This window comes from Pseudomonas sp. BS3767 (assembly GCF_900099665.1).
Lineage (GTDB): Bacteria > Pseudomonadota > Gammaproteobacteria > Pseudomonadales > Pseudomonadaceae > Aquipseudomonas > Aquipseudomonas cerasi.
In genome coordinates this window covers 1-57506 of the sequence record NZ_FNCX01000009.1, presented here as the reverse complement: position 1 = coordinate 57506, position 57506 = coordinate 1, and the positions used below count along the sequence as shown (strand labels likewise).

Here is a 57506-nt window from a genome sequence, read left to right as displayed (position 1 = left end):
CGACCTGGAAAACGTCGGCTATACCGCCCGTCACCATACTTTTTTCGAGATGCTGGGCAACTTCAGCTTCGGTGACTATTTCAAGCGTGATGCCATCACCTACGCCTGGACGTTCCTGACCTCCGAAAAATGGCTCAACCTGCCCAAGGAAAAACTCTGGGTCACGGTGTACGCCACTGACGATGAAGCCTATGACATCTGGACCAAGGAGATCGGCGTGCCAGCCGAGCGCATGGTTCGCATTGGCGACAACAAAGGCGCACCGTACGCCTCCGATAACTTCTGGACCATGGGCGATACCGGCCCGTGCGGTCCTTGCAGCGAGATTTTCTTCGACCACGGCCCGGAAATCTGGGGTGGCCCGCCAGGCTCGCCAGAAGAAGACGGCGACCGTTACATCGAAATCTGGAACAACGTATTCATGCAGTTCAACCGGACTGCAGATGGTGTGCTGCACCCGCTGCCAGCGCCTTCGGTCGATACCGGCATGGGCCTGGAGCGTGTCAGTGCGGTTCTGCAGCACGTGCACTCCAACTACGAAATCGATCTGTTCCAGAGCCTGCTGGCTGCGTCTGCCAAGGCCATTGGTTGCAGCAATGACAACCAGGCTTCGCTGAAGGTCGTGGCTGACCACATTCGCTCGTGCGGCTTCCTGATCGCCGACGGCGTGCTGCCGTCCAATGAAGGTCGCGGTTATGTGCTGCGCCGCATCATTCGTCGCGCCTGCCGTCACGGCAACAAGCTGGGTGCCAAGGGCAGCTTCTTCTACCAGATCGTTGCCGCGCTGGTTGCCGAGATGGGGTCTGCGTTCCCTGAGCTGGTGCAGCAGCAGTCGCACATCGAACGCGTACTCAAAGGCGAAGAAGAGCAGTTCGCCAAGACCCTCGAGCAAGGTCTGAAAATTCTCGAACAGGATCTGGCCGACCTCAAAGGCACCGTGGTTCCGGGCGAAGTGGTGTTCAAGCTGTACGACACCTATGGCTTCCCGATGGACCTGACAGGCGACATCGCCCGTGAGCGTAATCTGACCCTGGACGAAGCAGGCTTCGAGCGTGAAATGGACGCCCAGCGCGTGCGCGCCCGTTCGGCCAGTTCGTTCGGCATGGATTACAACAGCCTGGTCAAGGTCGATGTGGCCACCCAGTTCACCGGTTACTCGGCGACCACTGGCAGCGCCAGCGTCGTGGCCCTCTATAAGGAAGGCCAGTCGGTTTCTCACCTGAATGAAGGTGAAGAGGGCGTGGTGATTCTCGACGTCACTCCGTTCTACGCCGAGTCGGGCGGTCAGATCGGTGACAGTGGTTTCCTGCAGGCCGGTGACGCGCGCTTTGACGTCAGTGATACCACCAAGACCGGCGGCGCCTTCCTGCACCACGGCGTTGTGGCGTCCGGCAGCCTGAGCGTTGGCGCGCAGGTTGAAACACAAGTGGCCGATGAAGTTCGCGATGCAACCAAATTGAACCATTCGGCCACTCACTTGCTGCATGCCGCATTGCGTCAGGTGCTGGGTGAGCACGTTCAGCAGAAAGGCTCGCTGGTCGACAGTCAGCGTCTGCGCTTCGACTTCAGCCACTTCGAAGCGATCAAGGCCGAGCAACTGCGCGCGCTGGAAGATATCGTCAACGCCGAGATTCGCAAGAACACCGAGGTCATGACCGAAGAAACCGATATCGACACGGCGAAGAAGAAGGGCGCCATGGCGCTGTTCGGCGAGAAGTACGGCGACAGCGTTCGCGTACTGAGCATGGGCGGCGAGTTTTCCGTCGAGCTGTGTGGTGGCATTCACGCCAGCCGCACCGGTGACATCGCGCTGTTCAAGATCGTTAGTGAAGGCGGTGTCGCAGCAGGCGTGCGCCGTATCGAGGCAGTCACCGGCGCTGCGGCCCTGGCCTGGCTGAATTCGGCCGAAGATCAACTCAAGGAAGCCGCGACGCTGGTCAAAGGCAATCGCGACAACCTGCTGGACAAGCTGACGGCGGTGATTGAACGCAACCGTCTGCTGGAAAAACAACTGGAACAACTGCAAGCCAAGGCAGCCAGTGCCACCGGTGACGACCTGTCATCAGCTGCGCTGGATGTCAAAGGGGTCAAGGTTCTGGCCACGCGCCTGGATGGTCAGGACGGCAAGGCGCTGTTGGCGCTTGTCGATCAGTTGAAGAACAAGCTCGGCCGCGCAGTGATCCTGCTCGGCAGTGTTCATGAGGACAAGGTTGTCTTGGTCGCAGGCGTGACCAAGGACCTGACTGGCCAACTCAAAGCCGGTGATTTGATGAAGCAGGCAGCTGCCGCCGTAGGTGGTAAAGGTGGTGGCCGTCCTGATATGGCTCAAGGCGGTGGTGTCGATGCCGGTGCGCTGGATTCAGCGCTGGCACTGGCCGCTCCTTTTGTAGAGCAGGGTATCTGAGTCGGGTCAGCAGGCCTGCCGCACACCGGCAGGCCTTACTTGGACTCGAATGTTAATGGGTGCTCTTAACGGGATTTGAGGCGGCTTTGAGATGGCTTTAATCGTACAGAAATTTGGCGGCACCTCCGTGGGCTCTGTAGAGCGCATCGAGCAGGTGGCCGACAAGGTCAAGAAATTCCGTGAGGCGGGTGACGACCTGGTGGTCGTGCTTTCGGCCATGAGCGGTGAAACCAATCGTCTGATCGAGCTGGCCAGGCAGATCAGTGATCAGCCAGTTCCCCGTGAGCTGGATGTCATTGTCTCCACGGGCGAGCAGGTGACCATCGCGCTGCTGGCGATGGCCTTGATGAAGCGTGGCGTTCCGGCGGTGTCCTACACCGGCAATCAGGTGCGTATTCTCACCGACAGCGCGCACAACAAGGCGCGCATCCTGCAGATCGACGACCAGAAGATCCGCTCCGACCTGAAAGCGGGTCGTGTGGTGGTGGTCGCCGGTTTCCAGGGTGTCGACGAACACGGCAACATCACGACCCTCGGGCGTGGTGGCTCGGACACGACCGGTGTTGCCCTGGCGGCGGCGCTGAAAGCGGACGAGTGCCAGATCTACACCGACGTCGATGGCGTCTACACCACTGATCCGCGCGTCGTGTCGCAGGCCCAGCGCCTCGACAAGATCACCTTTGAAGAGATGCTGGAAATGGCCAGCCTCGGTTCCAAGGTGCTGCAGATCCGTGCGGTCGAATTCGCCGGCAAATACAATGTCCCGCTGCGCGTTCTGCACAGCTTCAAAGAGGGGCCGGGCACCCTTATTACAATCGATGAAGAGGAATCCATGGAACAGCCGATCATTTCCGGCATCGCCTTCAACCGCGATGAAGCCAAGCTGACCATCCGTGGTGTGCCAGACACCCCCGGCGTGGCGTTCAAGATTCTCGGCCCGATCAGCGCGGCCAATATCGAAGTGGACATGATCGTGCAGAACGTCTCGCACGATAACACCACCGATTTCACCTTCACGATCCATCGCAACGACTATCAGGCGGCCTTGCAGGTGCTTGAGGCTACCGCGCGTGAAATCAGCGCGCGTGAGGTTTCCGGCGATACCAAGATCGCCAAGGTGTCCATCGTCGGCGTTGGTATGCGCTCGCATGCCGGCGTTGCCAGTCGTATGTTCGAAGCGCTGGCCAAGGAGAGCATCAATATCCAGATGATCTCCACATCGGAAATCAAGGTTTCCGTGGTCATCGAAGAGAAATACCTGGAGTTGGCTGTGCGCGCACTGCACACGGCCTTTGAGCTGGATGCTCCGCGGCAGGGCGAATGACCCTGTCATCGAAGGGCGCGGCGTGACCGCGTCTTTCGGGTGCTGCGCAGAAGGGCTTTTGTTTTCTTTGCGTTAGTCGATATACAGGTAGTGGTTATGGCGTTTTGCTACTGTCACTGCCCATAGGTTTGCAGACTGTTGTCCCTGAATAAAGGCGTAAGGAGAAAAGTATGCTGATTCTGACTCGTCGGTGCGCGGAAAGCCTGATCATTGGAGATGGTGAGATCACCGTCACCGTGCTCGGAGTGAAGGGTAATCAGGTGCGTATTGGTGTCAATGCGCCCAAGGAAGTCGCGGTTCATCGTGAAGAGATTTACCTGCGTATCAAGAAAGAGAAGGACGAAGAACCAAGCCATTAATTTTTATTGAATTTTTGGTTTGCAAACGGGGAAAAGGGTGGTTATTATACGCCCCGTGTTGCGGAGAGCTGGCCGAGTGGCCGAAGGCGCTCCCCTGCTAAGGGAGTACACCTCAAAAGGGTGTCGGGGGTTCGAATCCCCCGTTCTCCGCCATTATTTATGTAGTGCGTAAGATTGGGCTTGATCTGTAAGTTGTTGAATTTACTAGAAAAAGTGCTTGACTAAACAATTTTACGACCTATAATGCGCGGCACCAACACATGCACTCGTAGCTCAGCTGGATAGAGTACTCGGCTACGAACCGAGCGGTCACAGGTTCGAATCCTGTCGAGTGCACCATTTAAAGTTGTTTGAAGTGTTGTAAGTAATTACAAGGTTTCCGATAACTGGCTCCAACCAGAGGTGATCTGGTCTAAAAACACCAATGCACTCGTAGCTCAGCTGGATAGAGTACTCGGCTACGAACCGAGCGGTCACAGGTTCGAATCCTGTCGAGTGCACCATACAAACGAAAAGCCCACATCGAAAGATGTGGGCTTTTTGCTTTCTAGCGTTTTCCTTTAACGCATCCGTTCTCGTCAAATGTCACCTTATTGCTGCGGCCTTTTTTCTGGTTGTACACGTAATGCAATTCTCCATTGCGGTTAGTGACTTTGTCGGGGCGTCCCAGCAGGCTCTCGACATCACGCTGCGTCATACCGGGAGGGGTGCGCTGGTTGATGATCGCAGCCCGGCGCTGTTCGGCGCTCAAGCGGTTTCCACAGCCATCATCGCGTGTGCCGACCACGACCAGTGTCTGATCTGCCGGTTTTCCACGCGCGGTTTGCGCAGTGTTGGCGGGCGGCATCACATCGATACGGGTTCCCGGTGGTGCGTTGAAGGCTCTCTGCAGGCGGGTACTGTGCCCATCCGGGCAGCCGAGGGTGGTAAACGTAATCTTTCCGGATGCATCCTCGCAGCGATGAACGTTGCTGGCGGTTGCAGCGGCAGGAAGGCAGAGCAGGGCGCTCCACAGCAGCAGATGATTTTCAGGTCGCATGCTCAAGGTCCTCCGTGACAGGTGTCGGCAAAGGCTAACTGCGGTCTTTGAAAGGGGCGAGCGTGTTTTATTGGCTGAATGTGACGTCGAACCCTGGCTGGCTTACGGAGTTGTGCAGGTTTGCGCTGCAAACGGTTGTTATGAGCTGAATTTTCTCGCGTGCGCTTCGCTCAAAGCGGTGTATCATTGCGCCCGTCAGCTCCGCCGGGGCTTGTGGAACACCTCCATGGACATACCCAGTCGTTACTCGATAATGTTTTTCAACAATCATGAATTAACTGATTGATCTCCCGGCGTGCTCCGCTGCTGGGAGTGGAGTTCGCCTATGACCGAAAGAGAAGTAAAAAAAACGCAGGAAAGCTTGCAGGATCGCCTGGCTCAGGTTGTCGATCTGCTGCAGCGCCAGCGTATTGTTGAAGACCTGACCCACCGTCAGGAAGGTCAGCATCAGGACCGTGTAGAAAACCTGGTTCACCGGCAGAACCTCGTCGAGTTGCAACGCAAGCTCGAAGACCTTCACTCTGCCGACGTCGCCTATATCCTTGAAGCCTTGCCCCTGGAAGACCGCCTGACCGTCTGGCAGCTGGTCAAGGCCGAGCGCGACGGCGACATTCTTCTTGAAGTATCCGATTCCGTTCGTGAAACCCTGATCGCCGACATGGACGATCATGAGTTGCTCGCGGCGGCACGGGACATGGACGCCGACGAACTGGCCGACCTTGCTCCCGAGTTGCCCCGCGACGTCGTTCACGAGCTCATGGAAACACTGGATTCACAGCAGCGTGAGCGCGTGCGGTCGGCCTTGTCCTATGACGAGGATCAGGTCGGTGCGCTGATGGACTTCGAGATGGTGACGATCCGTGAGGATGTCAGCCTTGAAGTCGTGCTGCGCTACCTGCGCAGGCTCAAAGAGCTGCCTGGTCACACCGACAAACTGTTCGTAGTCGATTCCGAGGGTGTGCTCAAGGGCGTGCTGCCGATCAAGCGTCTGCTGGTCAATGATCCGGAGAAGCAGGTTGGCGAAGTCATGGCCAACGATCCGGTCAGCTTTCACCCTGAAGACGATGCCTACGATGCGGCACAGGCGTTTGAGCGTTATGACCTTATCTCCACGCCGGTCGTGGACAAGAACGGCAAGCTGATCGGCCGTCTGACCATCGATGAAATGGTCGACCTGATCCGTGAGGAAAGCGAGAGCGAAGTCCTCAACATGGCGGGTCTGCGTGAAGAAGAAGACATCTTCGCGTCGGTATGGCGTTCGCTGCGCAACCGCTGGTCCTGGCTGGCAGTCAACCTGGTAACCGCGTTTCTGGCCTCGCGTGTGATCGGCCTGTTCGAAGGCTCCATCGAGAAGTTGGTGGCGCTCGCTGCGCTGATGCCTATCGTGGCCGGGATTGGCGGCAACTCCGGTAACCAGACCATCACCATGATCGTCCGCGCGATGGCGCTGGATCAGGTCAATACCGGTAATACGGCGCGATTGCTGCGCAAGGAGCTGGCTGTCGGCTTGATCAATGGTCTGATCTGGGGGGGTGTGATCGGCGTGGTCGCCTACTTCCTGTATGACAGCTGGTCGCTGGGTGTGGTCATGACCGCAGCCATGACGCTCAACCTGTTGCTGGCAGCGCTGATGGGTGTTTCCATTCCTATGGCGCTTGCACGTTTGGGGCGAGATCCCGCGATGGGGGCGAGCGTCATGATTACGGCGATGACCGACAGCGGCGGCTTCTTCATCTTTCTCGGGCTGGCGACGATCTTTCTGCTCTAAGGCTCGCGACGGCTAGAGTCTATTGAAATAAAAAAACCGCCATGATCAGGCGGTTTTTTTATGCTTTCGCCAAGTCTTCAGGTCGCTGTGTAACGCAATAAGCCGACGACTAATAAAGAAAAAGGCTACAACGAAAAAGGCCAGCTTTCGCTGGCCTTTGTCTGTTACGTCAAATCTCAGGACTCTTCGGAAGCGAGTTCCGTGTCATGAGCAATCAGCGAAACAAGAGCGTTCTGTTGACGATGTGAAAGCTGGCGAAAGCGCTGCAGCAGCTCGCGTTCGTGCAAGGACAGCTCAGGACTATCGAGGCGCAGGCTTGGTTCATCACCAAGAGCACCTTCCTGAATCAGGCTTTGTTCGAGACGAGCGATGATTTCCGAGTTCATGCTGCGGTGATGATTCTTGGCTACCTCTTGCACGCGATTACGCATGCCGTCTGGTAGGCGAACGACGAACTTGTCAGCCGTGCGGCTGGAATAAGTAGCCTGTTTCATAGGGCTCATATATTTAACCGGTTAGTTCAGGGGAAGCGGTTCTAGCAAGTGGCCGCAAGATTGTCACAGTCAGACAATCATTTTGGCCAAATGTTCAACCGGGGTTCCAAGGGGCCGACATCATGCCGTATTACGTCGAATCCTTGGCGTCAATTCTGTGACAAATATTGACTCAGGTAGCGGCGTATTGCCAGCACCAATTATCAGAAATGCGAGCGAATTTGCAAACTCATCACATTTGTCCCCGGATAAAAGGGCACGCCATTGAGCTTTTTTGCCGTCATGGCCATTTGACTCTGAGTATGCGTCTAAATTCAGCGTGACCGAGGTTAGCCGACAAAGGGTTGGCTGCGGTGCAGGAAGGTTCTTTCGGAGGAGGGGAGATTCTGGATGCGAACGGTCAGACGACCGGGCGAATTACCGCAGGTAGCTTCGCTGTCAGCGAAGCACCGGGTCGAATTTGAAGCGGCGACCGACGAACAACGCAACCACGAAGAGACTGGCGAACACGCCTGCGGCGATGTTTGCAGCGATACTCATGGCCTGTGCATTAACAGGAAGCAAAAGGTCGGCGACGACAGCCATGATCGCCAGGACCAGAAATGACAACGCGGATTTTGACATGGCTACTCTCTCTTGGAAGGGTCGTTGCGGGCGTTATCAGAAAACCCAGCGCTGTTCAGCGCGTGGAAACTGAAGTGACTCATCATCGTCATTGGCCAGCACCGCTGCGCTCGCAACGCGTTCAGTCATGATTGCCAGCTTTGGCGCTTGACTGATCTGGTGGTGGACAGGAGCAGGCGTGATGGCCTGAGCATCCTTGATACCAGAATCCTGGAAATGAAATGCTACCAGAGCCACCAGAGCTGCCGCATTCAACACTGAGAGAGTCTTGTTCATTTTCCAGTACCTGTGCCCGACCGTTTGGGATGAGATGTGTTCCACAGATATCAATAATGCAGTCTGCATGCCAATCGGAAAATGATAAAAACTCCTTTAAAATCAATTGTTTATTAAATTAAAAAAAGTGCTCTACAGTGCGTTTTGCAATGATGGCTTTTTGGGGGATTGCAAATTGCATGATCGGTTTATCAGGCCGTGTTTTCAGGCGACATCGGCTACAGGGTCGAAGGACAATGACGACATGACAAAAGCGCCACATGCCGCTAAGATGCACGCCGTCCTCGCTGGCACCGATCGGTGTGTCGGCACGCAGTGTCTCAGTAGCTCAATTGGATAGAGCATCCCCCTCCTAAGGGGAAGGTTGCAGGTTCGAACCCCGCCTGGGACACCACACAAACAAGCATCACTGACTCTCTTCCGCCGCCGCCTCCTTCCCAGCCCCCTCATTAATCAACACCATGCTCTGCGGTGCAGACAGCGCTACACCCAATTCCCTCAGACGCCCCAAGACCGTAAACAACAGATCACTCCGTGCGCCACCCACCGAGCGTGGGCTGTTCACGTAGCCGCTGGCGCTGATGATCAAGCCGGTATTGGTCAGGTCCTTGAAGGTGACTGAAGGCGCTGGTGCATCGAGTATCGCTTCGTGTTCGGTGAAAGCCTGTAACAGCAGTTCGCGTATTTGCAGAACGTCTGTTTCCAGGGGCAGGGTAAGGGTGATTCCGACCACGCCCAGCGCATTGCCCATGGTCACGTTGCGGACGTTCTGCGTGATGAACTGCGAGTTCGGCACGATCACTGTCGAGCGGTCGCCCATCTGGATTTCGGTCGCGCGGACGTTGATCCGGCGAATATCGCCTTCGACCCCCGCCAGGCTTACCCAGTCGCCGACTTTGACCGGGCGCTCGGTCAGCAGAATCAGGCCGGAGATGAAGTTCTGCACAATGGCCTGCAGGCCGAAACCTATCCCCACCGACAGCGCACTGACCACCCAGGTCAGGTTGGTGAGGCTGATGTTGAGTGTGGACATCACCACGGCCACCACCAGCACAAAGCCGATGTAACCGATCAGGGTCACCAGCGAGGCCTGCATGCCTGCGTCCATGTTGGTTTCGGGCAGCAGGCGTTCTCCAAACCACTCCTTGAGTACCCGCACACTCAGCAGGCCGACGACCAGGCATACCAATGCCACCAGAATGTCGCTGGGGACGATGTTTAGGTTACCCATGGATTTGGACGTGACATCCAGCTGAGTAAAGCTGGCGAGCAGGTCGCCCGGGCTCGACCCTGAAGGCATGAACGCCAGCAGTACAGCGGTGAGCAGCAGCAAGGTACGGCCTATGCCGGCCAGTACGGTACTTGCCTGCGCCTGATGGCGAGTGGACAAGCCCAGCGCTGAGCCCAGCGCCAGGCCGCCAGGTTGTTTGGGCGACAGGAGGGTTTCGCAGATGTCACCGAAGCAGGCGATCAGCAGGTATGCAGTGGACGCCACCACGCTGATCCAGAGCAGTTTCACTGCCAGAAAGTAAGCCAGCGTCAGGTAGCCGCTCAACAACGCCAGCAAACTCAGGCCGACCCACACCGCAACGATAAACGGAATCAGCCCGGCGAAGCCTGCCGGCCGCTCTAGTTCAAAGCGGCGGCGGGTACGGCGGTAGCGCAACAGGGCGTAGAAGAACACCAGCGAAACCGCCAGTGCCGTCAGGCCATTGACCGCAACGGTCAGTGCCAGGCTGCTGGCAATCACACTGTTGATTCGTTCCTGGGTGCCGATGACCATCAGTGCCAGTGCCAGGGCCGGGGGGAAGCGGCCCAGTGCGGTGGCAATCTGGTCAGGAATTTGCGGCAGGCGCCACGAGGCATGTGCCAGCATCAACAGCGCGCGGCCCAGACCGACGATGAAGGCGCAGAAGGTAATCAGCGTCTGCACCTGATCGAGCAGATTGACCACGTCGTTGCTGAGCACCGCGTTGTGGACGATTCCCCAGCGCAGCAAGGAAGTGGCAATGGTGATGGTGAGAATGGTCGACAGCCCGACCGCCAGGGCCAGGGCGCTGCGGCGCAGGCGGCCTTCGGGCAGCCAGCGAATCATCGCCCAGATCAGCAGGCGCTCCAGCAGGCGCCGGACAACCACCCAGATGAACAACGCGCCCAGCACCACGCTGATGAATTGCACACGGTTGTCCGGTGCCATCGCGTTGTTGAGTACTTGGCGCACGTCCACCAGAAGCCTGTTCAGGCGTCCCAGGTCGTCATCGGTCGGGCGAATCAGCGTGGACCAGAATGCCGAACTGAGCGGGCTCGCCGTGCGCGTGCTGATCTGTGAATCGAAAAGGCTGCGGCGCAGGTTGAATATCTGCGTAGCCAGATCCCGGGCTGACTGGCTCAGCTCATTGGTCTGACGTTCATCATTGACCAGCGCGTTTTTCTGCGCGGTCAACGTCTTGCGCTGACTGGTCAGGCTTTGCGCTTCGTCCGGTTGCACCGGCCCGAGAATGTTGAGCTGATCATTCAGGTGTTCGATATCGACAGCCTGCTGAGCAATCAGATTGTCGGCTTGTTTCTGGACCTGCAAAGCCGCCTGGCGCAGGCTTGAAAGCAGGTCGTCGTTGGCGCTGACCGTCACTTTCTGACGGATCTGATCGAGCTGTTGGCTCAGATCATCCAGGCTCGGGGCATCCACGGCAGGGGTCGCGCTGCTGGCGCTATCGGCCTGGGGGGCGGGAGCATTCTGGGCCAGGGCCGGCAAGGTCACGCAGAGCAAAAGCAAGGCGAGCAACCCGGTACGAAAACGGTTCAGCGAAGCGTGCTGCATTCTTTTTCCTTCTTTCTCTGCGCTATGCGGCCAGGCGAGGCCTGTGGTTCGAGCCTGGGTCTTGTACGTTTTTGAGCAGCATTCACTGGCCGCCCGAGATCGGCGCACAGGATATCAAGGCGCTCACGTTTGAGCGCTGTCAATGCGGGCCAACCCATGCCTGAAGGCTGCATTTTCAGCAGAATCTTCTCCGATTGCCAGGCTTGCGGATCAGCCGAGTGGATACTACTGGCCTAACAAGTGTTAGGTAAACGTTGACTCAGAACAAAAGTACCGCTACGGTGTGGATACCTAACGATAGTTAGGTAGGTGTTTTACCCTACCTCACAGGCCTGACCATGACCTCTAAATTGCGACTTTTCACCTCTCCTTCGGCTTTTCCGAATCCTCAACGCCTGCGTTTGTTCATCCACGAAAAAGGCATTGCCGATCAGTTCGAAGAAACCATTTATGACATGACGCCGGGTGGAGAGCAGCGTGGCTGGCGTCATCTGAACATGAACCCGTGGGGTGAAACACCGACCCTGGAACTGGCAGACGGCAGCTTCATATCCGAGACGGCCGCTATCGCTCGCTATCTGGATCAGTCTTATCCGGGCCGCAAGATCATGGGCGAGGGCGCTCTGGAGCAGGGCCTCGATAGCATGTGGGACAACCGCATCTGGGTGCATATCCTCTATCGGATCGTTACGGCCTTTCACGTGCTGCACACCGGACTCGGTTTCAAGCTTGAACTGACCAAGAACGAAGCATGGGGCGAGCACTGCCGCAAAGAAGCGCTGAGCCACGCGGCATTGGTCAATCGTCATTTGTCCGATGGTCGCGAATGGCTGCTGGGCGGCGATGCGCCAACGTTCGCGGACATCACGCTTGCAACTGCTATTGCCTTCTCCAAGTTTCCGGTCAACGCCACGCCATTGGATGAGCGTTTCGAGTTTCTGGACCTGTACTGGCAGCGCTGGCAGAAACGTCCGGCTTTTCAGGCGGCCTATGCTGATCGCAGCAGCGGTATTCCCGAGCTGGACTCGCCGGCCGAGTGATTGAGCTGTTTTTACGCTCACCTTATCGCCGGGAACGTCATGCGGGATGTTCCCGGCGATAGCCGTTTCAGCTTGTGAGAAACCGACGATGGCCGTTCAGCAGCGGATGGCTGCTGCCATGCGTCACACCGTCTTTCTACCTAACAAAAGGCAGGTTTTTGAATTAGCATGTGCCGGTCTCCAGAAACGCGTCCGAAGTACAAGGCACTACGATGACCATCAACGCCCGTGAGGCGATCCTGCTTGCTGCGAGAAACATCGCCCAGTCCCAGGGCTACAACGGCCTGAACTTTCGCGATCTGGCCGCCCAGGTCGGAATCAAGCCGGCCAGTATTTACTACCACTTCCCCAGCAAGGCTGATCTGGGTGTCGCTGTTGCCAGGCGATACTGGCAGGACGGTGCCGCTGCACTTGAGACGATCGCCGAAGAAACCCCCGATCCCAGCGAAGCATTACAGCGCTTTCCGGAGATCTTCCGGCGCTCGCTGGAGGTTGAAAACCGCCTTTGCCTGGGCACTTTCGTCGGCGCTGAAACCGACAACCTGCCGCCGGAGATGACTGAAGAAATGCAGCTATTCGCCCAGGTCAACATTGCCTGGCTGAGCAAGCTTCTGGTGGCAGCGAACATTTGCACGCCTGCGGACAGCGAGGTGCGGGCGCAGGCCATTTTTTCCGCTGTGGCGGGCGCTCAACTGGTCGCCAGAAGCAGGTCGGACATAGCCCTTTTTGACACGTTGATCGACACCTATCGCGCCTGCGGGCCATTGCCGAGCCAAGTCAGTATGGGAAGGCGCTGATACGTCCAGACCATGGCATCTATACCGGCAAGCGAAACTGCTTGCGCAAGCTTTTATCGAACGCTCCGGCAGGCGCGAAGCGCCGTAGCAGGCTGATTTGTCGGGCGGCCTTGCCGGCGGTGTATCGATGCCGTGGGCGAACATCGCTCGCCGCTTTCAGTACCACCGCTGCGACAACCTCGGGCAGGTCGGCTGTCGGCATCACATCGGCGAGCAACGCACGGACACCCGCTCGCGCCTGATCATACTCCGGCAACCGTGAGTCCGGCTCGATGCCGTTTTGATCGAAGACGGTGCGTACGAATGCCGGCTCAATGACCGAAACCCGGACGTCGAAGGCGCGAATTTCGTGATCGAGCGATTCCGAATAGCCTTCCAGAGCATGTTTGACCGCCGAATAATGAGCCGAGTAGGGCGCGGGTATCAGCCCCAGAACCGATCCGATATTGATAATGCGTCCCCGACCTTGTTGGCGCATCGACGGCAGTACTGCGCTGGTCATGCGCATGACGCCAAACAGATTGACGTCGAACAGTGCCTGCACTTGCGGGATCGAGAACTCCTCGGCCCCGCCCAGCATACCGATGCCGGCATTGTTGACGAGCAGGTCGATACGCCCGGTTTTCGCAAGCACGGTGGCAACGAGCGCGCGGACAGAGTCGTCATTCGTGACATCGCAGGTCAGCATGGAGACCTGTGCATAACTGTCACCAATTTTGCGGCTTGTGCCAAACACGGTATACCCCGCGCGCGCCAGCGCCTCTGCGGTGGCACGACCGATGCCCGATGAGGCACCCGTGACGATGGCGGTTCTTTCGGAAGAGGTGTCCATTTGATACTCCAATGCTCGACAGATGCGGGCCTGAATGGTGGCTGAGTGGACGTTGAATAAACGCTTACTTGATCTTCACGACGACCTTGCCTTTGGCACGGCCCTGGCCCAGGTATTCAAGCCCTTCGCTGGCCTGTTCAAACGCAAAGACCCTGTCAATCACCGGTGTTATCTGGCCACTTTCGAGCAATCTGGCGATGTCGCCAAGTTGAGCGCCATCCGCGCGAACAAACAGAAACGAGTACGACACATTTTTCGTCCTCGCCAGGCGCGTGATCCTGCGGCTCATCAACCCGAATATGAATGTGAAGAAGGCATTCATCCGCCGAGCCTTGGCGAATGCCTTATCCAGCGGGCCGACCAGGGATACGATCCTACCGCCGGGCTTGAGGATGCCGACAGCTCTTTCAAGGTCGTCTCCCCGGGTGGTGCCGAGCGCCAGGTCAACGTCGTGCAGCACTTGTTCAAATGCCTGCTCTTTGTAATTCACGACTTCATCTGCGCCCAGGCTGCGAACCAGCTCCATATTCCCCGCGCTGGTGGTCGTGGCCACTGTGGCGCCCAAGTGTTTGGCCAGCTGGATGGCGAAGGTGCCGATACCTCCAGACCCGGCCGGTATGAACACCTTCTGGCCCGCTTTAAGAGGGGCGCGTTCCTTGAATGCCTGCCACGACGTAAGCCCGACCATCGGGATGGAGGCGGCCTGAACAAAGTCCAGATTGGCGGGTTTCAATGCGGCAGCGTGTTCCGGTACGGCGGCGAACTGGGCGATGGCGCCCCCACGCAGTTCGAACAGGCTCGCGAATACTGCGTCGCCTGCCTTGAAACGAGTGACTGCGCTGCCTACTTGAATGACCATGCCTGCCAGATCGCTGCCCATGGTGGCCGGTAGTTGCAACTTCACTACAGGCTTGAAGACCCCCGTAGTGATGATGTTGTCGATCGGGTTCAACCCGGCCGCGTGAACTTCCACCAACAGTTCGTCAGGTTTGATGGCCGGTATGGGGACGTGGGTAATCGCAATCTCAGGCGACTTGCCGTACTTTTCGAATGTCAGTGCTTTCATGACGCTCTGATTCCAGTGTCGTCGAACAAGGGTGTGGATCTGCCGCGGCTTGACCCGCCTCAGGCTTGCGGGCGATAGCGCTCGGCCGCCTGAGCCTGTCGAATGTCCGACAACAGCCCTTGCCGCGCCTCATCCAGCGAGTCCCAACGACCCGCTACATGCAGCGGCGGAATGGTCACCTGCTCGCGGCGGTCGTAGCCCACCAGTGCCGCATCAACCAGTTCGTCGACGTCCATCACCTCTGCAATCGTGTTCAGATCGATCCCCGCACGCTCCCAGATTTCGGTACGCGTAGCCGCCGGGAGCACCGCCTGGACGTAGACGCCGTTGGGCGCCAATTCCACGTTCATTCCCTGGGAAAGGAACAGCACGTAGGCCTTGGTCGCACCGTAGACCGACATGCCGAACTCTGGCGCAAAGCCCACCACCGAACCGAGGTTGACGATCGAGCCCGAGCCGGACTGCGCGAAACGTGGGGCCACGGCGGCCGCAAGGCGTGTCAGGGCGACGATATTGAGGGCGACAAGCTTGTCGATGGACTCGGCGTTATGTTGCGCGAACCCTCCGGATTGAGCAATGCCCGCGTTGTTGATCAGCACACCGATGCTGGCGTCCTCACGCAGGCGGGTTTCCAGAGCTGTGAGGTCGGCAGCTTGAGTCAAATCGGCCTGAATGACTTCAACGGCAACGCCGTTTTCTTCACGAAGGCGTGCTGCCAGATCATCAAGACGTGCCTTGTCACGAGCGACCACTACGAGATTGTGACCGCGACGGGCAAATCGTTCGGCATATACCGCGCCGATGCCGCTGGAAGCACCGGTAATGAGAACAGTGGATGGCGTTGTCATGGAGGATGTACTCGTAAACTGCGTGGAGGAGATGGCAGTTATGATTACGATCAAAATCTAAAATGTCAACGTATTGATGTCGATCGACATCAAAAATAGGCCGTGCTGATCCTGCTCGGGTTTCGGAAGGGGACGTGGGGAACATCATGGGAAGACGTGCGGGCAAATTGCATGCACACCGCCGAAACCGCTTCTGCGCAAGCGCAGTCACGACGGCGGTTGTGTATCGATCTGATGGAGGTCTGTGCGTCTGTTTTCAGTCTGACGGCATAAGCACGGCGCATGTCATCAATTGCAGTACCGACTCGGCAGAGGGAATAGGGGGGGTATTCGTCTTTCTGTCGATGGTCAGGGAAGCGTAGCCATGCGCGGTGCTCCAGGCGAGGAAGGTGCGCTGTTCAAGCAGTTCCGGGTCGGGCTCGCTACCGTATTTTGTTATCCAGGCGTTGCGTATCGACTGGCGGAGGACTTGCAGCGCACGTTCACCCGATTCGAGAAGCCTGGGCAACGTGCGGTTTACACCCGCGCCAAACATCAACCGGAAGTGCTCCGGGTAACTTTTGGCGAAACTTACATAACCAATGCCGCAACCCAGGAGGGTGTCGTCAAGTTCCTGTTGCACGGCAACGATGACGTCGGCCATGCGCTCATACCCATCGGCCACCACCTCCGCCAGCAGATTTTCCAGAGAGCCGAAATGGTGGGCGGGGGCGGCATGAGAGACATTCGCCCTTCTGGCGCACTCGCGCAGTGACATGCCGCGGACTCCCGATTCCCCCACGATATCCCAGGCGGCCTGACGCAGGACGGCGGGCAGATTGCCGTGGTGGTAGGTCCGTGGGGCGTCTGAAGTCGACATGTAAGGCTCCCTATCATGAAACAAAAGTTATATTCCCATCGGTTCAGTCTATCTTGTCAGTGACAAGATAGGCTGTTCTAATGGCGCCAGATCATCTGACGGGCGTGGGGAATAGCGATGAGCAACATCATCAACAGGCTTCGACTATTGACGCTGCGCGGCATGTTCACGCTGAGCAGCCGTATTCTACCGGGCATCACTGGAAGATACCTCGCTCAACGTTTTGTGACTCCTCAGGCGTCCGGACGTGCCAAGGCTGCCGAAATCCTGAGTACAGCGACGGATGTGCAAACCGGTAGCCTTGAACTGGACGGCATCAGAATTGCCACCTATGTCTGGGGCGATCCCTCCAGCCAGCCGTATGTGTTGCTGGCCCACGGCTGGTCAAGTTACGCGATGCGTTTTATCGGATGGGTGCCGTTACTGCGCTCGATGGGCTACGCCGTGGTGGGGTTCGATCAGCCCGCGCACGGGTTGAGCGCAGGCAATATCAGCCACATGACCCAGTTCGTGGCTGTGCAGCAGCACGTGGGACGCCATTTCGGAAAACCTGCGGCGGTGATAGCGCATTCATTGGGCGCTTCATCGATTGTTTTCGCTCAGGAACAGTCGTGGTGCCCTGATCGTTTTATCCTGATTGCGCCGTTCCTGACACCTACGGACAGCGTACTTCAACTATTCGATTCGGTCGGTGTTGCCCACACAGTATTCAAACCTTTCGAGGGCGTCCTGCACTCGCTGACCGGTCGCCGCTTTGCAGACTACGACGCCAGTTCGCGACTGCCGCTGCTTGATCGTCCCGCCCTGATCATTCATGACCGCCGTGACCGTGAAACACCGTGGGAAAAGGGCGCTCGTTTTGCAGAACTATGGCCGGGGGCGCGTCTGTTTACCACTGAAGGGCTTGGTCACAATCGGCTGATTGATCACCCTTCGGTGATTACGGAAGCGATGAACTTTCTGAAACCGGATCATCGTTAACGGCATCCGCAACGGATGGCCTTTCCGACGGTTCCACTCTGAAGCGTCTATACGCAGCTTCATGAAATCCGTATGTGCCAGCTGGATCTGGCTCGTTTAATTGCAAGATGAATCTGGCTCGTTTAATTGCAAGATGAATAACGGAAGCCAGATGCGTTTCCGCTCATCACGAGCTGAGCTTCTTTTAAAAGTCCTGACACGGCCGGACAGGCGAGTCAGCGTCTTCAGAAGTGGGAGGCCGCTATGGGTTTTAATAATTTTTCCGATGAATTGGCGGTGCTTGAAATCGTCCGCAGCGCGAACTTCGTCCGCCCTGGAAAGTTGACGTCCGGTCAAATTTATCTCGCGTTGATACGCCTTCAATCAGACGTTCCGGCGGCCGGGGATTTTATGGCAATGATTGATGAGCTGGTCAAAGAGGGTCTGCTGGTTTCAGCCGCTGTGCTGGAGCACGACATCTCGTTTCCCTATGTCCAGCACATTGTTCTTGGTGTTACCGAAACAGGTGCGGCCGTACTGGAAGACCGGAGTTTTCAGGCTGACCTTTTTTACGTGTGATCGACGGTGCCGTTTCTTGCTTTTGGTGTAGGCGAGCTGCCGGATGGGCTGAATGGAACAGTCGAGCAGAGCAGGCCGCTGCCTAACGCTTTCCGGCAGCGGCCTTGCCACGTCAGATTCGGAAACTGCCCACCAACTGCGTCAATCGAGTGGACTGCTGTTCAAGGTCAGTGCACGCGCGCAGGGTCGCGTTCAGGTTCTCTACGCCTTGCTGGTTCAGCGTATTGATCTCGGTGATGTCCACGTTGATCGCTTCCACGACGGCGGTCTGCTCTTCGGTGGCAGTCGCCACCGACTGGTTCATGCCGTCGATTTCGCCGATACGCTCGGTGACGTTTTCCAGACTTGTCACGGCCTTGTTGGCAATCTCGACCGTTTCAACGCTCTCGCGCTGGCTGTCGTTCATGATCGCCACGGCTTCACGAGCACCGGATTGCAACTGCTCGATCATCTCCTGCACCTGACTCGCTGATTCCTGGGTTCGGTGCGCCAGGCTGCGGACTTCATCGGCAACCACGGCAAAACCTCTGCCGGCCTCACCCGCACGCGCGGCCTCGATGGCCGCATTGAGGGCCAGTAGATTGGTCTGTTGGGAGATGCCGGTAATCACGTCGAGGATCTGGCCGATGTTGGCTGTTTTGGTATTCAGCGTCTCGATCTGCTCGCTTGCGCTGCTGATGCGTTTGGAGAGACGGCTCATGGCCGAGATGTTCTGCCCGACTACGTCCTGCCCGTTAGATGCCAACGTCCGTGCATCGCTGGAGTGCCCCGATGCACGCGCGGCGTTCTGGGCGATCTCCTGTGTTGCGGCGCCCAGCTCATTGATGGCTGCGGCGACACTGTTGGTGCGGTGGGACTGCTGATCGGAATTGAGCATTGACGAGTTGGATGCGTTCAATACCCGCTGGGCAACTTCGTTGAGCTGTACGGTGGAGGAGGCGACTTCACGCATCGAGTCATGGATTCGCTCTACAAAGAGGTTGAAGCCGTTGCCCAGGTGGCCGAACTCGTCCTGGCTCTCGATAATCAGGCGCTTGGTCAGGTCACCTTCGCCGGCAGCGATATCGTGCATCGCGCGACCCATCAGGTTCAGCGGCCGCAGCAGGACGCTCAGGAGCATGCCCAGCAGCAGGATGATCAGCACCACAGCAATCACAGTGGCCACGATGGCCGAGTTTCTGAACTCGCCCAGCGCCGCGTAGGCGATGTCTTTATCCATCGCCACGCCGACGTACCAGTTGACCGATGGCAGACCGTCCACGTGAGCGAAGGTAAGGATCTGTGTCTTGCCGGCATATTCGCTTTCACTGAGGTCTTGCGACAGCTTCGGTGTGTTCGTCGGGTAGACTTCGGCCAGCGTCTTCATCACCAGCGAGGTGTCCGGATGAACCAGAATGCGGCCATTCGCATCGACCAGGAACGCGTATCCGTCGCCATGCAGTCGCAGCGAACTGATCATCTTCACCAGGATTTCCAGGCTCAGGTCGCCGCCAATCACGCCGGCCACGCCAGACTCACCCTTGATCGGTGTGGCAAGGGTCACGATCAGGCCCTTGGTCACCGCGTCCAGATACGGCTCGGTGAGGATGGTTTTGCCGGCGCGAACGGCATCGACATACCACGGCCGCGTTCGCGGGTCGTAATCGGCCGGCATGTCATCAGGCGGCTGGGTGACGAAGGAGCCATCACTTCTGCCCTGGTAAATGCTCATGAAGGTGGCGATCAGCGTGGGTTGGCCGAGCACCCGATTCTGCTCTTGCGCGGACTGAGGCGAAGAGGCGTTCTCCGCCAGGTTCTCTACCAGAAGAATTCGCCCTGAAAGCCAGTTACGGATATTGCCAGCGGTGCTTTCGCCCGTCTGGTTAAGGTTCTCCTTGAGCTGCACGCGCAACGCATTGCGCTGCAGATAATCGTTGTAGAAGGTGAACAGTGTGAAGGCGGCGATCACCACAAGGGACGCTGCCAAGAGGATTTTATGACTGAATTTTAACGATGTTCTCATGCCGGTATGAGCCTTTAGAGGGGTATTACGCAAGGAGTCATAGGTAGCGGGTAAAGCTGGGGTGGTTATCGGCGGGAATCGATGTTTATGAATGTCATATGTCATATAAATGACAAAACACCTGAAAGTTTCATCCTTCAGTTCAGAATGAGGCTGTCAATTTCAGTAGGCAGGGTGATTCAAATCGAGATACCACTGTGCATAAGGCGTGTTTTTCACCTTGCGCCGATTGAAGTCCTCGGCGCCATCGGTCCACCAGACCTCACCGCGCTCGCCAAGCGCAACCTTGGCCTTGTCCACACTGGTCCGAGCCGTCTTCAAGGCTTCGGGGTCTTCGGACGCCTTGGCGGCCTTGACTGCACGACGTGCAGCCATCAGCTCATCCACCAGATGCTGGCGGACGTCGTCGCTCAAAGAGGGATTGGAGCACCGCCAGAGTTGGTCCCTGACCACAAAATACCGACCGTCAGGCGTGGTCGGATTCAACCTACGAAAACCCGCGGGCGACTGCGTCAGCGCCGATCAGGCCTGTCACTCGCCCGGCCAGCGCATCCAGCCCGAACGGCTTGGTGAGCACTTGCGTGCAAGGCCGCAGGTGGCAATCGTCCAGCACGGATGTTTTGGCATAACCGGTGATGAACAGGGTCGGCAGGCCCGGTCGACAGTCGCCTGCCGCATCGGCCATTTCCCGGCCATTCATGCCGCCCGGCAAGCCTATGTCACTGATCAACAGGTCGATGCGTGTGTCCGACTGCAGGATCTGCAAACCTGACTGTGCGTCTGCCGCTTCCAGGCAGTTGTAGCCCAGACCGCTGATGACTTCGGCGACGAGCATCCTCACCGAGGGTTCGTCGTCCACGATCAGGACGGTTTCGCCGGTGTGATGCGGCGGTTCTTCAATGACTTCCGGCTCGACGGGGCGGGGAGCATTTTCAGCAGTGTGGCGTGGCAGGTGCATGACCACGCTGGTGCCCTGGCCTTCGACCGATTCGACGCGAATCTGCCCGCCGGACTGGCGCACAAAACCATACACCATCGACAGCCCGAGACCGGTGCCGGCACCTATGGGCTTGGTGGTGAAGAACGGTTCGAAGGCTTTGGCGGCAATGTCCGGACTCATGCCGATGCCTGTGTCGGTGACCCGTATGCTCAGGTGCTCGCCGGCAGGAATGCCATGGTCCGGATCGGTGCACTCTTCAAGGGACGCGTTAGCGGTCTCGATGATAATGCGCCCGCCGTTGGGCATCGCGTCACGGGCGTTCAGGCACAGGTTCAGAAGCGAGCTTTCCAGCTGGGCATGATCGATCAGCGCAGGCCATAGATCATTCTGGGCGACGACCTTTATGTCTATCTCCGGGCCGACGGTACGGGCGATCAACTCTTCCATGTCATGAATCAACCCGTTGACGTCGGTGACTCTCGGCGACAGTGTCTGGCGTCGGGAGAACGCCAGCAGACGGTGAGTCAGCGATGCCGCGCGGCGTACTGCGCCCTGGGCGACCGACACGTAACGGTCAACATCGCCGACGCGCCCCTGAGCCAACCGTTTGGCGATCAGTTCCAGGCTGCCGGAAATACCGGCCAGCAGGTTGTTGAAGTCATGAGCGATGCCTCCGGTCAGTTGCCCGACGGCATCCATCTTCTGCGAGTGGCGTAGGGCGTCTTCGATCTGCTCGCGTTCGAAAACGGCTTGTTCGATGCGCTGTTCGAGTGTCTGATTGAGTTCTCTGACCGCTTCTTCGGCTTTTTTTCTGGCGGTGACATCAACCGACGAGCCGATCAGACCGATCACCTCGCCGTTTTCATCGAGCAGGGGCGCTTTGGTCGAGAGCCACGTCGCTGCAGAGCCGTCAGGCAGGTTGACGTGTTCTTCGATCTGTTCGCTGACATTGTTCTGCATGATCCGGCGGTCGGTTTCCATGAGCACCCGTGCCTGCTGCGGATCATCCAGAAACTCCAGGTCCGTCTTGCCGATGAAAAACGCGGGCGGCTTGCCGATCAGTTCAGCGGTGCCACGATTGGCGACCAGCATGCGACCCTCGAGATCCTTGGCGTAGACGACGCCGGGAACGGCAGCCGTGAATATCCTCAGCAACTCGTTGAGCCGGTCGCGCTCCTCTTCAGCCGTGCGACGGCTGTCTATATCGAGCAATACGCCCGGACTGCGAACAGGTTTGCCGCGACTATCGCGCTCGATTCGTCCGCTGGCTTCGATCCAGCGATAAAGACCGTCTTCATGCAGAACCCGGTATTCGCATCGGTAGGTTTCGCTGCTTTGAAGCGCGTCCTCGATTGACTTGTCGACTCTGGCCGAGTCGTCGGGATGAATGGAGGCAATCACCAGTTCCAGTGGCAAGCCTTTGGCGCACAGCTTCGGGGACAAACCGAAGGTCCGGGCAAAACGCTCATCGCCGGTCAACTGATCGGCAATGATGTCCCACACCCAAGTGCCGACAACTGCCCCTGAATCCAGGGCGAGTTGTAGTAGCTGCTCGGCCGCTTCCTGCTCCGAAGGCGGGGGTGGCTGGGGGGCAAATGGCCTGCCGCCAGAAACATCATTGCTCATCACTATCGACCCACTTGAACGCCTGGTTCACAAAGACTCAGTCATAGGGCAGCGCAGCGGCCTGAAAGTTGTACAAAATTTATTCTATTTTGTGCCTGATGCCTCACAGAGCGATCAGTAACACTCGATCATTCCATGATTCTGGATAGGGTGATATTAAATTAATATCATTTGAGGTGCGCGCTATTTTCAGCGGAGCAGGCAGGGCAGCGCTTTCAGGTCATGCCGGGCTCGGCGAGTCACCTGAAAGCGCTGGTTTCATTCAAGTATTCAGCGTCCTGCGAACGTCTCAATGCTGGCCGACGGGCGCAGGCAGGTTGGCAGCCTGCACCGGCGACCAGCGGGTTAGCGCATAAAACACTGCGCCGCCCAGGATGCAACCGGTAAACCAGGCGAAGTTGGCAATCGGCTTGAACCACTCGACAAAGGTGAAGCACAGACCGACCAGTGCAGTGAGCAGCAGTGCCTTGACCGCGATCCAGTTGACGCCGTTGGTGTACCAGTAACGACCGCTTGGCGTGTCATTGAACAGAGCGTCGACGTCGATCTGCTGTTTCTTGATCAGGTAGTAATCCACCAGCAGGATGCCGAACAGCGGGCCGATGCAGGCCGCCAGCACGTCCAGGGTGTAATGGATCACTTCCGGGTTGTTGAACAGGTTCCAGGGGGTGATGAAGATCGACGCTACGGCAGCGATCATGCCGCCTGCACGCCAGCTGATGCGGCTGGGCGCCACGTTGGCGAAGTCGAAGGCAGGGGAAACGAAGTTGGCGACGATGTTGATACCGACCGTCGCGGTCACGAAAGTAAAGGCGCCGAGCAGCACGGCCGTGGTGTTATCGATGCGCGCGACGGTCGCGATCGGGTCGTGGATCATCTCACCGAAAATCGGCAATGTGCCCGAGACGATCACCACCGTTACCAGTGAAAACGCCAGAAAATTCACCGGCAAACCCCAGAAATTGCCGCGGCGCACGTCGGCCATGCTGCGGCAATAGCGGCTGAAATCACCGAAGTTCAGCGTCGGCCCAGAGAAATACGAGACCACCAGCGCGATGGCCATGACCACTTGCCCGAACGCCGCCCAGCCGGACAACTCTTTTTCAGCCAGGGTGAAACTGATGTTATCCCAGCCGGCGCGCCAGACAATCCAGCCTGCCAGCGCGAACATCACCGCGTAAACGGCAGGACCGGCCCAGTCGATGAAACGTCTGATCGACTCCATGCCGGTCCAGAACACAGCAGCCTGAACCACCCACAACGCCAGAAAGCCAGACCAGCCAAGCCACGACAGCCCGAGAAAGGTCACATTCTGATACGCGGCCAGTTCCGGGAAGAAACGCAGCACCACGATCACCAGCGCGCTGGACGCCAGGTAGGTTTGAATGCCGTACCACGCCACCGCGATCAGCCCGCGAATGATGGCGGGAATGTTGGCACCGAAGACGCCGAAGGCCAGGCGGCAGATGACCGGATAGGGCACGGCGGCTTGCTGACTGGGTTTGGCGACCAGATTGGCGATCACTTGAATGATGCAGATCCCCACCAGCAGCGCGATCAGCACTTGCCAACTGGCCAGGCCCAGAGCGAACAGACTGGCCGCGAAAACGTAGCCGCCGACGCTGTGCACGTCGCTCATCCAGAACGCCAGGATGTTGTACCAGGTCCACTTCTGCGGCACCGGCCCCAGATCGTGGTTGTGCAGGCGCGGGCTGTACCCGGCCGGGCGTTGATCTGTCATTGCGTGACTCCCTCGGTGTGTCGTGACGTGATCGGAGTACGATCGGCGATTTTTTTGTATACGATCGTGTACGCAAAACATGTGCCATACGATTATCATTCGGCCTGGAATGGCCGCGAGTCTTGTTTCAGGGCGCTTGTACCGAGACGGGTGGGTAAATCAGACAGGTTCGAACCTGCGCTTGAAGTGCACGTAAACAGGGCGCTTTTGCTCATTTACGGTGCGATTCATGCGTTTTCGACTGAGGAGCCATTTGGCGCGCTGCTAAATTGCGCTACTCATCATGTTCCGCATCAGGCACTATTCTTGTATACGATCTGTAATGCCAATGTGATGTGAAACCATGATCCGATCTGACAGTGCCCCGTTGCTTCTCACGCCTTCTGCCGATGAAAAAGGCCGTGATGAACAGATTTACCAGCATGTACTGGAAGCTATCGTCGAACATCGGCTCGCTCCGGGGACGCGTTTGCCCGAGGACGCTTTGGCCGACGTATTCGAGATCAGCCGTACCGGCATTCGCAAGGTCTTGCAGCGTCTGGCGCTGGAACGACTGGTGACCCTGCGCCCCAAGCGCGGCGCAGAGGTTGCGCAACCGTCGGCTCAGGAGGCACAGGATGTATTGGGTGCCAGGCAACTGATCGAGCCCGCGCTGATGGCCGATATCGCCACGCGAGTCGCCGGTCAGTGCCTGCGAGCCCTGCGCGCGCTCTGCGATCAGGAGCATGAGGCGCAACACGCCGGGCGCCACAGCGAAGCGATTCAATTGTCGGCGCGTTTCCATGTGCAACTGAGCGCGCTGGCGGGTAATCAGGTGTTGACCGAGCAGGTTGCGCAACTCACTACGCGGTCTTCGTTGATTGTGGCGGTGTATGGTTCGCGACGCAGTGTCGGCTGTGATTGTGGCCAGCATCTTGACTTGTTGACCTTGCTTGAAAGCGGGCAGGGCGAACAGGCACGTGAATGGATGGCCGAGCATTTACGGCGCATCCGTGCCAGCCTGAATGTGGATGCGCCGGTCAGCGAGACAGTGGATTTTCATAGCATTTTCAAACGGCGCTGAAGGAGTTCCGGTGCGTATTCAAGTAATCAACCCCAACACCAGCGAAGCCATGACCCACAAGATTGGCCTCGCGGCGCAAGCCATTGCGCGCCCCGGTACGCAGATTCTTGCGTGCAGCCCCGATGATGGCCCGGTGTCTATCGAAGGTCATTTTGACGAAGCGATCGCGACCCTTGGCGTGCTGGAAGAAATACGCAAAGGCCGTGAGCAGCAGGTCGACGCGCACATCATCGCCTGTTTCGGCGACCCCGGCCTGCTGGCGGCACGCGAGTACGCCAGCGCCCCGGTGATCGGTATCGCCGAAGCGGCTTTTCACATGGCCAGCCTGATTTCTACCCGTTTCGCCGTGGTCACCACACTGACCCGCACCCGGATCATCGCCGAACATCTGCTGCAGCGTTATGGCTTCAGTGAATTATGCACATCGGTGCGCTGTATCGATCTGCCGGTGCTGGCGCTGGAGGAAAGCGGGCCGGAGCTCATCGAATGCATGGCCGAACAAGCCCGTCGCGCCCGTGATGACGAAGGGGCGGGAGCCATTGTGCTGGGTTGCGGCGGGATGGCGGATCTGGGCAGGCAGTTGAGCGAAGCGATCGGCCTGCCGGTCATCGACGGCGTGGCTGCGGCGGTGAAACTGGCCGAATCGCTGGTGGATCTGGGCCTGACCACCAGCAAACACGGCGACCTGGCCGACCCCATCGGCAAACCGTTCAAAGGCCGGTTTGCCTACCTGAGCCGTTGATGGCTTCTGCCCGAAGGGCGTAGGAGCGAACGTGTTCGCGAAAGGGGCGGCATGAACGATGAACATTCATCGTCTGAATACCGTTCGCGAACAGGTTTGCTCCTGCGGCCTTAGGCCAGAATCAAAAGCGAACTTGTATCTCACATAGCCGGCACGCCACCCCCGACCAAGGCTTCGGTCGTGTCGTCGGGCACCACAATCGTGTTGTTGCCGGGCGTCAGGATGACCTTACGGCAATCCTCTTCCTTCTTGTCGAACAGCTTGTAGCCCTTCGCCGCATCTTCCAGTGACATCCGGTGCGTGATGATAGCTTCGGGCTCCAGGCGGCCGGCCTCAATGTGTTCCAGCAGTTCAGGCATGAAGCGATGCACGTGGGTCTGGCCCATCTTGAAGGTCAGGCCCTTGTCGAACGCATCGCCGAACATGAAGCCGTGGATGAAACCGGCATATACGCCTGGCACACTGACCACGCCGCCACGTCTTACCGCCGCGATGCACTGACGCAACGCCTTGCCGCTGCTGCCTTCCAGCTTCAGCGTGGCCAGGATGGTTTCAGTGGTGCTGCCCTTGGCCTCGAAACCCACCGCATCCACAACGCCGTCCACGCCACGCATGCCAGCAGTCTGGCGGATGATCGTGTCGGCCGGATCATCATCTTCGTCGAAGTTGATCGGGATCACGCCGTAGGTCTTCTGCGCATAGGCCAGACGGTACGGGTGGTGATCAACCATGAAGATCTTCTCCGCACCGAGCATTTTTGCGCACGCTGCGCTCATCAGGCCGACCGGGCCAGCCCCATAAATGGCAACAGTCGAGCCTTGGCCTATCCCGGCGTTGAGTACAGCCTGCCAGGCGGTGGGGAGAATATCGGAGAGGAACAGAACCTTCTCGTCAGCCAGCGTGCCCGGCACCTTGAACGGACCGACATTGGCCTTGGGCACGCGCACGTATTCAGCCTGGCCGCCCGGGACGCCGCCATACAGATGGCTGAAGCCGAATAGCGCCGCGCCTGGTGGAATCGACTTTTTGTTAAGAATCGCGCCACGTCCGGTGTTGGTGGTTTCGCAGGCCGCGAACAGGTCGATGTTGCAGAAAAAACAGCTGCCGCAGGCGATGACGAACGGGATCACCACGCGATCGCCTTTGGCCACGGCCGTGACGGCCGAGCCGGTTTCTTCCACGACGCCCATGAACTCGTGACCGAAAATGTCGCCATGTTCAACCGTAGGGATTTTGCCGCGATACAAGTGCAGGTCGGAACCGCAGATAGCCGTCGCGGTTACGCGCAGAATGATGTCATCCGCTTGCTCGATCACGGGGTCCGGCACCGTGTCGACCTTCACATTGTTCGCACCGTGGTAAGTCAAGGCTCTCATGGTTAATCCTCAATGGCAGCAGGAATTCCGCTCCGTTACTGAAGATGAACCATGAGATTTTTGTTGGTTCAGCGCGATTGGTCGACGTGGGACTAACGGTAGGTCAGTTGCGGAACGCCGTCATATCCTGCAACAGCATGCCCATCAGGCGGTTGGCGCCGACACTCAGTTGACGGCCCAGGCGGCTGATCAGGTGGGTCTGCGGGGTGCTGAACACCTCATGCTGCAAGGGCAGGGCCCGCAATGTTCCGGCCTTTATTTCTTCCTCCACGACAAAGGTCGGCAGCAGCGTGACGCCACCCTGCATGGCGAAATGCTTGAGCATGGCGAAAGTGCTGCAGGTCAGCGTCGGCTGCACAGTGATGCCCAACTGGTGCTCGGCTTGCAGCAGAATCTGGCGGATACCGTAAGACACTGCGGGCAGGGCGACACGATAGTCTTCAAGTGCCTGCAGCTTTATCGGGCCTGGTTCTTCCGCCAGCGGATGATTCGGCGCGGTGATCACACAGACCGGTTGACGCTGATGCGCATGCGAGCGGATTTTCGGGTCGGCAGCCGGGTTGAAGACCAGGCCGATGTGCGCTTCATCCTCGACCACCTGGCGAATCACTTCGTTGCTGCCACACACGTTCACGATCAGTTCGATCCTGGGGTACAGCTCGGAAAACCGGGCCAGCGGCTGCGCGAGACTCTCCAGAAACCCCTCTCCGGAGACCAGCGTCACCGAGCCGCTGTGCAAGCCTTTCAGAGCCTGAATCGAATCCAGCAGAACCTCCTGCTGCGTCAGTCGCTGGCGGTAGTAGGCCAACACCTTGTCGCCCGCCTCGGTCGGTTTGACGCCGCGTCGATGACGCTCCAGCAGTGGAGAGCCCAGCTCCTGTTCCAGTTGCGCGATCTGACGGCTGACCGCCGAAGGCGCAACGTTGAGGAAGTCGGCGGCAGCCCGGACGCTGCCCAATCGTACGGCTTCGAAAAAATACAGGATGCGTCGATCTTGAACGAGGCTCATGGGCTTCCAGTGTTGCGCTAAAGGCAACATAAATTCGATTTTTGGATTATTGCTGAGAGGGGAGAGCGCTGTCCATACTCGAATCATCAGCACATTGCAGGCCGAAAGGGCCCGCAGCGTCATCCTCTAATTCGTACAAAATCTTTGATCGGGATGCAGACATGACTTTGAAAGCAGGTGTGATCGGATTGGGCAACATGGGCGGCGGCATGGCTGCGACGCTGGCGGGCAAGGGCTTTGATGTCAGCGGCTTCGACCTGTCGCAGGCCGCGCTGGCCCAGGCCGAAAGCAAGGGCGTCAAGCCGGTTGCCGATCGCACGCAACTGATTCAAGGCGTGGACATTCTGATCCTCTCGCTGCCCAAGGCCGAGCATGTGGAATCGGTGTGCCTCGGCGCGGGTGGCATCAACGAGGTGGGTCGCAAGGGCCTTATCGTCGTCGATACCACGACGTCAACGCCGGAAATGAGCCGCAAGGTCGCCGCCGAACTGGCGAAGAACGGCATCGCGTTCATCGACGCGCCGGTGTCTGGCGGCCCGAAAGGCGCAGCCACCGGCACCATGTCGATGGTCATCGGTGCCGAGGACGCCGACCTGGCGCGCGCCATGCCAATCCTGGAAGGTATGAGCGGGACACGCGTGCACGTCGGGCAATGTGGCGCAGGCAATGTCGCCAAGATCGCCAACAACATGCTCGCCGCCTGTCACCTGATCAGCACTGCCGAAGCCGTGGCGATGGCCGCGCGTGCAGGTGTCGATCCGGAAAAACTTCTGCAGGGCCTGAATGCCGGTTCCGGACGCAGTGGTGCCACGCAAGTGATGTTCCCGACCTGGGTACTCAACAAGGCCTATGACTCGGGTTTCACCATGGGCCTGATGCGCAAGGACGTTGGCCTGGCCAGCGATCTGGCGGACAGCCTGGACATGGACCTGCCGCTGTCGCGCGTCGTCGCACAATTGTGGCAGGCCAGCAGTGAAACCCTGGCGGACAATGAAGACTTCTGCGCCATCGTGCAACGCACCGATGGCAAACTTTACGGTCATGGAGAATAAGCGATGAGCACTGCAAAAATCCTCGAACTGATGCGTCCTTACTGGGGCGATCGCAGTGTCATCGCCAGCTACGTAGGTGGCCAGTTCATCGAAGGTCACGGGGCGCCCGTCGAAGTGCGCAATGCCCATGACGACAGCCTGTTGCTGAGTTTCCCGGATGCCGACGAGTCGTTGGTCGAAGTGGCCGACAAGGCCGCCAGGGCTGCACAACAACAATGGTGGGCACTGACCGCTCAGGCGCGTGGCCGCGCCATGTATCAGGTGGGCAATCTGATTCGTGACGAGCTGGAAAACCTCGCTCAGATTGAATCCCTGACCGCCAACAAGCCGATCCGCGATGCGCGTGTCGAAGTGCTCAAAGTGGCCGAGATGTTCGAGTATTACGCCGGTTGGGCGGACAAGCTGCACGGCGAAGTCATCCCGGTGCCGACCACGCACCTGAACTATGTGACCTACGAACCACTGGGCACGGTGTTGCAGATTACGCCCTGGAATGCGCCGATCTTCACCTGCGGCTGGCAGATCGCCCCGGCGATTGCAGCGGGCAACGCGGTCATTCTCAAACCGTCGGAACTGACCCCGCTCAGCTCGCTGATGGTCGGCGTGCTGATCGAGCGTGCCGGCGTGCCGAAAGGGCTGGTCAACGTGATTGCCGGTTTCGGTCATTCCATCGGCCAGGCGTTCATTGCCAAGGCTGACATTCGCAAGGTGGTGTTCGTCGGCTCACCCGCCACTGGCCGGCATATCGCTGTGGCAGCGGCGCAGCGTTGCATTCCTGCGGTGCTGGAACTGGGCGGCAAGTCGGCCAATATCGTGTTCGACGATGCCGACCTGGAAGTCGCCTTGCGCGGTGCCCAGGCTGCGATCTTCTCCGGTGCCGGGCAGAGCTGTGTTTCCGGTTCGCGCCTGTTGGTGCAGGAGTCGATCTTCGAGAAGTTCACCAATGCCCTGGCGGTGGCTGCGACGCAGTTCAAGGTCGGTGACCCGAGCGATCCGGAAACCCAGATCGGCCCGATCAACAACGCCAAGCAATACAGTCATGTGAAAAACATGGTCGAGCAGGCGCTCAAGGACGGCGCAAAACTGGTGGGCGAGCACGCTGATCCGATCCCGGAAAAGCCCGGTTACTACATCAACCCGACCGTTCTGGCGGGCACCAACGCGCTGTATTGCGCGCAGGAAGAAATCTTCGGCCCGGTGGTAGTGGCGATTCCATTCAAGGACGAAGAGGACGCGATCCGCATCGCCAACGACAGTCGTTTCGGTTTGGCCGGTGGTGTCTGGACCCGCGATGTCGGCCGCGCTCACCGCGTTGCAAAGCAAGTGCGAGCGGGGACCTTCTGGGTCAACGGTTACAAGACGATTCACGTCAGTTCGCCGTTCGGCGGCTATGGTGAGAGTGGTCATGGCCGGTCTTCCGGTCTGGATGCCCTGCGCGAGTACAGTGAAGTGAAAAGCGTCTGGGTCGAAACCGCCGCCAAGCCAGCCGCCAGCTTTGGCTATGGCGCGAGTCTGGAGTAAGCACATGTCCATTTCAAAGACGTTGATTGACGAAGCCACCGTGTGGCGCCGCACCCTTCACGCCGCGCCGGAACTGGGGTTTCAGGAGCTGAAAACCTCTGACAAGGTGGCTGAGCTGCTGAGCGGTTTCGGCATCGAGATCCACCGTGGTCTGGGCGGCACTGGCGTGGTTGGCACCCTGCGTAATGGTGACGGGCCGACCATCGGCCTGCGTGCCGACATGGATGCCTTGCCGATTCAGGAGCTGGGCGACAGCGTTCACAAGTCGACCCACAAGGGCTGCATGCACGCCTGCGGTCACGATGGCCACACCGCGATCCTGCTGGCCACCGCCAGGCATCTGGCCGAGACTCGCCGCTTTCGCGGCACGGTGCATTTCGTCTTCCAGCCTGCCGAAGAGAACCTCGGCGGCGCACAGCGAATGATCGAAGACGGGCTGTTCGAGCGCTTTCCGATGGAAGCCATCTACGGCCTGCACAACTGGCCGGGCGTGCCGGCGGGCAAAGTGGTGATCAATCCGGGTCCGATGATGGCCTCGCTCGACACCTTTGAAATCACCCTGACCGGCAAGGGCAGCCACGCGGCCATGCCGGACAAGGGCAATGATCCGATCGTGGCCGCAGCCGAGCTGGTGCTGGGGCTGCAAACCATTGTCTCCCGGCGCCTGTCACCGCTCGACTCGGCGGTGGTCAGCATCACTCAGTTCAATGCCGGTGAGGCGATCAACGTGATCCCGGAAACCGCCACGCTGCGTGGCACCGTGCGTTGCCTGCAAACCCCTGTGCGGGAAAAGGTCCAGCGATTGATCGGCGAGTTCGTCGAGCGTTTGCCGACGGCCTTCGGCGTGCGCGGCGAACTGGTTTACAACGTCGGCTACCCGGTGACCGAAAACCACGTCGAAGCAGCAGCCACGATCCGTCGTGCAGCAGTCGCCGCAGTCGGCGAGGCCAACGTGCAGTGGGGCTGCAACCCGTCGATGGCCTCCGAAGACTTCGCCTTCATGCTGCATGCCTGTCCGGGTGCCTACATCTGGATGGGCGTCGACGGCGAGAAGCCGTCGGCGGCGTTGCACAATCCGTACTACGACTTCAACGACCAAGTGATTGAGCCCGGCGTTGCGGTCTGGACCTCGCTGGTGGAGCAGTGTTTGCCGCTGAGTTGAATGGCTCGCATACATATGTCGTAGGAGTGAGCTTGCTCACGAAAGCAATGGTCCAGACGCCCTTTTTTATGGGATTTACTGGCCTCTTCGTGAGCAAGCTCACTCCCACCGGGAACGGACTCCGTCAAGGTGCCGCGAGCAATTCCACTGCAATACCGGATATGTCCGGCAGGCAGGTCAGCAGGTGGTCGCGCAGTTCCAGTACTCGCTGGCGCTTGAAGCTGTCCTGCAGCCAGACCAGGTAATAGGCATCTCCGGTGCCAACCGCCGAGTTGAACGGCAGAAAAACCTGGCCTTCGTTCAGGTCATCAGCGACTAGAAACAGATCGCCAATCGACACACCGTGCCCTCTGACCGCGGCGGTAATGCCCTGATCAAGCGTGTCGAACACCTTGCCTTTGCTCAACGTCACCTGACCGGAGAGGTCCATCCGGTTCAGCCAGCGCCGCCAGTCGCGGCGGTCGCTGGACGGATGGATAAGTTCAGCGGCCTGCAGCCTCTCTGTTCCCCACGGCTGGTCGCCTAACGTGTCTGCCGAGCAGATCGGGATCAGCCACTCATCGAACAGCTTGCAGGTTTCCACCTCGGCACCAAAGTTGCCATTGCCCAGCAGAATCGCGCAGTCGAAAGGCTCCGAATAGAAGTCCACGCTATCAAAGTCCATCCACACGCTGGACAGCTGAACCGGCAGGGCGGGCGCAGGCTTTTTGAAGGACTCCAGCGCGTGCAGCAGCCAGCGCATGGTCAGGGTGGACGGTGATTTGAGGCGCAGATTCGCGCCCTGACCCCGGAAGGGCTGGCAAGCGTCCTCGATAATCCGGAAGCCGATCTTGAGCTGGCTGGACAGCCTCCGGCCCTCGTCACTGAGCGAAAGCCGCGGGCCATTGCGCTCGAACAATCGACAGCCAAGGGTTTCTTCCAGGGTACGAATATGACGGCTGATGGCACTCTGGGTAAGAGATAGCTCCTGCGCAGCACGCGTAAATGAGCATGATCGGGCCGCTACTTCAAAGGCTCTCAGCGCGTAAAGAGGCGGTATACGTTCAGTCATGTGATAACTAATCATGATTATTTGTCATAGTAGGTTACACCTTTTTCCATTTTTCCGCGCACGCGTCTCCGGTCAGAATCGCCGGCTCGTCCACTGTCGTAAAAATCAAACAATAAGGCGGTGTTCTTATCTGCTGCGTGCGTGAGGGAATATGCTGCCCAAGTCCGAAAAGCTGTTGCGCCAATCTGTTGTAAGACATTTGCTGGAAAGTGACACCGCCCTGGAAATGGGCTGGCGGGTTCAGGCTTACAGGCAGTTCGAGCAGGTGCTGAGTGACAAGGGCTTCCCTTGTCTGTTTGGACGCCGTGCCAACAAGTCCGGAAGTTGTCTGCTGCTGTTCATCCCCTGTGAGAATGAGCAACAAGCGCTACGTGACGGCATGGAAGCGTACGTGAAGTTCGTTAATGACACACCACTTGAAGATCGCCTGTTCAACCCGTTGATTGTCATTTTCGAGAAAACCGATTTCAACAGCCTGGCCGAAGAACAGGCCTATGCCTGGGCCACCCTGCAACATTTACATGAAGGTGACCGATCACCCTGGCCGGCCAACGCCTGCACAGACCCTGAAGTGTTCGAGTGGACCTATCACTTCGCCGGACTGCCGATGTTCATCAACATGAGCTTTCCCCGTCACAGCGCGATGAAAAGCCGTTCGCTGGGTGGGCACATTGTGTTTGTGGTCAACCCTCGGGAGAACTTTGACGAGGTGGCAAGCGCCGAGACGGAAAGTGGTCGCAAGGTCAGGGAAAAGATTCGCCAGCGAATCGCCGATTACAACAACGGCGTGGTACCCGACACGCTGGGTTTTTTCGGCGACCGTAGCAGCCTGGAATGGAAGCAATATCAACTGTATGAAGAAGGCGGGCTTTCACTGTCCCGTTGTCCTCTGCACATCAAAGTCGACAAGACTGACCATTTGAACGAGCGTTGAGTACCCATGGATATATCGTTGCTGCTGATCTACATGTTCAGCGTGTTCATGCTGATCATCACCCCTGGTCCGGTGGTGGCACTGATCGTCAACACCAGCCTGGCGTGCGGGCCGAAACGCGCGATGTTGACGGCGCTGGGCACCAACTGGGCGTCACTGGTGCTGGTGTTGGTCGCGGCATTGATTCTGACGGGAACACTGTCGGTGAGCGTAAGCATGCTCAACTGGATCAGCCTGGTGGGCTGTTTCTTCATCGCTTACCTGTCGGTGCAGGCGCTGGAACAGGCGTTGCGTTACGCCCCGTCGCGGCCTGAAACAGCGCCAGCGCCGATGCCTGCGCATAGCAGGCACAGCGGGCTGGTGACCGGTTTTCTGGTCGGAATTTCCAATCCGAAGGACATCATCTTCTTCGTCTCGTTTTTCCCGCAGTTCATTCACGTCACCGAATCGTTCAAGGGCAGCATCGCCTTGTTGTCGTTGCTGTGGATCATCATTGATCTGTCTATCCTGTTCGCCTATATCTTCCTGATGCGCCAGAAACTGGCCTTGAAGTACAAGCGCAAGATCGAAGTCGCCTCCAGCGTGACCTTGCTGCTGATCGCGCTGGGCGGGATCTTCTATTCGGGCTCGACACTGTTGAATCAGTAAACGCCTGCGCCCATCAGCACTCGATCAGGTTGACCGCCAGGCCGCCGCGTGAGGTTTCCTTGTATTTGTCGTGCATGTCGGCGCCGGTGTCGCGCATGGTGCGGATGGCGTGGTCCAGCGAGATGTGATGCTCGCCGTCGCCGCGCAGGGCCATCTGGGCGGCATTGATGGCCTTCACGGCAGCAATCGCGTTGCGCTCGATGCAGGGGATCTGCACCAGCCCGCCGACAGGATCGCAGGTCAGCCCCAGATTATGCTCCAGGCCAATCTCGGCAGCGTTCTCCACCTGCTCGGGCGTTGCGCCGAGGATCTCTGCCAGACCGGCGGCGGCCATCGCGCAGGCCGATCCTACCTCACCCTGACAACCGACTTCGGCACCGGAAATCGAGGCGTTTTTCTTGCACAGAATGCCGACCGCAGCGGCGCTCAGGAAAAAGCGCACCACGTCATCGTCATTGGCCGTGGGTTTGAATTTCATGAAGTAGTGCAGCACGGCGGGTACGATGCCAGCCGCGCCGTTGGTGGGCGCCGTCACCATGCGCCCGCCTGCGGCGTTTTCTTCGTTGACCGCGAGGGCGAAAAGGTTGACCCATTCCATGGCGCTCAGCGTCGAGCCGATCACGTTGGGGTTATCGAGGTTCTGCAGGTTCTGATGCAGGCGGTAGGCACGCCGCCGCACGTTCAGGCCACCGGGCAGGATGCCGGTTTCCACCAGGCCCTTGTCGACGCAGGCGCGCATCGCGGCCCAGATCACCATGATCTTCTCGCGGATTTCTTCCTCGCTGCGCCAGACCTTCTCGTTGGCCATCATCAGTTCGGAAATGCTCATGCCGTGGGTCTTGCACAGCTTGAGCAACTGCGCGCCGCTGAAAAAATCATAGGGCAGGACGGTTGTGTCGTTGTCCAGCACGCCGCTGGCGGCCTGTTCGGCGTCGATCACAAAACCGCCGCCCACCGAATAGTAGGTCTGCTCGTAAAGTTCGCCGTTCTTGCCGTAGGCACACAGGGTCATGCCGTTGGGGTGGTAGGGGAGGCTTTCATCGAGCAGGCACATGTCCCGCTCCCAGACGAAGGTGATGGCCTGTTCGCCCGCCAGCATCAGCTGGTTATCGGCACGCAGTGCGTCGATGCGCTGGTTGACCTGGCTAGGGTCGATCTGATCCGGCCACTCACCCATCAGGCCCATGACTGTTGCGCGATCGCTGCCGTGACCGATGCCCGTGGCCGACAGAGAACCGTACAATCGCACCTCGATCCGTTCTACGCTGTGCAACCGGTTGTGGTTGCGCAGCTCGGTCACGAACAGCGCACCGGCGCGCATTGGCCCTACGGTGTGGGAACTGGACGGCCCGATGCCGATTTTGAACATGTCGAAGACGCTGATAGCCATCACGAAGGTCCTTCAGGTGAGATGATGCACGGGAATTTGGTATTCCCCTTTTTCTGTTACTCATCTTTGGCTTCGGCTGTCGAAACGACAAACGATTGTTGCTATGCAACGCTTTAGCGGAACTCTTCAATGAGCAGAATCTTCAACGCACAGATGCACGCCTGGCTACAGGTGTTCGCCTGCGCGGCCCGTCACCTGTCCTTCACCCGCTGCGCGGAAGAATTGCACGTCACCCCCGGCGCGATCAGTCAGCAGATGCGCCAGCTCGAGGAGCGCCTGGGCTTTGCGCTGTTTCACCGGGTCGGGCGCGGGCTTGAGCTGACCGCGGAAGGTCAGCGTCTGGCGGTGGTCGCCAACGAAGTGCAGAGCCGTATCAGCGAAGAACTGCGCCTGCTGTATTCCGGGCGTATCGGCGGGGTGTTCAAGCTGCGCTGCATTCCATCATTCCTGAGCAAATGGCTGATGCCGCGCCTGCCACGCTTGCAGGCAGCGTTTCCGGACATCCAGTTGCGGATCATTGCCGAGGACAGCAGCGGGTCGTTGCGTGATGACGATTTCGATCTGGCCATCGACCTGAACGACGGCAGCTATCCGGGGTTGTCGACTACGCCCTTGCTGGAGGAGGAGCTGTTTGCGGTCTGCTCGCCTGACCTGCTGGTGGGCAAGCCGCCGCTGGATACGCCGAGTCAGCTGGTGCACTTCCCGTTGCTGCACGACATCACCGCCTGGCGCGGCAGCTATGAATATGCGGAGTGGGAGTTCTACCTGACGGCCATCGGTGCCGATGGCATCGATGTGCGTCGCGGCCACACGTTCAATCGTAATCATCTGACCATCGACGCCGCGCGTATGGGGATGGGCGTGGCCATTGCGCGCAAGGCGCTGATCACCGATGAGCTGGAGCAGGGCTTGCTGATCGTGCCGTTCGGCCATCCGATCAAGGCCAGAAAGAAATACGTGCTGGCCTATCGCGAAGGGGCGCTCAGCACCCCGTCACGTCGCGCAGTTCATGACTGGCTGGTGAACGAGGCGCTGGGCTGATTCGATCCGGATCATTCGGTGCGAATCAATGAAACAGCTCGGCGATCAATACCGCGCCAATGAACGTACCGAAGTTGGCCAGGAACGACACCAGCACAATCCGCCAGCCCAGGCGGCGGAAGGCCGGGAGGTCCTTGGCAATCGACAGGCCGGCGAAGGTCAGCATCGGGGTAATGACCGCCAGCAGGTTGATCGAGCTGGTGATTCGCGCAATCTCGGCGGCCCAGGGGCAGGCCGGCGACGTCAGGAACATTGCTACCAGCGACACCATGCACACCGCGGGGATCTTGCGGCGAAGCAGGTTGCACAGCACCTCACCCGCGAAGGCGCAGAAAATCATGATGCCCATGCCGGTGAGGGCATCGGCTGACAGGGTCTTGTAGCCGACATAGTTGGCAATCAGCGCCAGTGCACCCGCCGCCAGCCAGGCACTGATCTTGCCCGACCAGCCCAGCTCCGGCACCTCCAGCGACACGTCGCTGTGGCGCAGACCTTCCTCGCTCATGGACGCCTTGGTGGTGCGGCCGATCAGCGGCTCGAGCACACGGTAGCCCCAGACCGCCAGTGGCAGGGAGATGAACAGGGTGAAGTAGGTGCCGACGGTGGTGGTGATCAGGTTCGAGGCTGCCGCCAGAGTCATGACTTCCTTGGCGACTTCCGGTGTCTGTTGCGCGGCAATCGCCCCGGCAGCGGCGGCCATCATGCTGCCCGAGCCGATGCCTGAGCCCATCGCCAGCGAGTTGGGATGGAAGATCCCCAGGCTGGCGATAAACCCGGCGACAATCGCAATGAACAGCGCGCCGAACAGGGTGCCCGTCAGGTATTCGGCCAATACACCGCGACCCTCCGGAGAGTCCATGCCATAGCGTTCGCCGATGATTGCCAGGCTTGGTTCACGGCCGACCGAGAAGGTCGCACCGATGGCTTCGCGCTTGATACCGAGCATCAACGCCACCGGCAGACCGAGCACCACGGTGCCGACGAAGTGGCCGAACTCCTGAAACATCAGCGCCCATCCGGAAGCGAACACCACCGGCAGCGAGCCGCCGACCACCAGGCCGAGCTTGGCGATGAAAATCAGCAGGGCAGGTTGCAGGATGGAGGCCGAGCGCAATTGCGTACCCTGGTCGATGCCAATGGTGCCTGGCATACGGCGACTGGCAAGGCCGATCATCGCGCCCAGCAGCAGCGCCCAGACCATCGGTAACAGCACCACTTTGCCGGGGCCCAGCGGGATACTGATGGCACCGATCATTTCGGCAATGATGAGGATAATGGCGGCCCAGACATACAGTTTCACCGTCGATGAAACGGCCTGATTGTCACCCGACACTGCAGCGTGTGAGTTTTGCATGATGATCCCCTTGCCTGCTGAATGGCCTTTTTCAGGCCTTATCAATCGTTATTCTGTTTTTCAGGTCGGCGCGGTGAAGCGCCAGGGCAGCGTTGAAAAGTCCATGAAGTCATGGAGACCGTTATCCGGCCAGGTATTTTTATGAGGTCTGAATGTGATCCAGACCCAGGCTGCTTCGAGCCTTTGCAAGGGGATCACCGGGTGCGCTATTTGAAGGGATGAGCCTTTGAATACGGCACTTTGCTGTCCACACGCAACCGCAGTATGCATAGCACGAGGTTGCACACCAATATTGCGAATTTTATTTATCGTTGCTTTAAACAGAACGCAGAACGCTAAGGGAATGTGACGCAGAGCGCTCATCATTATGCACAAGTCCGCTTTTGATTCTGGCCGAAGGCCGTAGGAGCGAACTCGTTCGCGAAGACGATGTTGGCTATCGTGCCGACGCTCCGCGTCGTCATGCCGTTCTGGACGCTCCGCGTCCTCTTGGCGACGCAGAGCGTCGAGACCTGCATTCCCACGCGGAGCGTGAGGAACGATAGTCTCAACTCCGTGCCGAAGCTCTGCGTCGATATGCACGGACAATCCGATTATCGTGCGACGCTCCGCGTCGTCATGCCGTTCCGGACGCTCCGCGTCCTCTTTGCGACGCAGAGCGTCGAGACCTGCATTCCCACGCGGAGCGTGAGGAACGATGATCTCAACTATCGTGCAGCCCCTGTCGCTCTCACTAATCAGTAGGCGGGACTGCTCAGTTCCAGCGCCCTGGCGCATTCCTCCAGTGAGCGCCGCTGGGTGTCGGCATACAGGTCCAGTTCGTTGAGCGTCCCGCGTCCCAGTGCCTGCTCGAAATCCTGCTGATTCGAATTCGTCGCGTAGTGCGCCTGTGCGTTATCGCCCAGGTTGGACTGGAAAATGCCCGCCGCACTGACCGGCAAAAAGTCTTCGTACACCAGTGGCTCGAAGCGCACGTGACCTGCTTCGACAAGCTGCTCCAGACTGCCGGATGCACGCTCGGCAATACCTGATTCGGTCGGGAAATAGCGGAAGTAGGCCAGGCCCTGCCTGCGCATTTCAGCGTGGCTGTCCGGAAACGCCTCGAACGTGTTTTCCAGCAGCTCGGCATAGCGCAGGGCATTCGCCTCATTGGGGAACTCACCCAGCGCGTCTCGGGCCTCGTTCAGCAGCCGGTCATACAGCTCGCGACCTTTGGGGGTCAGTGCAGCGCCACGCTGTTCGATCTCGCCGAAGCGTGCCGAGTGGCTACCCGACTGACTGCCACCCTGGCCCATGAAGGCAATCGGTTCTTCCAGCGCCTTGAAGCTGGTCTGGCGCAGCAGAATCGGGCACTGGCGACGTGGCGGCCCCTCGACCACCGCCTTCGGTGTGATGCCTTTGCCGGGCATACCGGCCTGAACCGCATCAATGTCCAGCGTGCGTGGCGTCAGGTGGTTGATGTGCGGACCTCGAAACGCCACCACATCGGCGATCAGGCGATGCTGAGTGTTCAGCTTCTGGTAGTCGTCCAGCGAAACGGTCGCCATGTTGTGCCAGCGAAAGGTTTCCAGCGCCTGCTGAATGAACTCGGCCGCATCGGTTTCGCTCAAGCCGCCGTCTGCTTCATGCTTGTCGATCAACGCCAGGGCGCCGGGCGTGAAGATACTGCGTTTGCCCAGCACCTGACCGGCGAACTCACGCAGGCTGTCGCTTTCGATCAGTTCCAGACGCAGCAACGAGGTGAACACGCGAAATGGACTGACCTGCAGCGCCTGCTCATGCACGGCGCGAAAGGCGGTGGAGTGAACCGGCACGCCGGCCGCGCTCAGGTCGTAGTAACCCACCGGCTGCATGCCCATGACCGCGAACAGGCGGGCGAGGGTGGCCAGTTCCTGTGCCGTGCCGACGCGGATTGCACCGTGCCGTTCCATATCCAGGCGCTGGATTTCACCGGTCTGGCGCAAACTGTCCAGCACGCTGCTGTCATGGTTCATGACCTGTTCGTTGACTTCACTCACCAGCGCCATCAGCGTGCCGTACAGCGGCACTTCGTGCTTGTACATCTGCGACATGGCGCGAGAAAAGCCCGCGCGGATCTGGTCCGGGTCGGCAAAGCGTGCTGTGCTCATCAGGGTGTTTTCTCCGTACGGGTTCAAGCCAGCGCTGCCAGGCAGCGCTCGAAAATATCCAGCCCTTCGTGCAGCACGTCGGGCTCGATGGTCAGCGGGATCAGCAGGCGGATGATGTGCCGCGACTTGCCGCTGGGCATCAGCAGCAGCCCGGCGTCCCTGGCCAAGCTCAGCAGCTCGGCGAGCTGTCGGGTGCAGGGCTCGCCCTCCGGCGTGATCAGTTCGATACCGCGCATGCAGCCGACACCGGTCAGCCTGCCCAGATACGGCGACAGTTTGCTCGTCCGCCAGGCTTCATAGCGTGAAACGATAGCGTGCTCCTGCTGCTCGCCCCAGCTGGACAGGTTGGCATCGGTCATCTGCGCCAGTGACGCGAGGCCCGCTGCGCAGCCGATCGGGTTACCGGAATACGTGCCGCCCAGGCCGCCCTTGGGCAGGTTGTCCAGCAACTGCCTGCGACCTACCACCGCGCCCAGCGGGATGCCGCCCGCAATGCTTTTGCCCAGCAGAATCAGATCCGGCTCGATGCCCAGACGACTGAACGCAAAACGCTGCCCGGTACGGCCGAAGCCGGACTGGATTTCATCGGCGATCAGCACGATGCCGTGTTTATCGCAGAACGCTCGCAGTGCCTGGGCAAAGTCCGGCTGCATGGCCAGAAAACCGCCTTCGCCCTGAACCGGTTCGAAGATGATGCAGCCCACGTCGTTGACGTCGATCTCGACGCTGAACAGCCGGTCCATGGCCTTGAGCGCCTGCTCGGTGGACACGCCGTTGTCCTTGCTGGGGAACGGAATGTGAAAGACCGGACCGGGCAGCACGCCGACTTTCTGTTTATAGGGCGCTACCTTGCCGTTGAGGTTCAGGGTCGCCAGCGTTCGGCCATGAAAGCCGCCGTCAAAGGCGATGACCGCCGTGCGGCCGGTGGCGCCGCGTACGATCTTCAGCGCATTTTCGGCCGCTTCCGCACCGCTGTTGGTGAGCATGCCGCTGAGGGGGTAACTGACCGGTACGAACTGCGTGAGCTGCTGCATGAAGCGGATATACGGGTCATGAGGCGTGGCGTTAAAGCAATAGTGGGTCAGCTTTGCCGCCTGATCCTGAATGGCCGTGACCACCTGCGGGTTGCAGTGCCCCAGATTGAGCACCCCGATGCCGCCGACAAAGTCGATATAGCGCTTGCCGGTGGTGTCCCAGACTTCGGCGTTGCGGCCGTGGGACAGCGTCATGTTGTGGACAAACGAAATGGATTCGCTGATGTGTTCGCTCATCGGCCTGGCCCTGACTCCGGGTGATCATGATGGCCTTATCCAAACAAACATCGGGCCGCGCTCGCAAACGAAATAAAATCACCGGGTCATTCCAATAATTCCCGATGTAAGGGCTTTTATGGCTATTAACGATCAGGAGTTCATTCCTAAAAGGAATCATGTTTTTCAAAAACGTCGTTTGTAGCCCGACCCTGAGTAGCTTGATACTGAGGTCATCGATGATTTCCACCGGGTTCATGACAGGAGAATCAACATGGTTGCCGAGTTATTAGCACGTCTGGGCGTAGCGAACAGTGCCCACACACAAGGGGACTATCCGGTTTACACCCCGATTGATGGCAGCCGGATTGCCTCGGTCACGCTTGAAGACAAGGCACAGGTCGTGGCGCGTATCGACAGCGCCCACAATGCGTTTCTAAAGTGGCGCACAGTACCGGCGCCACGGCGTGGCGAGCTGGTGCGGATCTTTGGTGAAGTGCTGCGTGAGCACAAGGCTGATCTGGGCGAACTGGTGTCGGTCGAGGCCGGCAAGATCACTCAGGAAGGTCTGGGTGAAGTGCAGGAAATGATCGACATCTGCGACTTTGCCGTCGGTCTGTCGCGTCAGTTGTACGGCCTGACCATCGCCTCCGAGCGTCCCGGTCATCACATGCGCGAAACCTGGCACCCGCTGGGTGTGGTCGGCGTGATCAGCGCGTTCAACTTTCCGGTTGCGGTCTGGGCCTGGAACACCACGCTGGCGCTGGTCTGCGGCAACCCGGTGATCTGGAAACCTTCGGAAAAGACTCCGCTGACGGCACTGGCCTGTCAGGCGCTGTTCGACAAGGCGCTGAAGATTTTCGGTGACGCGCCGGCAGCACTGGCGCAACTGGTGATCGGTGATCGTGACGCCGGTGAAGCGCTGGTCGACGACCCTCGCGTGCCACTGATCAGCGCCACCGGAAGCACCCGCATGGGCCGTGAAGTCGGGCCGCGTGTCGCCGCCCGTTTCGGGCGCAGCATTCTGGAGCTGGGCGGCAACAACGCGATGATTCTGGCCCCGAGCGCCGATCTGGACCTGGCCGTGCGCGGCATTCTGTTCAGTGCGGTAGGCACCGCCGGTCAGCGTTGCACCACGTTGCGCCGCCTGATTGTGCACCGCTCGATCAAGGACGAAGTGGTCGCCCGCGTCAAGGCAGCCTACGCCAAGGTGCGCGTCGGTGATCCGCGCGAAGGCAATCTGATCGGCCCGCTGATCGACCAGCAAGCGTTTTCGGCCATGCAGAACGCGCTGACCAAGGCCCGCGACGAAGGCGGCCAAGTGTTTGGTGGCGAGCGTCAGTTACAGGACAAATACCCGAACGGCTACTACGTCACGCCGGCCATTGCCGAAATGCCTGGCCAGAGCGAAGTCGTGCGTCACGAAACCTTCGCGCCGATTCTCTACGTGCTGGCTTACGACGACTTTGAAGAGGCCTTGCGCCTGAACAACGAAGTGCCGCAGGGCCTGTCGTCGTGCATTTTCACTACCGACCTGCGTGAGGCCGAGGCTTTCCAGAGTGCCGCGGGCAGCGATTGCGGTATTGCCAACGTCAATATCGGCACCAGCGGTGCGGAAATCGGCGGGGCATTTGGTGGCGAGAAGGAAACCGGTGGGGGGCGCGAATCCGGCTCCGATTCGTGGCGCGCCTACATGCGCCGGCAGACTAATACCGTCAACTACTCCCGCGAGTTGCCGCTGGCTCAGGGCATCGTTTTCGACTGATGTGAACCGGGCGCTTATTGCCGACATTGCTGGAGCTTTTCGATGGTGCAGTTTGCTGAAGGCTGTCTGTGGGAACAATTGACTCCGCAACGCCCGGTCAGCCCGGCCCTGAGCGGTGAGCGGAGCGCCGACGTGTGCATCATCGGCGCCGGGTTCACCGGTCTGTCGGCGGCGTTGCGCTTGCTGGAAGGCGGCAAGTCGGTGTGCGTGGTCGAAGCGCATCAGGTCGGGCATGGCGGTTCCGGACGCAACGTCGGTCTGGTGAATGCCGGGACCTGGGTGGCGCCTGATCAACTGGACAAGGTACTGGGCAGTGTCGAGGCCAGCCGATTGAATGGCGCGTTGGGCGCGGCGCCGGCACTAGTGTTCGCGACCATCGACAAGTACCGCATCGATTGTCAGGACACTCGCACCGGCAACCTGCACATGGCGCACAACGCCAAGGGTCTGGCTGATCTGCGCAGCCGTGCCGCACAGTGGCAACGGCGTGGTGCCAACGTTGAATTGCTGACCGGCAAACCCTGCGAAGACGCCTGTGGCACCGACAAGGTCAGCGGCGCCTTGCTCGATCATCGCGCAGGCACGGTGAACCCGATGGCTTATGTCTCGGGCATGGCGCTTAACGTGGTAGCGCAGGGTGGGCAAGTATTCGGTGATTCTCCTGTCAACGGCTTGCAACGCACCGCTGATGGCTGGAAGGTCTCTACTGCTGCGGGCAGTGTGCGCGCCGAGAAAGTAATCATCGCGTCCAATGCCTACACCGAGGGCGAGTGGACCGACATCAAGGATCACATCTTCGCTGGCTATTACTATCAGGTCGCTTCGCAGCCACTCAGCGGTGCCGAGCAGGCGCAGATTCTGCGCGGCGGGCAGGGTTCGTGGGACACGCGCACGGTGCTCAGCAATATTCGTCGCGACGCTCATGGGCGCCTGCTGCTGGGCAGCCTGGGTAACGCCGGCAATTATCCGCTGTGGTTCATTCGTCAGTGGGCGGATCGCGTCCAGCAGCATTACTTTCCGCAACTGGGCCGGGTCGAGTGGCAGAGCACCTGGACCGGGCGCATCGGCTTTACGCCGGACCACTTGCTGCGCCTCTTCGAGCCTGCGCCAGGCTTGCTGGCGGCGACCGGTTTCAATGGCCGGGGGGTGACCACCGGGACACTGGTGGGCAAATGCTTTGCCGATTACCTGCTGAGCAACGACGCGGCTGCGCTGCCGGTGAGCTTTTCAAGCGGTAAAAAAGTTTCGGGCAGTTCGCTGCGCAGCCTGGCCTACGACGCGGGTTTCACCCTGTATCACGCCGGGCAATGCCTGCGCGTGGTGCTTTGAGCCGAGCAGGGTTCAGCCCGTCCTGCTCTTGATGCGCAGCTCTGCACACAGTCCGCCCTGCGCCGAGTTGCGCAGGTGCAGGCTGCTTTCCAGTTTGCGCACGATCATGTCGACGATCGCCAGCCCCAGCCCCGCGCCATTGCTGTGGCCCTGGCTGTAGAAGCGTTCGAACAGGCGCGCCTTCTGCTGTTCGTCGATACCAGGCCCCGCGTCTTCGACCGACAGGTGCGCGCTGCCATCTTCCTGGGCGTGCAGGGCAACGCGAATCTCGCTGGCGGTCGGGGCGAAATTCAGCGCATTGGTCAGCAGGTTCTGCAGGGCAATGGTGATGGCTGCCGGGTCGCTGCGGATCACGCAATCCTCGCCTTCTTCAAATACCAGATCGACGCGCTTCTCCAGTGCCAGCGGCGTGAGTTCGGCCATTTCCTCGCGTACCAGCGTGTTCAGCTCGAAGGTCTGTAACTGACTGACTTCAAGGCGCGGTTCCAGGCGTGCCATAGTCAATAGCTGACTGGCCAGGCGGGCGGCGCGGTCGACGCCATGCACCAGGAAGTCCAGCGCTTCCAGGCGTTGCTCCGGGGTTTCGGCCTGGCGCGCGTTTTGCGCGTGGATACGCAGGATGGTCAGCGGCGTGCGCAGTTCGTGGGCCGCGTCAGCGATGAAACGTCGCTCGCGTTCCAGCACACTTTCGATCTGGGTCAGCAGGCGGTTGAGCGCGTACTGCATGGGCTCCAGTTCTTTGGGCAGGGGCGTTACATCAAGCGGTTCCAGGCTCTCGGCATCGCGCTTGCGGATAACTCTGGCCATTGATTGCAGCGGGCGCAGGCCCCAGCCTATGGCCAGCCAGATCGCGACCACCAGCAGCGGCACACCGATCAGCGCCGGCCACAGCGTGTGACTGACAATGCGCTGGATCAGGTCCTGGCGTACGTCATCGCGCTCACCCACCCAGATCAGAAAACCCTGCTGTGGATCGGCGAGGAGAAAGCCGCACCACTCGTGCCCGTTTTCGACTAAGTCGTGGGAGCCTTCGGTTGCGGGAGGTGCGCTGAGCAGCGGGGCTTCGGCCGAGCGCACCAGCAGCTCGCCCGAGGTACGCCAGACCTGAAAGGTCAGCCGGGTTTCGTAGGGGTGGGCCACGCCGCTGGTGCCAACCCGGCTCATGGCCTGATCGAACGCCTGATACAGCTTGTCGAGATCCTGCTCACCCGCTGCGCGTTGACGTAGCACACCCTGCAGCAGACGCGCGCTCTGGGCCAGTTGTGCATCGTAGACTTCTTCGATTTCGTGATGGCTGTCGCGCAGGGCGAGCAGGCTGATCGTCAGGTCGCCGAGCAGCAACAGCATCAGTACCGGGATCAGAATACGCGCGCGTACCGAGGTCATGCCTTGAGCTCCAGCAGGTAGCCGACACCGCGCACGGTGCGGATCAGCTCGGTGGACAGTTTCTTGCGCAGGTTGTGAATCAGCACCTCCAGCGTGTTGCTTTCGACCTTGTCCTGCCAGCCGTACAGGGTATTGGACAAGCGCTCGCGGGTGACCACCTTGCCGGGACGGATCATCAGTTGATGCAGCAGCTGGTATTCCATCGGCGTCATCGGTACTTCACTGCCCTGAAAACTGACCTGTTGCGACGCCGGGTCGAGGCTGATGCCGGCGTGTTCCAGCAGCGGTTGCGCACGGCCCTGGCTGCGCCTGAGCAGGGCGCGGACCCGGGCTTTCAGTTCATCGACGTCGAATGGCTTGATCAGGTAGTCGTCCGCGCCGGCATCCAGACCAGCAATACGGTCGGCAGTCCCGTCGCGTGCGGTCAGGATCAGTACCGGCAAGGTAAGTGCTTCGGCGCGCAACTGGCGCAGCAGGTCCAGGCCATCCATGCGCGGCAGTCCAAGATCGAGCAGCAACAGGTCGAATGGCTCGCTGCGCAGGGCGTGCAGCGCGCTCAGCCCGTCCTCCAGCCAGTCGAGGGTATAGCCCTCGGTATTCAGGGCCACGCGGATGCCTTGACCAATGGCTCGATCATCCTCGACGAGAAGCAGGCGCATAGGGCTTTGACCGGTGAGTGTGGGGAAGGGCGCCATGATGCCGTCAGCAGGCAGCAGCGCGAAGTGCCGTGTGTCCGGGAAGATGTTACGAGCTATTACGTATTAAGCTTTTCCTAAGATTCGTTTCGCACAGTAGGCGCTCCTTAACTGCTTGCGAGTATTTGTCATGCGTAAAGTCCTGCTGATTTCCTTGTGTCTGGCCAGCCCGCTGGCACTTGCCGGCCCGCAATGCACCACGGCTGACAAGTCCCAATGGCAGGATCAGGCCAAATTCCAGGAGCAACTCAAGGCTCAGGGTTACGAGATCAGCAAGTTCAAGGTGACTGACGGCAACTGCTACGAAATCTATGGTTTCGACAAGGACAAGCGCAAGGTCGAGATCTATCACGATCCGGTGACGGGTAAAGCGGTGAAGACCGAGACCAAGTAATGAGCCGTGTTTCCCTGCGCCTGTGGGACCCGCTGGTCAGGCTGTTTCATGTCTCGATCGCGGGTGTCTTCGTTGCCAATTATTTCTTCAATGAAGCAGGTGGCGACTGGCACATCTGGCTGGGCTATTACGCGGTTGCCTGGCTGGCGGTGCGCGTGGTGTGGGGATTCATCGGGCCGCGCAGCGCACGCTGGAGCGATTTCTGGCCACATCCGGCGCGCCTGCGTGCGCACATCCGCTCGCTGATCGACCGGCGGCCGATGCATCGGCTCGGCCATTCCCCGCTCGGCGCGTTGGTCATGGTACTCATGATGGTGCTGATCTTCGGCATGGGCCTGACCGGTTTTCTGATGGAAGAAGTCGATGCCCTGTGGGGCGCCGACTGGCCGCAGGACATCCACGAAATTCTCGCCAACACTTTGTGTGCCTTGGTGGTGCTGCACATGGCCGCCGCCATCTTCGAAAGCGTTCAGGTGCGTGACAACCTGCCCTTGTCGATGCTGACAGGCAAGCGACGCCCGTTGCCCGAAGATCGCCATCGCTGAAACCACACCTTTGTTCCTCTTTACAGTGATGCCTCCCGATGCGTGTTATTTCCCGAAACCTGGCTGCATGGAGCGCAGGCCTGATTGTTGTGGCGATTTTTCTCAGTGCGTGGCTCAGCCATCCACAGCACCGTATTGCGCCGTTCGCGCTCAGCCCCGCGCCGGTTGGCGCTGAAAGCGTGGCGCCCAAGGCGTCCTACATTTCGCGTTTCGCGTCTTCCGATCTCGACGACTTCGTGCATTCCTCAGCCGTGACGGCATTGCCCGGTGGCGACCTGATGTCGGTGTGGTTCGCCGGTTCTCGCGAGGGCGCGGGCGACGTTGAAATACGCACCTCGCGCTTCGACGCGGCCAGTGGTGAGTGGGGCGGCGAGCAGGTGCTGGCAACCCGTGATTCCACCCAGTCGGGCACTGGTAAATACATCCGCAAACTGGGCAATCCGGTGATCGCCCTGGCTCCGGACAATCGCCTGTGGCTGTTCTACGTTTCAGTCTCGGTCGGCGGCTGGGCGGGCAGTACGGTCAACGCCATGGTCTCCAGCGACATGGGCTCCAGCTGGTCGCCGCCGTGGCAACTGGTGACAACCCCGTTTCTGAACATCAGTACGCTGGTGCGCGGCGCGCCGGTGTTTCATGCCGACGGTTCGATCGGCCTGCCGGTCTATCATGAGTTTCTCGGCAAGTTTGCCGAATACCTGTACCTGAGCGCCGACGGTGAAGTGATCGACAAGTTTCGCATCAGCCGTGGCAACAATTCCCTGCAGCCCACCGTCGTGCCTTTGGACGGGCAGCGCGCCGTGGCCTTGTTGCGCTATGCCGGTGAGACGTTCCACCGGGTGCTGGCCAGCCGCACCGAAGACGGCGGGCAGAGCTGGAGCGAGCCGTATCCGTTGACCCCGAGCAACCCCAATTCTTCGCTGGCTGCGGTCGGTGTGCCAGGCAAGGGGCTGCTCGTGGCGCTCAACGACCTGCGCGAGGGGCGCTTTAAACTCAGTCTGTACGGTACTGACGAGGAGATGAACGTCTGGAGGCCACTGATGGATTTCGACAAGTCGCCCGATCCGCTGGGCACACCGTTTACCCTCGAAGCATACAAGGAGGTGATCGGCGAGGGCTTCCGCAGTTCCAGTGGCGCCCTGCGTCAACCGATGGAAGAGGCGTTTCTGAGCAATCTGGACCAGCGCGTCTGCTCGCCCCAGGGCTGCGACTTCGAATACGAATACCCGTACTTCATCCGCAGCCCGGACGGCCTGTATCACCTGGTCTACTCATGGAATAACACCTTCATCAAGCATGTCAGCTTCAACGAGGCCTGGCTGGCGGAGCAACTTTTATGATCGCGTTGGGATTGGCTCATCTGGCATTTGCCTGGACCCTGTTTGTGCTGTTGGCGCCCTTGACCGCATCGTTATGGTGGCGCTGCGGCCTGCTGGCTGCCGTCTCGCTAGTGAGTGTGATCTCGATCGACGGGCTGTCGATGGCGTCCTATGCCCGCAGCCTGACCGATGACCTGGCCATCAGCAGCCTGGTGCTGCTGGGCTGGCTGACCCTGCAGCGACTGGGTGTGCTCAGGCCGATGGCAGTGTCCAGGCGCGGGCTGATGCTGTTGGTGTTCGCTGCGCTGGCACTGACTTTGTACCCGGCCACGCTGGGCCTGACGTATTTCGATCCGTACCGCTGGGGCTACAACCCGCGGCCGATGATCATGGTTGTCGCTGTCATCGCGCTGGGGCTGGTCTTTATGCGCAATGCGCTGGCCGTCGTGATGCTCAGCGCAGCGACGCTGGCCTTCACTTTCCGCATCAAGCCATCGGAAAATTATTGGGATTACCTGATCGACCCGCTGCTTGGCCTTTACTGCTGTGGGGCCTTGCTGGTCCTGGCTGTCCGGTTTGTTTATCGCCGCACAATGGAGACGCGCCGTCCGGCGGCTCTGTCTGCCGGCAATGTCTAGAGGAATGACGATGAGTTGGTTGCAATCGCGACGCCTGCATTATTGGCTGGGCGCGGTCATGGTGGTGTTCCTGCTGTCGGCGTTGCTGAGGGGCGTGTTCTTCTACGGGTTTTCCGGTATCGAACCGGGCACGCTGTTCACGCATGGCGAGGTCGCAAAGACGCTCGGCATCGGTTTGCGCTTCGACCTGCGCCTGGCGCTGCTGATACTGCTGCCGGTCGCGGTGCTGCTCTGGATGCCAGGTTGTAACCTGATCAGCGTGCGTGCCCTGCGCTGCCTGGCGCGGGGCTATCTGATCGTGGCGCTGGCGATTCTGACAATGATTTACATCGTCGACTTCGGCCATTACGCCTATCTCGGGGTCAGGCTCAACGCCAGCGTGCTGCGCTATCTGGAGGATGCGCAGATTTCCCGGGACATGCTTTGGCAGACTTATCCAGTATTCTGGATCACTGCCGGCTGGCTGCTCACTGTCGCAGTGCTCGGCTGGGCATTGATCAGGCTTGAACGTGCCACCCTGGACCGTGAGGCCAGACCGATCAAACGCGGGTCCGTGGTCTGGGGTTCGGCGCTGATGGTCTGTGCAACCTTCCTCGGCCTGCTGGGCCGGGTCGAGAATCTCAATCTGGAAAACCCGGTACCGTTGCGCTGGAGCGATGCGTTCTTCTCAGGCAACAGCCAGGTGGCGGCACTGGGGCTCAACCCGGCGCTGTTCCTGTACGACACGCTCAAGGTCTCCCAGTCGAACTTCGACGAACCCGAGGTGCGCAAGCACTATGAGCGGGTCGCGCGTTATCTGGGCGTCCGGCAGCCAGATGTACAGGGATTGAGTTTCAAGCGTCACCAGACCGTGCAGCCCTACCGGCTGCCGGGCGAGCGGCCGCCGAATGTGATGTTCGTCATGCTCGAATCGCTGGGCACCAGTGCTGTCGGTGCCTACGGTAACCCGTTGAACCCGACGCCAAACCTGGACCATCTGGCCACCCAAAGCTGGTTCTTCAAGCACTTTTACGTACCGGTGACCGGCACTGCGAAAACGGTCTGGGCGAGCATCACCGGGGTTCCCGACGTGACACGGCAGGAGACCGCCACACGCCATCCGCTGCTCACACGGCAAAACACCATCATCAATGACTTCAAGGGGTACGAGAAGCTGTACATGATTGGTGGCAATTCCGGCTGGGCCAACATGAACGCCTTGATCCGTCGCAGTATCAACGACGTACGGCTGTACGACGAGCGCGACTGGAAGTCACCGCAGGTGGATGTCTGGGGGATTTCCGACCTGGATCTGTTCAAGGAGAGCGACCGGATCCTGCGTGCGTTGCCAGCCGACAAACCGTTCTTTGCCTATGTGCAGACTGCGGGCAATCACCGGCCGTTTACCATTCCGAAGGACAACGACGGTTTTCAGGTCAGCGACAAGACCGTGGAGCAGGTCCAGGCCGCCGGTTCGCGCAGCGTGGAGCAGTACAACGCCGTGCGCCTGCTGGATTTCAACATCGGACGGTTGATGGAACTGGCCAAGGCGGGCGGTTACTACGAAAACACCATCTTCGTGCTGTTTGGCGATCACAACACGCGCATCAGCCAGATCCCGCACATGGCGCCGGCGTTCGAGCAACTGGGCCTGGAGAGCAACAACGTTCCGCTGTTGATTCACGCCCCCGGCCTGCTGGGCACACGCGTTGTCGACGAAGCGGTCGGTCTCGCCGACCTGCTGCCGACACTGGCGGGGATGGCCGGAATGGACTTCACCAGCGGCACCATGGGGCGTGACATTCAGCAAGCGGCTCCGGAAGGTGAACGTGTGGTGCCGCTGGTACTGCGCGAAGGTACGTTCCCGCTGATCGGCGGTGTCACGCGCAACTACCTGCTGCAAATGGAGCACGACGGCAGTTCGCCAACGCTCCATGACCTGTCTTCACCCACGCCGCTGGACAACGTCGCCGAACAGAACCCGCAAGAGTTCGAACGGCTGCGCGACCTCACCCGCGGTCTGCATGAAACCTCGCGCATGATGCTGTATCAGAACGTGCGTTGACGAAGCGAACCGGCCTTTGTCAGCGTTGCTACGCAAGCCGCTGGTCGAGTCAGCGGCTTGCCTGAGGATGGCATATTTATTGGATGATGTTAAAGTGCTTGCGCCTGTGAACCGCGCACGCACGAAACGCATATAGGGCTCGGTTTTCGACTATCTTGGTTAGTTGAGCGCGTATTTTGCGGAAAGTTGTAAACCGTCGTCCTGTCACGCTGGCTTTTATCTTTATGGATTGCGGTATTTCATCGCAAACACATGAAAAAACTGTCAGATTTTGCTCTGAATCTGTATTTTGGCGGCCTGTTTTCGCTCGGATGCGTTTTTTGCCCATTGCACACTCAAGAGCCTTCCTGGATGCCGGCAAGTTTTTCATGTGTTAACCCGCCGAAACTGCTTGATGCACTGCGTGCTGAAACGAGGCAGTTGCACGTCAAGCTTGAAAAACGCATGCCGTTTTTTTCACCCGCTCTGGATCACGCTCTTTACCTCCGTCTGCTTCAGGCCTACTACGGTTTTTATGCACCGCTTGAAGCGATACTGCATGGCAGTGCCTTGATACCTGCGGAGCTTATTCCGGTCGAGAGGGTCAAAACTCCTGTGCTGGTCGAGGATCTGCGTGCGCTGGGGCTGTCCGATCACGACATCGGGCAATTGCCCCGCTGCGAACGGTTGCCCACTGTTGATTCTGCCGGTGCATGCCTGGGTGTGATGTATGTGCTGGAAGGGGCGACACTGGGCGGGCAGGTGTTGCGACGTGAGATAAACCGGCGTTTGGGCCTGGATGAGCAACGTGGAACGGCCTTTCTCGATGTGTACGGTGCCCTCACCGGACCTCGCTGGAAGGCGTTTCTGAATCATCTGGACGACGTGCCGCGAGAAGTTGTTCTTATTGATGCCGCCGCGTTTGCAGCGCACTCCACATTTGCATGTTTCGAGCACTGGCTCGAGGGTCAAGAGGTACTGCTATGAGCCAACTCGACAAAGACGCCTTTGAAGTCCTTCTGGCCAATTGTGCGGATGAGCCCATTCAGTTCCCTGGCGCCATTCAACCCCACGGCCTGCTGTTCACGTTGCAAGAGCCCGAGCTGACTATCCTGCAAGTCAGTGCCAACGTGCACACTGTGCTGGGCCATGTGCCCGAGCAGGTGCTCGGCAAGGGGCTGGACTGTGTGCTGGGCGCTGGCTGGGCCGAGGTGATTAAAAGCGCCAGCGCTCATGACTCGTTCATCGACGCGCAACGCCTGCTGATGTCGATCAACGGAATCGAGTTTGAAGCCTTGCTGCACCGCAGCCAGGGCGTTCTGATTCTGGAACTGGAGATTCAGGACAAGGATGCGCAAGCGATCGGTTATTCCGAGCGCACCGGCAACATGGGCCGCATGTTGCGCCAGTTGCATGCTGCGAGTGATCTGCAGACCCTGTATGAAGTCAGTGTCCGCGAGATCCAGAAAATGACCGGTTACGACCGGGTGCTGATCTACCGTTTCGAAGAGGAAGGCCATGGTCAGGTGATCGCTGAAGCGTCGTCGCCCTCCATGGAGCTTTTCAACGGACTGTTTTTCCCGGCATCGGACATTCCCGAGCAGGCGCGCGAACTGTATCGCCGCAACTGGCTGCGCATTATTCCCGATGCCGATTACATCCCGGTTCCCCTGGTGCCTCAACTGCGTCCGGACACTCAGGAGCAGCTTGATCTGAGTTTTTCGACGTTGCGCAGTGTTTCACCGATCCACTGCCAGTACATGAAGAACATGGGCGTGCTGTCATCCATGAGTGTTTCGCTGATTCAGGGCGGCAAGTTGTGGGGATTGATCAGTTGCGGCAACCGCACGCCGCTGTACGTGACTCACGAACTGCGCAGTGCCTGCCAGGCGATAGGTCAGGTGCTTTCCCTGCAGATCAGTGCCATGGAAGCGCTGGAAATAAGCCGTCAGCGAGAGGCGAAAGTCAGGGCGCTCGAGCAATTGAATCTGGCCATGGCCGAGTCCGAAGAAAACGTCTTTGACGGTCTGGCGCAGCAACCACAGTTATTGATGGATCTGGTAGGCGCGAGCGGCGTCGCCATCATCGAAGACCGGCAAACGCATTGTTTCGGCACCTGCCCGGAGCCTTCTGAGGTACGTGCACTGCATGCGTGGATGATTGCTGGTGGCGAACCAGTGTATGCCAGTCATCATCTATCCAGTGTCTATCCGCCTGCCGAGGCCTATCAGCCAATTGCCAGCGGCGTATTGGCGATGAGCCTGCCAAAGCCGGTCGACAACGGCGTTATCTGGTTTCGCCCCGAGGTCAAGGAAACGGTTCAGTGGAGCGGTAATCCGAAAAAACCACTGGATATGGAGAGCTCGGCAGGCGGCATGCGTCTTCGGCCGCGCACCTCGTTTGAGATCTGGAAAGTCGAGATGACCGGGATCGCTACGAAGTGGAGCTATGGCGATGTGTTCGCCGCCAATGACCTGCGCCGCTCCGCTCTGGAAAATGATCTCGCCCGCCAGGTGCGCAGGGAGCAGCAGGCCGTTCGCGCCCGCGACGAGCTGGTAGCGGTTGTGTCCCATGACTTGCGCAACCCGATGACGGTCATTTCCATGCTGTGCGGGATGATGCAGAAGTCGTTCAGCTCCGATGGGCCACACACCTCGCGACGTATTTCCACGGCAATCGATACCATGCAGCAAGCGGCCAGCCGCATGAATGTGTTGCTCGAAGACCTGCTCGACACCTCGAAAATCGAAGCGGGCCGTTACACCATTACGCCGCAGCCGCTGGAAGTCAGTCAGATATTCGAGGAGGCCTACACCTTGCTGGCCCCCCTGGCGATGGACAAGTCCATCGAGATCTCCTTCAACGCCGAGCCTGACCTCAAGGTCCAGGCCGACCCGGAGCGTCTCTTCCAGGTGCTGTCCAACCTGATCGGCAACGCCATCAAATTCACCCCGAAAATGGGCACAATCGGTGTGGCGGCAATGTCCAACGGCGCTGAAATCGTGTTCACCGTACGGGACTCCGGCGAGGGTATCCCTCCCGAGCAGTTGCCACACATCTTCGAGCGCTACTGGACCGTCAAGGAAGGCAACCCGACCGGCACCGGTCTGGGCCTGTACATCTCGCAAGGCATCATCAAGGCACACGGCGGTGAACTGGCTGCGCAAAGCCGGGTGGGCGAGGGCAGCGAGTTCCGCTTCACGGTGCCAATGGCAGTTTGATCGCTTTCTCAGGCTTGCAGTGTGTGTCGGCTCAAGCCTGAGTCGCGTCAGCCCTGATGCCAGTTAGTGGCTTTTTCGATGTATTCAGCGTTCGCCGGAAGTACCTTGCGCAGGAAAGCGAGGTACTTGTCCATCAACGCCTTGCTGGGAAAGCGCGCGGCGAAGCCGGTGGTGATATCGTCGCAATGGATGATGACCATCAGGCGTCTGTGATCGACCGTGACAAATTCATGCAGGTGCCAGGGGGCGGTTTGTCGATGGTGGACAGGGTTTTCCCAGTTCAGCAGTTTGATGGCGGCGATGAAGGCCATCGCTACCGGGCCGACCAGAAAGAGCAACGATCCGGTCAGGACGGCGACGAATCCGAATACCAACATGACGAAAATGGCGATGCCCTTGAAGAAGCTTGAGGCGAAGTCGGGGTAGTGGAGGTAATACTCGACCGTGGCGCCATCGGTTTTCAGGGTGTAGTTGAAGATGGTTTTTTGGCGGACCATCAAACCAACATAGTAAGCATAATTCGCGGCGATGACCGAAGTGAACACAGCCGCCCAGTGTGGCTCCTGAATAAATAAGTCCCACCATGCCCAAACATTGAACAAGAGCATCGCTACGTGACCCAGCCCCAAAAATAATTGCATTCGCATAATTTCTCTCGGAGGATGCGCCATTGCTTTGATTGACCAACTCAGGACGTCGTTGCCTATCAAGCGAGGTAAGCGTTTTAAAGGTGGCTCTGCGATGCATTCGCCTGCTCTGAAATCGGATTTTGAGTGCGGCAATTTTTGAGGTGTATTCATTTTTTTAATTCGCAATTTCAAGCATTAGAATACCTTCTCGGCTAGAAGGTTTCACTTCAAGTTCAGCTTCAGTCAGGTCAGCGAAAGATGTACTGCCTTTAGTGTCAAGTTCTAGCTGAAATGAATAGCCCGTATCGTTCTGGCCGGAATTTATCAGGTGCATTGGGTAATGTATTTGCAATTCCAGATAGCTGGCGTCCTTATCAAGCGGTACCCAAGTTTCCCAAATAACATCTTCGTTTTGAGGTGGCATCAGAGGGTAAGTAAAGTCTTCAGAAGCTTTGCCTACAGGCTTGTTTGTAAGCGTCCCGAACTGTTTGACGTTCCTGAATTGTCCTCGGTCCAGAAAATCTGATTGGACTGAGCGGTCTATTTTTTCTACAGGTAGCACTCCCCACGGTCGCTTGCTGCTAATGACGTTAACAGCTACAGATGACCCGCGCAGTGTACCCGGTAGACGAACCTGTATGCCGGCACCATTCTGTACAGCAACACTGATGTAATCACCTTTGCCAAGATATCGGTCTTCGTAATGTACCGTGCTTTTTACATAAATTTGTGGGCTTAGTTGTATTTGCAATAAGCTACGTATCTCATCATTTTGTCCTTGGGCGGTATTTGCATGTTGGTGCTCTGGGGTCCGTGACCAACAGCATTTACGTAGCCACCAGCCAACGCTATCTTGTTTGAAGTAATTTAACACCATTGTCGCGAAGAGGTAAATTGTGCCTGCTATGAGTAGTGCCAAACTGAACCACGGACTCATAACTACAGCAGTTAGCCTGCTAGCAGGCGATATACCTGTTAGCAATTGAGCTAACGAGGCTAGCCCCATTGCAGCTACAGCGAGCCCCTTTATTACAGTCGCGTTTTTCTCTGCCGAAGTTTTCAGCTTGCTCCGGTCGTTGCTGATGTCGATTGCCTCCAGCGCCGCGGCCGCTATCCCAAACGCCCCCATCGCCACCATCGAACCTCTAAACCCCCTTATCGCATCCCCCCAAACCGCATTACCTCGTGCTTTCCAGTAAGCCGCCGATTTATCGAGAATGCCTATGTTATAGCCGCCAATGACAAGTGGCTTCGCCGTACTGATAACCGCCCACGGCGCTTCAACAAACACCGCCATCAACAAGTTAAAGCTATACCCCAACCCATACGTCACCTTGCCAATATCCTTGGCACTGAAGTCTCCATCCCGAGTAAGGTCGCGATAAGTGAAGGCGGTGTTGATGAAGTTGAGCATGATCACGCTCCAGGTGATCGAGCCGGCAATCCC

General features: G+C 59.0%; 49 protein-coding genes, 4 tRNA genes and 2 pseudogenes (1 of these 55 running past the window's edge). 29 read left to right on the top strand and 26 right to left on the bottom strand.

The features are described from left to right. The 6 genes from alaS to BLR16_RS22345 form a co-directional block, all read left to right on the top strand. Positions 1-2404, top strand: partial view of an alanine--tRNA ligase gene (gene alaS / locus BLR16_RS22370; protein WP_074808886.1) — the 3' portion only. The gene continues 221 nt to the left of window position 1, outside the view; only the last 2404 of its 2625 coding nucleotides appear in the window; the start codon falls outside the window, past its left edge; it ends in the stop codon at positions 2402-2404. Between the two features lie 91 nt (positions 2405-2495). Beyond that, positions 2496-3728: an aspartate kinase gene (locus tag BLR16_RS22365; protein ID WP_003369901.1), complete on the top strand. Its 1233-nt coding sequence runs from the start codon at positions 2496-2498 to the stop codon at positions 3726-3728. A gap of 170 nt (positions 3729-3898) precedes the next feature. After that, positions 3899-4087 carry a carbon storage regulator CsrA gene (csrA, locus tag BLR16_RS22360; RefSeq protein ID WP_002554426.1) on the top strand — a complete coding sequence of 63 codons (189 nt, stop codon included), beginning with the start codon at positions 3899-3901 and terminating at the stop codon, positions 4085-4087. Between the two features lie 62 nt (positions 4088-4149). Beyond that, positions 4150-4240: transfer RNA gene (locus BLR16_RS22355), tRNA-Ser, on the top strand. Between the two features lie 109 nt (positions 4241-4349). Further along, a tRNA-Arg gene (locus tag BLR16_RS22350) sits at positions 4350-4426 on the top strand. 87 nt (positions 4427-4513) lie between these two features. Further along, positions 4514-4590, top strand: a tRNA-Arg gene (locus tag BLR16_RS22345). A 44-nt stretch (positions 4591-4634) separates the two neighbouring features. Here BLR16_RS22345 and bamE read toward each other — a convergent pair. Next, a complete protein-coding gene (gene bamE, locus BLR16_RS22340) occupies positions 4635-5126 on the bottom strand; it encodes an outer membrane protein assembly factor BamE domain-containing protein (RefSeq protein WP_003369903.1) in 492 nt (163 codons plus the stop codon). 325 nt (positions 5127-5451) lie between these two features. Between bamE and mgtE the strand changes: the two genes are divergently transcribed. After that, positions 5452-6894, top strand: a complete 1443-nt coding sequence (gene mgtE, locus BLR16_RS22335) for a magnesium transporter (protein WP_003434593.1) — start codon at positions 5452-5454, stop codon at positions 6892-6894. 176 nt (positions 6895-7070) lie between these two features. Here mgtE and BLR16_RS22330 read toward each other — a convergent pair whose 3' ends face one another. The 3 genes from BLR16_RS22330 to BLR16_RS22320 all read right to left on the bottom strand — a co-directional run bounded on the left by BLR16_RS22330 (position 7071) and on the right by BLR16_RS22320 (position 8288). Further along, on the bottom strand, positions 7071-7397 hold the full coding sequence (locus tag BLR16_RS22330) for an Arc family DNA-binding protein (RefSeq protein WP_002554423.1): 327 nt from the start codon (positions 7395-7397) through the stop codon (positions 7071-7073). A gap of 429 nt (positions 7398-7826) precedes the next feature. Beyond that, positions 7827-8012, bottom strand: a complete 186-nt coding sequence (locus tag BLR16_RS22325; protein WP_003369912.1) for a PA3371 family protein — start codon at positions 8010-8012, stop codon at positions 7827-7829. A gap of 36 nt (positions 8013-8048) precedes the next feature. Next, positions 8049-8288 carry a hypothetical protein gene (locus tag BLR16_RS22320; protein WP_003369913.1) on the bottom strand — a complete coding sequence of 80 codons (240 nt, stop codon included), beginning with the start codon at positions 8286-8288 and terminating at the stop codon, positions 8049-8051. Between the two features lie 317 nt (positions 8289-8605). Between BLR16_RS22320 and BLR16_RS22310 the strand changes: the two genes are divergently transcribed. Further along, positions 8606-8682: transfer RNA gene (locus BLR16_RS22310), tRNA-Arg, on the top strand. 12 nt (positions 8683-8694) lie between these two features. Here BLR16_RS22310 and BLR16_RS22305 read toward each other — a convergent pair. After that, the gene (locus BLR16_RS22305; protein ID WP_054080884.1) at positions 8695-11106 is read right to left on the bottom strand and encodes a DUF3772 domain-containing protein; all 2412 of its coding nucleotides are present in this window, start codon (positions 11104-11106) and stop codon (positions 8695-8697) included. Between the two features lie 338 nt (positions 11107-11444). On the opposite strand from BLR16_RS22305, the gene BLR16_RS22300 reads away from it, so the two are divergent. Beyond that, positions 11445-12146, top strand: a complete 702-nt coding sequence (locus BLR16_RS22300; protein ID WP_054080885.1) for a glutathione S-transferase family protein — start codon at positions 11445-11447, stop codon at positions 12144-12146. 212 nt (positions 12147-12358) lie between these two features. After that, the gene (locus BLR16_RS22290) at positions 12359-12943 is read left to right on the top strand and encodes a TetR/AcrR family transcriptional regulator (protein ID WP_072364881.1); all 585 of its coding nucleotides are present in this window, start codon (positions 12359-12361) and stop codon (positions 12941-12943) included. 19 nt (positions 12944-12962) lie between these two features. Here the strand turns inward: BLR16_RS22290 and BLR16_RS22285 are convergent, their stop codons facing one another. The 4 genes from BLR16_RS22285 to BLR16_RS22270 form a co-directional block, all read right to left on the bottom strand. Further along, on the bottom strand, positions 12963-13775 hold the full coding sequence (locus BLR16_RS22285) for an oxidoreductase (RefSeq protein ID WP_072364883.1): 813 nt from the start codon (positions 13773-13775) through the stop codon (positions 12963-12965). A 64-nt stretch (positions 13776-13839) separates the two neighbouring features. Then, positions 13840-14841: an NADP-dependent oxidoreductase gene (locus BLR16_RS22280; RefSeq protein WP_046719166.1), complete on the bottom strand. Its 1002-nt coding sequence runs from the start codon at positions 14839-14841 to the stop codon at positions 13840-13842. Between the two features lie 59 nt (positions 14842-14900). Further along, positions 14901-15689 (bottom strand): SDR family NAD(P)-dependent oxidoreductase, encoded by a 789-nt coding sequence (locus BLR16_RS22275; protein ID WP_074808880.1) that lies wholly within the window; start codon positions 15687-15689, stop codon positions 14901-14903. Between the two features lie 256 nt (positions 15690-15945). After that, complete coding sequence (locus BLR16_RS22270) at positions 15946-16548, bottom strand: TetR/AcrR family transcriptional regulator (protein ID WP_058397087.1); 603 nt, start codon at positions 16546-16548, stop codon at positions 15946-15948. Positions 16549-16665: 117 nt separating this feature from the next. Between BLR16_RS22270 and BLR16_RS22265 the strand changes: the two genes are divergently transcribed. Both BLR16_RS22265 and BLR16_RS22260 read left to right on the top strand, forming a co-directional pair. After that, complete coding sequence (locus tag BLR16_RS22265; RefSeq protein WP_003369928.1) at positions 16666-17529, top strand: alpha/beta hydrolase; 864 nt, start codon at positions 16666-16668, stop codon at positions 17527-17529. Positions 17530-17772: 243 nt separating this feature from the next. Then, positions 17773-18087 (top strand): hypothetical protein, encoded by a 315-nt coding sequence (locus BLR16_RS22260; protein WP_003434609.1) that lies wholly within the window; start codon positions 17773-17775, stop codon positions 18085-18087. A 112-nt stretch (positions 18088-18199) separates the two neighbouring features. Here the strand turns inward: BLR16_RS22260 and BLR16_RS29365 are convergent, their stop codons facing one another. The 5 genes and pseudogenes from BLR16_RS29365 to BLR16_RS22240 form a co-directional block, all read right to left on the bottom strand. Next, positions 18200-18964: a methyl-accepting chemotaxis protein gene (locus BLR16_RS29365; protein WP_371124892.1), complete on the bottom strand. Its 765-nt coding sequence runs from the start codon at positions 18962-18964 to the stop codon at positions 18200-18202. 90 nt (positions 18965-19054) lie between these two features. Beyond that, positions 19055-20089 (bottom strand): annotated as a pseudogene (locus BLR16_RS29360) (cache domain-containing protein); the annotation flags it as partial. 162 nt (positions 20090-20251) lie between these two features. Beyond that, positions 20252-20575: a hypothetical protein gene (locus BLR16_RS22250; RefSeq protein WP_057456577.1), complete on the bottom strand. Its 324-nt coding sequence runs from the start codon at positions 20573-20575 to the stop codon at positions 20252-20254. A gap of 1 nt (position 20576) precedes the next feature. Next, positions 20577-22655 carry a hybrid sensor histidine kinase/response regulator gene (locus BLR16_RS22245; protein ID WP_060708056.1) on the bottom strand — a complete coding sequence of 693 codons (2079 nt, stop codon included), beginning with the start codon at positions 22653-22655 and terminating at the stop codon, positions 20577-20579. 289 nt (positions 22656-22944) lie between these two features. Next, positions 22945-24396, bottom strand: a complete 1452-nt coding sequence (locus BLR16_RS22240; protein ID WP_074808874.1) for an NCS1 family nucleobase:cation symporter-1 — start codon at positions 24394-24396, stop codon at positions 22945-22947. Positions 24397-24739: 343 nt separating this feature from the next. Here BLR16_RS22240 and BLR16_RS22235 point away from each other — a divergent pair, with 343 nt between their 5' ends. Together BLR16_RS22235 and BLR16_RS22230 are read left to right on the top strand one after the other, a co-directional pair. Beyond that, positions 24740-25459 (top strand): GntR family transcriptional regulator, encoded by a 720-nt coding sequence (locus BLR16_RS22235; RefSeq protein ID WP_074808872.1) that lies wholly within the window; start codon positions 24740-24742, stop codon positions 25457-25459. A gap of 10 nt (positions 25460-25469) precedes the next feature. Further along, positions 25470-26201 (top strand): aspartate/glutamate racemase family protein, encoded by a 732-nt coding sequence (locus BLR16_RS22230; RefSeq protein WP_003369945.1) that lies wholly within the window; start codon positions 25470-25472, stop codon positions 26199-26201. A gap of 140 nt (positions 26202-26341) precedes the next feature. Here the strand turns inward: BLR16_RS22230 and BLR16_RS22225 are convergent, their stop codons facing one another. Together BLR16_RS22225 and BLR16_RS22220 are read right to left on the bottom strand one after the other, a co-directional pair. Continuing rightward, the gene (locus tag BLR16_RS22225; RefSeq protein ID WP_058397082.1) at positions 26342-27577 is read right to left on the bottom strand and encodes a zinc-dependent alcohol dehydrogenase; all 1236 of its coding nucleotides are present in this window, start codon (positions 27575-27577) and stop codon (positions 26342-26344) included. Positions 27578-27680: 103 nt separating this feature from the next. Continuing rightward, a complete protein-coding gene (locus BLR16_RS22220) occupies positions 27681-28586 on the bottom strand; it encodes a LysR family transcriptional regulator (RefSeq protein WP_003434613.1) in 906 nt (301 codons plus the stop codon). A 161-nt stretch (positions 28587-28747) separates the two neighbouring features. Here BLR16_RS22220 and BLR16_RS22215 point away from each other — a divergent pair, with 161 nt between their 5' ends. The 3 genes from BLR16_RS22215 to BLR16_RS22205 are packed head-to-tail and all read left to right on the top strand — an operon-like array spanning position 28748 to position 32321. Beyond that, complete coding sequence (locus BLR16_RS22215) at positions 28748-29638, top strand: NAD(P)-dependent oxidoreductase (RefSeq protein WP_058397081.1); 891 nt, start codon at positions 28748-28750, stop codon at positions 29636-29638. A gap of 3 nt (positions 29639-29641) precedes the next feature. Continuing rightward, the gene (locus BLR16_RS22210; RefSeq protein ID WP_074808857.1) at positions 29642-31159 is read left to right on the top strand and encodes an aldehyde dehydrogenase family protein; all 1518 of its coding nucleotides are present in this window, start codon (positions 29642-29644) and stop codon (positions 31157-31159) included. Positions 31160-31163: 4 nt separating this feature from the next. Continuing rightward, positions 31164-32321: a M20 aminoacylase family protein gene (locus BLR16_RS22205; RefSeq protein ID WP_065349428.1), complete on the top strand. Its 1158-nt coding sequence runs from the start codon at positions 31164-31166 to the stop codon at positions 32319-32321. Between the two features lie 124 nt (positions 32322-32445). Here BLR16_RS22205 and BLR16_RS22200 read toward each other — a convergent pair whose 3' ends face one another. Next, positions 32446-33372: a LysR family transcriptional regulator gene (locus BLR16_RS22200; protein ID WP_032609679.1), complete on the bottom strand. Its 927-nt coding sequence runs from the start codon at positions 33370-33372 to the stop codon at positions 32446-32448. Between the two features lie 151 nt (positions 33373-33523). On the opposite strand from BLR16_RS22200, the gene BLR16_RS22195 reads away from it, so the two are divergent. Further along, a complete protein-coding gene (locus tag BLR16_RS22195) occupies positions 33524-34306 on the top strand; it encodes a YqcI/YcgG family protein (protein WP_003434618.1) in 783 nt (260 codons plus the stop codon). A gap of 6 nt (positions 34307-34312) precedes the next feature. Beyond that, positions 34313-34954: a LysE family translocator gene (locus BLR16_RS22190; protein WP_074808855.1), complete on the top strand. Its 642-nt coding sequence runs from the start codon at positions 34313-34315 to the stop codon at positions 34952-34954. A 13-nt stretch (positions 34955-34967) separates the two neighbouring features. Here BLR16_RS22190 and BLR16_RS22185 read toward each other — a convergent pair whose 3' ends face one another. Next, positions 34968-36344, bottom strand: coding sequence for an L-serine ammonia-lyase (locus tag BLR16_RS22185; RefSeq protein ID WP_003369966.1), 1377 nt, complete (start codon positions 36342-36344; stop codon positions 34968-34970). A gap of 129 nt (positions 36345-36473) precedes the next feature. Here BLR16_RS22185 and BLR16_RS22180 point away from each other — a divergent pair, with 129 nt between their 5' ends. Then, positions 36474-37385, top strand: coding sequence for a LysR substrate-binding domain-containing protein (locus BLR16_RS22180; RefSeq protein ID WP_003314779.1), 912 nt, complete (start codon positions 36474-36476; stop codon positions 37383-37385). Positions 37386-37410: 25 nt separating this feature from the next. Here BLR16_RS22180 and BLR16_RS22175 read toward each other — a convergent pair whose 3' ends face one another. The 4 genes from BLR16_RS22175 to BLR16_RS22155 all read right to left on the bottom strand — a co-directional run bounded on the left by BLR16_RS22175 (position 37411) and on the right by BLR16_RS22155 (position 42139). Continuing rightward, on the bottom strand, positions 37411-38739 hold the full coding sequence (locus BLR16_RS22175; protein ID WP_074808852.1) for a DUF3100 domain-containing protein: 1329 nt from the start codon (positions 38737-38739) through the stop codon (positions 37411-37413). A gap of 60 nt (positions 38740-38799) precedes the next feature. Beyond that, on the bottom strand, positions 38800-39105 hold the full coding sequence (locus tag BLR16_RS22170) for a hypothetical protein (RefSeq protein WP_129484940.1): 306 nt from the start codon (positions 39103-39105) through the stop codon (positions 38800-38802). A gap of 371 nt (positions 39106-39476) precedes the next feature. Then, positions 39477-40868, bottom strand: a complete 1392-nt coding sequence (locus tag BLR16_RS22160; protein WP_054080898.1) for a 2-oxoadipate dioxygenase/decarboxylase HglS — start codon at positions 40866-40868, stop codon at positions 39477-39479. A gap of 23 nt (positions 40869-40891) precedes the next feature. Then, positions 40892-42139: a 2-aminoadipate transaminase gene (locus BLR16_RS22155; RefSeq protein WP_074808850.1), complete on the bottom strand. Its 1248-nt coding sequence runs from the start codon at positions 42137-42139 to the stop codon at positions 40892-40894. A 253-nt stretch (positions 42140-42392) separates the two neighbouring features. Between BLR16_RS22155 and BLR16_RS22150 the strand changes: the two genes are divergently transcribed. Together BLR16_RS22150 and BLR16_RS22145 are read left to right on the top strand one after the other, a co-directional pair. Then, positions 42393-43883, top strand: a complete 1491-nt coding sequence (locus BLR16_RS22150; RefSeq protein ID WP_003434633.1) for an L-piperidine-6-carboxylate dehydrogenase — start codon at positions 42393-42395, stop codon at positions 43881-43883. 42 nt (positions 43884-43925) lie between these two features. After that, entirely contained in the window at positions 43926-45212 is a 1287-nt protein-coding gene (locus BLR16_RS22145) for an L-pipecolate oxidase (protein WP_003434635.1), read from the top strand. Between the two features lie 12 nt (positions 45213-45224). On the opposite strand, the gene BLR16_RS22140 is transcribed toward BLR16_RS22145, so the two are convergent. Beyond that, entirely contained in the window at positions 45225-46598 is a 1374-nt protein-coding gene (locus BLR16_RS22140; protein ID WP_060708048.1) for a sensor histidine kinase, read from the bottom strand. Beyond that, a complete protein-coding gene (locus tag BLR16_RS22135; protein WP_003349281.1) occupies positions 46595-47257 on the bottom strand; it encodes a response regulator in 663 nt (220 codons plus the stop codon). The genes BLR16_RS22140 and BLR16_RS22135 overlap by 4 nt, the downstream gene beginning before the upstream one ends. Positions 47258-47423: 166 nt before the next feature. Between BLR16_RS22135 and BLR16_RS22130 the strand changes: the two genes are divergently transcribed. The 7 genes from BLR16_RS22130 (at position 47424) to BLR16_RS22100 (ending at position 55430) form a co-directional block, all read left to right on the top strand. Next, complete coding sequence (locus tag BLR16_RS22130) at positions 47424-47687, top strand: PepSY domain-containing protein (RefSeq protein ID WP_003349279.1); 264 nt, start codon at positions 47424-47426, stop codon at positions 47685-47687. Continuing rightward, the gene (locus tag BLR16_RS22125; protein WP_003369989.1) at positions 47687-48232 is read left to right on the top strand and encodes a cytochrome b/b6 domain-containing protein; all 546 of its coding nucleotides are present in this window, start codon (positions 47687-47689) and stop codon (positions 48230-48232) included. The genes BLR16_RS22130 and BLR16_RS22125 overlap by 1 nt, the downstream gene beginning before the upstream one ends. A 38-nt stretch (positions 48233-48270) precedes the next feature. Next, positions 48271-49569, top strand: a complete 1299-nt coding sequence (locus BLR16_RS22120) for a sialidase family protein (protein WP_058397073.1) — start codon at positions 48271-48273, stop codon at positions 49567-49569. Continuing rightward, positions 49566-50186, top strand: coding sequence for a hypothetical protein (locus BLR16_RS22115; RefSeq protein ID WP_072364894.1), 621 nt, complete (start codon positions 49566-49568; stop codon positions 50184-50186). Before BLR16_RS22120 ends, BLR16_RS22115 begins: the two co-directional genes overlap by 4 nt. Positions 50187-50196: 10 nt before the next feature. Then, on the top strand, positions 50197-52230 hold the full coding sequence (locus tag BLR16_RS22110; protein ID WP_074808845.1) for an LTA synthase family protein: 2034 nt from the start codon (positions 50197-50199) through the stop codon (positions 52228-52230). 351 nt (positions 52231-52581) lie between these two features. After that, on the top strand, positions 52582-53196 hold the full coding sequence (locus BLR16_RS22105; RefSeq protein WP_003369999.1) for a biliverdin-producing heme oxygenase: 615 nt from the start codon (positions 52582-52584) through the stop codon (positions 53194-53196). After that, positions 53193-55430, top strand: a complete 2238-nt coding sequence (locus BLR16_RS22100; protein WP_074808842.1) for an ATP-binding protein — start codon at positions 53193-53195, stop codon at positions 55428-55430. The genes BLR16_RS22105 and BLR16_RS22100 overlap by 4 nt, the downstream gene beginning before the upstream one ends. A 47-nt stretch (positions 55431-55477) precedes the next feature. Here BLR16_RS22100 and BLR16_RS22095 read toward each other — a convergent pair whose 3' ends face one another. Both BLR16_RS22095 and BLR16_RS22090 read right to left on the bottom strand, forming a co-directional pair. Then, positions 55478-56077 carry a permease gene (locus BLR16_RS22095; protein ID WP_161437942.1) on the bottom strand — a complete coding sequence of 200 codons (600 nt, stop codon included), beginning with the start codon at positions 56075-56077 and terminating at the stop codon, positions 55478-55480. Positions 56078-56234: 157 nt separating this feature from the next. Further along, positions 56235-57506 (bottom strand): annotated as a pseudogene (locus BLR16_RS22090) (hypothetical protein); the annotation flags it as partial.

Bases quoted from the DNA above. Each gene is read 5' to 3' on its own strand.
- BLR16_RS22130 (WP_003349279.1), top strand. From the start codon at position 47,424: ATGCGTAAAGTCCTGCTGATTTCCTTGTGTCTGGCCAGCCCGCTGGCA.
- BLR16_RS22125 (WP_003369989.1), top strand. From the start codon at position 47,687: ATGAGCCGTGTTTCCCTGCGCCTGTGGGACCCGCTGGTCAGGCTGTTT.
- BLR16_RS22095 (WP_161437942.1), bottom strand. From the start codon at position 56,077: ATGCGAATGCAATTATTTTTGGGGCTGGGTCACGTAGCGATGCTCTTG.
- BLR16_RS22210 (WP_074808857.1), top strand. From the start codon at position 29,642: ATGAGCACTGCAAAAATCCTCGAACTGATGCGTCCTTACTGGGGCGAT.
- BLR16_RS22215 (WP_058397081.1), top strand. From the start codon at position 28,748: ATGACTTTGAAAGCAGGTGTGATCGGATTGGGCAACATGGGCGGCGGC.
- BLR16_RS22135 (WP_003349281.1), bottom strand. From the start codon at position 47,257: ATGCGCCTGCTTCTCGTCGAGGATGATCGAGCCATTGGTCAAGGCATC.
- BLR16_RS22110 (WP_074808845.1), top strand. From the start codon at position 50,197: ATGAGTTGGTTGCAATCGCGACGCCTGCATTATTGGCTGGGCGCGGTC.
- BLR16_RS22225 (WP_058397082.1), bottom strand. From the start codon at position 27,577: ATGAGAGCCTTGACTTACCACGGTGCGAACAATGTGAAGGTCGACACG.
- BLR16_RS22185 (WP_003369966.1), bottom strand. From the start codon at position 36,344: ATGGCTATCAGCGTCTTCGACATGTTCAAAATCGGCATCGGGCCGTCC.
- BLR16_RS22115 (WP_072364894.1), top strand. From the start codon at position 49,566: ATGATCGCGTTGGGATTGGCTCATCTGGCATTTGCCTGGACCCTGTTT.
- BLR16_RS22175 (WP_074808852.1), bottom strand. From the start codon at position 38,739: ATGCAAAACTCACACGCTGCAGTGTCGGGTGACAATCAGGCCGTTTCA.
- BLR16_RS22170 (WP_129484940.1), bottom strand. From the start codon at position 39,105: ATGATGAGCGCTCTGCGTCACATTCCCTTAGCGTTCTGCGTTCTGTTT.
- BLR16_RS22145 (WP_003434635.1), top strand. From the start codon at position 43,926: ATGGTGCAGTTTGCTGAAGGCTGTCTGTGGGAACAATTGACTCCGCAA.
- BLR16_RS22195 (WP_003434618.1), top strand. From the start codon at position 33,524: ATGCTGCCCAAGTCCGAAAAGCTGTTGCGCCAATCTGTTGTAAGACAT.
- BLR16_RS22280 (WP_046719166.1), bottom strand. From the start codon at position 14,841: ATGAAAGCACTGACATTCGAAAAGTACGGCAAGTCGCCTGAGATTGCG.
- BLR16_RS22325 (WP_003369912.1), bottom strand. From the start codon at position 8,012: ATGTCAAAATCCGCGTTGTCATTTCTGGTCCTGGCGATCATGGCTGTC.
- BLR16_RS22220 (WP_003434613.1), bottom strand. From the start codon at position 28,586: ATGAGCCTCGTTCAAGATCGACGCATCCTGTATTTTTTCGAAGCCGTA.
- BLR16_RS22140 (WP_060708048.1), bottom strand. From the start codon at position 46,598: ATGACCTCGGTACGCGCGCGTATTCTGATCCCGGTACTGATGCTGTTG.
- csrA (WP_002554426.1), top strand. From the start codon at position 3,899: ATGCTGATTCTGACTCGTCGGTGCGCGGAAAGCCTGATCATTGGAGAT.
- BLR16_RS22105 (WP_003369999.1), top strand. From the start codon at position 52,582: ATGCCGGCAAGTTTTTCATGTGTTAACCCGCCGAAACTGCTTGATGCA.
- BLR16_RS22285 (WP_072364883.1), bottom strand. From the start codon at position 13,775: ATGGACACCTCTTCCGAAAGAACCGCCATCGTCACGGGTGCCTCATCG.
- BLR16_RS22150 (WP_003434633.1), top strand. From the start codon at position 42,393: ATGGTTGCCGAGTTATTAGCACGTCTGGGCGTAGCGAACAGTGCCCAC.
- BLR16_RS29365 (WP_371124892.1), bottom strand. From the start codon at position 18,964: ATGCTCAATTCCGATCAGCAGTCCCACCGCACCAACAGTGTCGCCGCA.
- BLR16_RS22365 (WP_003369901.1), top strand. From the start codon at position 2,496: ATGGCTTTAATCGTACAGAAATTTGGCGGCACCTCCGTGGGCTCTGTA.
- BLR16_RS22330 (WP_002554423.1), bottom strand. From the start codon at position 7,397: ATGAGCCCTATGAAACAGGCTACTTATTCCAGCCGCACGGCTGACAAG.
- BLR16_RS22275 (WP_074808880.1), bottom strand. From the start codon at position 15,689: ATGACAACGCCATCCACTGTTCTCATTACCGGTGCTTCCAGCGGCATC.
- BLR16_RS22160 (WP_054080898.1), bottom strand. From the start codon at position 40,868: ATGAGCACAGCACGCTTTGCCGACCCGGACCAGATCCGCGCGGGCTTT.
- BLR16_RS22290 (WP_072364881.1), top strand. From the start codon at position 12,359: ATGACCATCAACGCCCGTGAGGCGATCCTGCTTGCTGCGAGAAACATC.
- BLR16_RS22100 (WP_074808842.1), top strand. From the start codon at position 53,193: ATGAGCCAACTCGACAAAGACGCCTTTGAAGTCCTTCTGGCCAATTGT.
- BLR16_RS22200 (WP_032609679.1), bottom strand. From the start codon at position 33,372: ATGACTGAACGTATACCGCCTCTTTACGCGCTGAGAGCCTTTGAAGTA.
- BLR16_RS22245 (WP_060708056.1), bottom strand. From the start codon at position 22,655: ATGAGCAATGATGTTTCTGGCGGCAGGCCATTTGCCCCCCAGCCACCC.
- mgtE (WP_003434593.1), top strand. From the start codon at position 5,452: ATGACCGAAAGAGAAGTAAAAAAAACGCAGGAAAGCTTGCAGGATCGC.
- BLR16_RS22120 (WP_058397073.1), top strand. From the start codon at position 48,271: ATGCGTGTTATTTCCCGAAACCTGGCTGCATGGAGCGCAGGCCTGATT.
- BLR16_RS22240 (WP_074808874.1), bottom strand. From the start codon at position 24,396: ATGACAGATCAACGCCCGGCCGGGTACAGCCCGCGCCTGCACAACCAC.
- BLR16_RS22305 (WP_054080884.1), bottom strand. From the start codon at position 11,106: ATGCAGCACGCTTCGCTGAACCGTTTTCGTACCGGGTTGCTCGCCTTG.
- BLR16_RS22260 (WP_003434609.1), top strand. From the start codon at position 17,773: ATGGGTTTTAATAATTTTTCCGATGAATTGGCGGTGCTTGAAATCGTC.
- BLR16_RS22190 (WP_074808855.1), top strand. From the start codon at position 34,313: ATGGATATATCGTTGCTGCTGATCTACATGTTCAGCGTGTTCATGCTG.
- BLR16_RS22270 (WP_058397087.1), bottom strand. From the start codon at position 16,548: ATGTCGACTTCAGACGCCCCACGGACCTACCACCACGGCAATCTGCCC.
- BLR16_RS22320 (WP_003369913.1), bottom strand. From the start codon at position 8,288: ATGAACAAGACTCTCTCAGTGTTGAATGCGGCAGCTCTGGTGGCTCTG.
- BLR16_RS22300 (WP_054080885.1), top strand. From the start codon at position 11,445: ATGACCTCTAAATTGCGACTTTTCACCTCTCCTTCGGCTTTTCCGAAT.
- BLR16_RS22265 (WP_003369928.1), top strand. From the start codon at position 16,666: ATGAGCAACATCATCAACAGGCTTCGACTATTGACGCTGCGCGGCATG.
- BLR16_RS22180 (WP_003314779.1), top strand. From the start codon at position 36,474: ATGAGCAGAATCTTCAACGCACAGATGCACGCCTGGCTACAGGTGTTC.
- BLR16_RS22155 (WP_074808850.1), bottom strand. From the start codon at position 42,139: ATGAGCGAACACATCAGCGAATCCATTTCGTTTGTCCACAACATGACG.
- BLR16_RS22235 (WP_074808872.1), top strand. From the start codon at position 24,740: ATGATCCGATCTGACAGTGCCCCGTTGCTTCTCACGCCTTCTGCCGAT.
- bamE (WP_003369903.1), bottom strand. From the start codon at position 5,126: ATGCGACCTGAAAATCATCTGCTGCTGTGGAGCGCCCTGCTCTGCCTT.
- BLR16_RS22205 (WP_065349428.1), top strand. From the start codon at position 31,164: ATGTCCATTTCAAAGACGTTGATTGACGAAGCCACCGTGTGGCGCCGC.